The 57,671-nt window shown below is 58.0% G+C and carries 40 protein-coding genes (1 of these 40 only partly in view); 10 read left to right on the top strand and 30 right to left on the bottom strand.

Features of this window, described 5'->3' with window-relative positions; genetic code table 11:
- The 8 genes from ruvC to HMPREF2879_RS06480 all read right to left on the bottom strand — a co-directional run.
- On the bottom strand, positions 1 to 533 hold a 533-nt coding region (gene ruvC, locus HMPREF2879_RS06445), incomplete at its 3' end, for a crossover junction endodeoxyribonuclease RuvC (protein ID WP_246822930.1).
- Between the two features lie 298 nt (positions 534 to 831).
- Complete coding sequence (locus HMPREF2879_RS06450) at positions 832 to 1,590, bottom strand: YebC/PmpR family DNA-binding transcriptional regulator (protein ID WP_049342025.1); 759 nt, start codon at positions 1,588 to 1,590, stop codon at positions 832 to 834.
- A 132-nt stretch (positions 1,591 to 1,722) separates the two neighbouring features.
- Positions 1,723 to 2,490: a type 1 glutamine amidotransferase gene (locus HMPREF2879_RS06455; protein ID WP_049353262.1), complete on the bottom strand. Its 768-nt coding sequence runs from the start codon at positions 2,488 to 2,490 to the stop codon at positions 1,723 to 1,725.
- Positions 2,490 to 3,773 carry a Mur ligase family protein gene (locus tag HMPREF2879_RS06460; protein ID WP_049353261.1) on the bottom strand — a complete coding sequence of 428 codons (1,284 nt, stop codon included), beginning with the start codon at positions 3,771 to 3,773 and terminating at the stop codon, positions 2,490 to 2,492. Before HMPREF2879_RS06460 ends, HMPREF2879_RS06455 begins: the two co-directional genes overlap by 1 nt.
- Positions 3,774 to 3,960: 187 nt before the next feature.
- A complete protein-coding gene (locus tag HMPREF2879_RS06465) occupies positions 3,961 to 5,127 on the bottom strand; it encodes a hypothetical protein (RefSeq protein ID WP_070635064.1) in 1,167 nt (388 codons plus the stop codon).
- A gap of 549 nt (positions 5,128 to 5,676) precedes the next feature.
- Entirely contained in the window at positions 5,677 to 6,252 is a 576-nt protein-coding gene (locus tag HMPREF2879_RS06470; RefSeq protein WP_049350129.1) for an HIT family protein, read from the bottom strand.
- An 87-nt stretch (positions 6,253 to 6,339) separates the two neighbouring features.
- Positions 6,340 to 6,990, bottom strand: a complete 651-nt coding sequence (locus HMPREF2879_RS06475; protein ID WP_070635065.1) for a hypothetical protein — start codon at positions 6,988 to 6,990, stop codon at positions 6,340 to 6,342.
- A 493-nt stretch (positions 6,991 to 7,483) separates the two neighbouring features.
- The gene (locus HMPREF2879_RS06480) at positions 7,484 to 9,166 is read right to left on the bottom strand and encodes a potassium channel family protein (RefSeq protein ID WP_070635066.1); all 1,683 of its coding nucleotides are present in this window, start codon (positions 9,164 to 9,166) and stop codon (positions 7,484 to 7,486) included.
- A 113-nt stretch (positions 9,167 to 9,279) separates the two neighbouring features.
- Between HMPREF2879_RS06480 and HMPREF2879_RS09350 the strand changes: the two genes are divergently transcribed.
- The 3 genes from HMPREF2879_RS09350 to HMPREF2879_RS06490 all read left to right on the top strand — a co-directional run bounded on the left by HMPREF2879_RS09350 (position 9,280) and on the right by HMPREF2879_RS06490 (position 13,896).
- Entirely contained in the window at positions 9,280 to 9,510 is a 231-nt protein-coding gene (locus HMPREF2879_RS09350; protein WP_141753031.1) for a hypothetical protein, read from the top strand.
- 140 nt (positions 9,511 to 9,650) lie between these two features.
- The gene (locus HMPREF2879_RS06485) at positions 9,651 to 10,646 is read left to right on the top strand and encodes a restriction endonuclease (RefSeq protein WP_070635067.1); all 996 of its coding nucleotides are present in this window, start codon (positions 9,651 to 9,653) and stop codon (positions 10,644 to 10,646) included.
- Between the two features lie 340 nt (positions 10,647 to 10,986).
- A complete protein-coding gene (locus HMPREF2879_RS06490; RefSeq protein ID WP_070635068.1) occupies positions 10,987 to 13,896 on the top strand; it encodes an FAD-binding and (Fe-S)-binding domain-containing protein in 2,910 nt (969 codons plus the stop codon).
- A 167-nt stretch (positions 13,897 to 14,063) separates the two neighbouring features.
- On the opposite strand, the gene HMPREF2879_RS06495 is transcribed toward HMPREF2879_RS06490, so the two are convergent.
- From HMPREF2879_RS06495 to HMPREF2879_RS06530, 8 genes are all read right to left on the bottom strand, one after another.
- The gene (locus HMPREF2879_RS06495) at positions 14,064 to 14,915 is read right to left on the bottom strand and encodes an MAE_28990/MAE_18760 family HEPN-like nuclease (RefSeq protein ID WP_070635069.1); all 852 of its coding nucleotides are present in this window, start codon (positions 14,913 to 14,915) and stop codon (positions 14,064 to 14,066) included.
- Between the two features lie 11 nt (positions 14,916 to 14,926).
- A complete protein-coding gene (locus HMPREF2879_RS06500; RefSeq protein WP_070635070.1) occupies positions 14,927 to 16,057 on the bottom strand; it encodes a DUF262 domain-containing protein in 1,131 nt (376 codons plus the stop codon).
- A gap of 487 nt (positions 16,058 to 16,544) precedes the next feature.
- A complete protein-coding gene (locus HMPREF2879_RS06505; protein ID WP_070635071.1) occupies positions 16,545 to 16,814 on the bottom strand; it encodes an aminotransferase in 270 nt (89 codons plus the stop codon).
- 553 nt (positions 16,815 to 17,367) lie between these two features.
- Positions 17,368 to 19,401: a threonine--tRNA ligase gene (gene thrS, locus HMPREF2879_RS06510; RefSeq protein ID WP_070635072.1), complete on the bottom strand. Its 2,034-nt coding sequence runs from the start codon at positions 19,399 to 19,401 to the stop codon at positions 17,368 to 17,370.
- 132 nt (positions 19,402 to 19,533) lie between these two features.
- Positions 19,534 to 19,959 (bottom strand): ArsR/SmtB family transcription factor, encoded by a 426-nt coding sequence (locus HMPREF2879_RS06515; RefSeq protein ID WP_070635073.1) that lies wholly within the window; start codon positions 19,957 to 19,959, stop codon positions 19,534 to 19,536.
- A gap of 129 nt (positions 19,960 to 20,088) precedes the next feature.
- A complete protein-coding gene (locus HMPREF2879_RS06520) occupies positions 20,089 to 22,803 on the bottom strand; it encodes a Rib/alpha-like domain-containing protein (protein WP_070635074.1) in 2,715 nt (904 codons plus the stop codon).
- An 869-nt stretch (positions 22,804 to 23,672) separates the two neighbouring features.
- Complete coding sequence (locus HMPREF2879_RS06525) at positions 23,673 to 24,563, bottom strand: fumarylacetoacetate hydrolase family protein (protein ID WP_049342037.1); 891 nt, start codon at positions 24,561 to 24,563, stop codon at positions 23,673 to 23,675.
- Positions 24,564 to 24,631: 68 nt separating this feature from the next.
- Positions 24,632 to 25,330: a lipoate--protein ligase family protein gene (locus tag HMPREF2879_RS06530; protein ID WP_070635075.1), complete on the bottom strand. Its 699-nt coding sequence runs from the start codon at positions 25,328 to 25,330 to the stop codon at positions 24,632 to 24,634.
- 389 nt (positions 25,331 to 25,719) lie between these two features.
- Between HMPREF2879_RS06530 and HMPREF2879_RS06535 the strand changes: the two genes are divergently transcribed.
- Complete coding sequence (locus HMPREF2879_RS06535; protein ID WP_070635076.1) at positions 25,720 to 27,219, top strand: anion permease; 1,500 nt, start codon at positions 25,720 to 25,722, stop codon at positions 27,217 to 27,219.
- Between the two features lie 192 nt (positions 27,220 to 27,411).
- Positions 27,412 to 28,893 carry a glycoside hydrolase family 1 protein gene (locus HMPREF2879_RS06540; protein ID WP_070635116.1) on the top strand — a complete coding sequence of 494 codons (1,482 nt, stop codon included), beginning with the start codon at positions 27,412 to 27,414 and terminating at the stop codon, positions 28,891 to 28,893.
- A gap of 186 nt (positions 28,894 to 29,079) precedes the next feature.
- Here HMPREF2879_RS06540 and HMPREF2879_RS06545 read toward each other — a convergent pair whose 3' ends face one another.
- The 10 genes from HMPREF2879_RS06545 to HMPREF2879_RS06590 all read right to left on the bottom strand — a co-directional run bounded on the left by HMPREF2879_RS06545 (position 29,080) and on the right by HMPREF2879_RS06590 (position 44,590).
- A complete protein-coding gene (locus HMPREF2879_RS06545) occupies positions 29,080 to 30,225 on the bottom strand; it encodes a GNAT family N-acetyltransferase (RefSeq protein WP_070635077.1) in 1,146 nt (381 codons plus the stop codon).
- 45 nt (positions 30,226 to 30,270) lie between these two features.
- On the bottom strand, positions 30,271 to 33,159 hold the full coding sequence (gene uvrA / locus HMPREF2879_RS06550) for an excinuclease ABC subunit UvrA (RefSeq protein ID WP_070635078.1): 2,889 nt from the start codon (positions 33,157 to 33,159) through the stop codon (positions 30,271 to 30,273).
- A 140-nt stretch (positions 33,160 to 33,299) separates the two neighbouring features.
- Entirely contained in the window at positions 33,300 to 34,073 is a 774-nt protein-coding gene (locus HMPREF2879_RS06555) for an MBL fold metallo-hydrolase (RefSeq protein ID WP_049352872.1), read from the bottom strand.
- Between the two features lie 1,238 nt (positions 34,074 to 35,311).
- Positions 35,312 to 37,024: a formate--tetrahydrofolate ligase gene (locus HMPREF2879_RS06560; protein WP_005508799.1), complete on the bottom strand. Its 1,713-nt coding sequence runs from the start codon at positions 37,022 to 37,024 to the stop codon at positions 35,312 to 35,314.
- Between the two features lie 232 nt (positions 37,025 to 37,256).
- Positions 37,257 to 38,306 carry a zinc-dependent alcohol dehydrogenase family protein gene (locus tag HMPREF2879_RS06565; RefSeq protein ID WP_049352871.1) on the bottom strand — a complete coding sequence of 350 codons (1,050 nt, stop codon included), beginning with the start codon at positions 38,304 to 38,306 and terminating at the stop codon, positions 37,257 to 37,259.
- 293 nt (positions 38,307 to 38,599) lie between these two features.
- Positions 38,600 to 39,577, bottom strand: coding sequence for a class 1b ribonucleoside-diphosphate reductase subunit beta (gene nrdF / locus HMPREF2879_RS06570; protein WP_049352870.1), 978 nt, complete (start codon positions 39,575 to 39,577; stop codon positions 38,600 to 38,602).
- Positions 39,578 to 39,723: 146 nt separating this feature from the next.
- Positions 39,724 to 41,904, bottom strand: coding sequence for a class 1b ribonucleoside-diphosphate reductase subunit alpha (gene nrdE / locus HMPREF2879_RS06575; RefSeq protein ID WP_049352869.1), 2,181 nt, complete (start codon positions 41,902 to 41,904; stop codon positions 39,724 to 39,726).
- Positions 41,877 to 42,407, bottom strand: coding sequence for a class Ib ribonucleoside-diphosphate reductase assembly flavoprotein NrdI (gene nrdI / locus HMPREF2879_RS06580; protein WP_049342045.1), 531 nt, complete (start codon positions 42,405 to 42,407; stop codon positions 41,877 to 41,879). Before nrdI ends, nrdE begins: the two co-directional genes overlap by 28 nt.
- A gap of 74 nt (positions 42,408 to 42,481) precedes the next feature.
- Entirely contained in the window at positions 42,482 to 42,706 is a 225-nt protein-coding gene (gene nrdH / locus HMPREF2879_RS06585; RefSeq protein ID WP_005505794.1) for a glutaredoxin-like protein NrdH, read from the bottom strand.
- Between the two features lie 774 nt (positions 42,707 to 43,480).
- Positions 43,481 to 44,590: an App1 family protein gene (locus tag HMPREF2879_RS06590; RefSeq protein WP_049352868.1), complete on the bottom strand. Its 1,110-nt coding sequence runs from the start codon at positions 44,588 to 44,590 to the stop codon at positions 43,481 to 43,483.
- A gap of 177 nt (positions 44,591 to 44,767) precedes the next feature.
- Here HMPREF2879_RS06590 and HMPREF2879_RS06595 point away from each other — a divergent pair, with 177 nt between their 5' ends.
- The 3 genes from HMPREF2879_RS06595 (at position 44,768) to HMPREF2879_RS06605 (ending at position 47,725) form a co-directional block, all read left to right on the top strand.
- The gene (locus HMPREF2879_RS06595) at positions 44,768 to 45,895 is read left to right on the top strand and encodes a polysaccharide deacetylase family protein (protein ID WP_049350112.1); all 1,128 of its coding nucleotides are present in this window, start codon (positions 44,768 to 44,770) and stop codon (positions 45,893 to 45,895) included.
- 215 nt (positions 45,896 to 46,110) lie between these two features.
- Complete coding sequence (locus HMPREF2879_RS06600) at positions 46,111 to 46,851, top strand: DsbA family oxidoreductase (protein WP_070635079.1); 741 nt, start codon at positions 46,111 to 46,113, stop codon at positions 46,849 to 46,851.
- 274 nt (positions 46,852 to 47,125) lie between these two features.
- The gene (locus tag HMPREF2879_RS06605) at positions 47,126 to 47,725 is read left to right on the top strand and encodes an excalibur calcium-binding domain-containing protein (RefSeq protein ID WP_083309636.1); all 600 of its coding nucleotides are present in this window, start codon (positions 47,126 to 47,128) and stop codon (positions 47,723 to 47,725) included.
- Positions 47,726 to 47,801: 76 nt separating this feature from the next.
- Here the strand turns inward: HMPREF2879_RS06605 and HMPREF2879_RS06610 are convergent, their stop codons facing one another.
- The 4 genes from HMPREF2879_RS06610 to HMPREF2879_RS06625 form a co-directional block, all read right to left on the bottom strand.
- Positions 47,802 to 49,220, bottom strand: coding sequence for a DUF6339 family protein (locus tag HMPREF2879_RS06610; RefSeq protein WP_070599911.1), 1,419 nt, complete (start codon positions 49,218 to 49,220; stop codon positions 47,802 to 47,804).
- Between the two features lie 2 nt (positions 49,221 to 49,222).
- Positions 49,223 to 50,146 (bottom strand): hypothetical protein, encoded by a 924-nt coding sequence (locus HMPREF2879_RS06615; protein WP_070635080.1) that lies wholly within the window; start codon positions 50,144 to 50,146, stop codon positions 49,223 to 49,225.
- A gap of 5 nt (positions 50,147 to 50,151) precedes the next feature.
- Positions 50,152 to 52,092 (bottom strand): hypothetical protein, encoded by a 1,941-nt coding sequence (locus tag HMPREF2879_RS06620; RefSeq protein ID WP_070635081.1) that lies wholly within the window; start codon positions 52,090 to 52,092, stop codon positions 50,152 to 50,154.
- Positions 52,093 to 52,243: 151 nt separating this feature from the next.
- The gene (locus HMPREF2879_RS06625) at positions 52,244 to 55,030 is read right to left on the bottom strand and encodes a Z1 domain-containing protein (RefSeq protein ID WP_070635082.1); all 2,787 of its coding nucleotides are present in this window, start codon (positions 55,028 to 55,030) and stop codon (positions 52,244 to 52,246) included.
- Positions 55,031 to 55,324: 294 nt separating this feature from the next.
- Here HMPREF2879_RS06625 and HMPREF2879_RS06630 point away from each other — a divergent pair, with 294 nt between their 5' ends.
- Together HMPREF2879_RS06630 and HMPREF2879_RS06635 are read left to right on the top strand one after the other, a co-directional pair.
- Complete coding sequence (locus HMPREF2879_RS06630; RefSeq protein ID WP_083309638.1) at positions 55,325 to 56,482, top strand: DNA cytosine methyltransferase; 1,158 nt, start codon at positions 55,325 to 55,327, stop codon at positions 56,480 to 56,482.
- Between the two features lie 219 nt (positions 56,483 to 56,701).
- On the top strand, positions 56,702 to 57,671 hold the 5' portion of the coding sequence (locus HMPREF2879_RS06635) for a restriction endonuclease PLD domain-containing protein (RefSeq protein WP_070635084.1). The gene runs 11 nt beyond the window's last position; only the first 970 of its 981 coding nucleotides appear in the window; its start codon is at positions 56,702 to 56,704; its stop codon lies beyond the right edge, outside the window.

Below are 57,671 nucleotides of genomic sequence, written 5' to 3' on the forward strand. Positions count from 1 at the left end.
CCCGAACCGATGCCGCCGCCGCGCCAGCCGTGACAGATGGCGATGGCCAGCGCATCGGCCGCGTCCGCGGGCTTCGGCATGGCGTTCAAGCCCAGAATGCGGGTCACCATGCGGCCCACCGAGGCCTTATCCGCGCGACCGCTGCCGGTCACCGCCGCCTTCACCTCGGAGGGCGTATGGAAGAACACCGGCACGCCGCGCATCGCCGCGGCAGAAATCACCGCGCCCGAGGCGTGCGCCGTACCAATCACCGTGTTCACCTGCTCCTGCGCAAAGACGCGCTCAATCGCCAGGGCATCCGGCTTATAGGTGTCGAGCCAGTGGGAGGCGGCGTTGAAAATCCAGAGAATACGCTGGTCTAGGGACTCCGCCGGGATCGTGCCGGCAACACCCACGTTCACGAAGTGCGCCTTACGGTCGGCGGTCATATCGAGCATGGAGAAGCCGCAGCGGGTCAGACCGGGGTCAACACCCATGATGCGGGTTGCACCCGGCACACGCTCCACGGCAGCGGCAGTACGGTTTTCACGCATGCTATCGCGTGCGGCAGGTTGAGCGGCAGCCATCATCTCCCCTTTCGACAAACTCCCTATAGAATCTCTAGATTCTAGCCCTTCAGAATCCTAGCACCCGGTACCGGGGCGTGCCACGAACACGGTCACCGCGTAAACAATCACCACGAGAACAGTCACCGTGCGCCCCGCGAAAAGTACCCAGCACATCCCCAAAAAAGCCCCAGACGCTAAGAAGCCACTCCCCCAACCAGCCACCCTACGGCGGCTCGGTTAAAGGAGCGGCTTCTTCAAGCATCAGATATCAGAATCCGAGTGATTACTCAGCTTCCAGCTCTGCCATAACCTCGTCAGAGACGTTAGCGTTCGAGTAGACGTTCTGAACGTCGTCGAGCTCTTCAATAGCGTCTGCCAGCTTCAGGAACTTCTTGGCGCCCTCGGCGTCCAGGTCGACCTGCATGGTCGGGCGGAAGACCGGGTCGTCGTTGTTGTACTCCAGGCCAGCCTCGTCCAGTGCCTTACGGATCTCGGGCAGGTCGGTCGCTGCGGAAACAACGGTGAAAATATCGCCCTCGTCCAGAACCTCTTCGGCACCTGCATCCAGAACAGCCATCAGAACGTCGTCCTCGGTCAGACCGTCGGTCTTGGTGACCTCAGCAACGCCCTTACGCTCGAACAGGAACGCAACCGAACCCTGGTCAGCCATGGTGCCGCCGTTACGGGTCACAGCCAGGCGAACCTCAGACGCTGCACGGTTACGGTTATCGGTCAGACACTCGATGTACAGGGCGGTACCCTGCGGGCCGCGTGCCTCGTACATAATCTCGGTGTAGTCGATGGTCTCACCGGTCAGGCCGGCGCCACGCTTGATAGCGCGGTCGATGTTGTCGTTGGGGACGGAGTTCTTCTTCGCCTTCGACACAGCAAGGTCAAGAGCGGGGTTACCGGCGATATCGGCGCCACCCATACGTGCCGCAACCTCAATAGCCTTAATGAACTTCGCGAAAGCCTTCGCGCGCTTAGCGTCGATAGCAGCCTTCTTGTGCTTAGTAGTCGCCCATTTAGAGTGACCCGACATTCGTATCTCCCTTAGTCAAAACCTCCGTGCGGGCACGGCGAAACGTCCCACGCACCGTACTGTACTCACATAACTATACCGTAGCGGAGGCGCACACCACCTCAGAAAGTGCACGCCACCACCAGGAATAGGCTAGCGGGGGCGAGACGCAGCCGAAGCGCGCGCCTTCTCCACCAGCGAGTCGTCAATCGTGTTCGGCGTGAACTCGCCAAACTTACGCTTTGCCGCCTGCTCAATCAGGTAGTCCGAAATCTTCGGGTTCTTCGGCAGCAGCGAACCGTGCAGGTAGGTGCCAATCACGTTGTGCACGCGCGCACCCTCATACGTATCGGTCACGTTGTTACCCTCACCCTTGGTGACGGTAGCCAGCGGGGTGCAGCCGGAACCCAGGTAAGTCAGGCCCGAGTGGTTTTCAAAACCAATCACGGTGCCGAACTCCTCAGACTCCTCAACAATGTTGCCGATCAGGCGGTCATCGCCGCCGACCGTGTGCGCATCAAAAATGCCGATACCCTTCAGCACCTCACCCTCACGGGTGCGGAATTCCTTGCCGAACAGCTGGTACAGGCCACAAATGACGAGCATCGGCACGCCAGCCTCAGCCAGCGAGCGCAGCGTGTCACCGTTCGCGTGCAGGTCATCCTGAATCACGGACTGACCCGAGTCCTGACCGCCGCCACCCAGAATAATGTCAACATCCTCCGGGAAAGGCTGACCGGGGTTGTGGTCCAGAATCTGCACGTCAAAGCCGTGTGCCTGCGCGCGACGAGCCAGCGCCAGGGTGTTGCCCCAGTCGCCGTAAATGTTCATGTCGAGCGGGTACAGCTGCAGAATACGCAGAGTCTTACCGTTATTGGGGCCGGAGGCGGGGGTGCCCTCAAAAGTGTGAGTTGCCGTCATTAGGAGACCCTCTCAACGTCAGTAATCTTTGCGAGCTCTTCACGCAGAGCCAGCATTGCGGTGTAGGTGCAGAAAATACGCATGGGCGCGTTACCGCTGGAGGCGATGAAGCCCTTGAGCGCATCGGCGAGATTCTCGTTGACATCGTCAACCTTCACGCCGTCATGATCCAGACGCAGCGCCATATCCCAGGCACGCACACCCGAAACCATCTGCACGCCGGTCTTCTTCAAGCTGTCAAAGTCAACATCCCACAGCCAGGACACGTCACGACCGTCAGCGTACTGGTCGTTAATCGTGATCATGGTGGCGTAGTCGTCAGCGTTCGCGCTCGCCAGGGATAGGCGGAAACCGCTCGGGTTCTTCACGAGCAACAGCTGCAGCGGGCGGCCGTTCACGTTCAGGGTCTCACCGCGACCGAAGGCGGGGGTAATCTTCGCCAGCTCCGCGATGAGCTTATCTTCGTTGAGCTTCTCGCCCATGACGGCGCGGGTCAGCGCCATAGCGCCAGCCGCGTTGAAGATGTTGTAAATACCGTAGAGGTTAATCTCGCCAACTCGCTCCACACCCGCCAGGTCGAAGGTTGCGGAGGTGCCGGAGAACGCGGTCAGGGTGACGTCTGCCTCGGGCAGGGTTGCCTTCGCGACGGTGCCGCCGCGCATCTCATCATCCGAGGGGAAGTACGAGCGCAGGGACTCATCCAGACCGTAGTACTTGACGGTCACGCCAGGCTGCACGTTCTCAGCGAGGGAGCGGATACGCGGGTCCTCACGGTTGAGCACCACGGTGCCGGTCGTTGCGGAGGCGACAGTCGCCAGCATACGGCGGGTCGTGTCAATCTCACCGAAGCGATCCAGCTGGTCACGCAGAACGTTCAGCAGCAGAGCGTAATCGGGCTTGACAGCCTTGACGAAGTGCACGGCGTGCGCCTCGTCCAGCTCAAGCACAGCAATATCAGCGTCAAGCTTGCCGCCGAGGGTCATCTCGCCCAGCAGTGCCGCGGCGACACCGCGCACAAAGTTCGAACCGGTGCGGTTAGTGAAAACCTTCAGACCCTGAGCTTCAAGCAGCTGCACAGCCATCTTCGTGGTGGTGGTCTTACCGTTCGTGCCGGAGACAACAACCACGCCGTAGGGCAGCTTCGCGAGCTCTTCAGCGACGAAGTCGGGGTGCAATTTTTCCATGACAAGGCCGGGGAAGGCGGAGCCGCCGCCGCGAAGCTTAGTCGCGGCGCGTACGCCCTGGCCGAGAAGACGAATGAGGGGTTTGGACATGCTTACCATTTTAGTACACGCACGCCAGCGGCTGAATGGCCCGCCGGGCTCGTTCGCTCATGCCGGACGGGGCGGGGTTACTGGGGTTTTGGTGCGGGGTTTGGTTCGGGCGGGGTGGGGTTTGGTGCGGGGCTCCGGCTAGGGCGAAGCGCCGGGGGTATTAGAACAGCGAGCCCGCTTAGAAGAGCAAGCCCGCTTAGAACAGAGAACCCTGCACCCTCACCCGCGTGAACTCCTGCGCCGGCTCCACCAGCACGTTCCGCCACGCGGCAGTATTCACCAGGAACGCCGCATCAGCATCGCCGGTGTGGGCGCTAAAAAACTGACCCGCCGCACCCGTGCAAAAGAAACCAGCAGCCCCGTCCTCGGTACCGGAATCGCACGGTGCCAGCGGTTCGGGCGATTGCGCGCGCAGAGCCGCATACGGGCGGTTCATGGCGAGCGACGGAATCCACGGCTCATCCAGGGCGGTGAGCGGCACCTCCGGGTCGGTGCGCGCCAGTTTGGCGAGCGCTTCGCGGGCGCGGGCGACCGCCTCCTGGTGGGCAGTGCGAAGCAGCGCGCCGGGCAGCGGGTTCGTCCAGGCACGGTACTTGCTCGCCATCTGCTTGACCTGCGGAATCTTCGCGAGAGCGGTCACGGCATCCTCGGCGCGGCGAATGGCAAGGCCGTCGGGTGCAAGCGCAATGTAGGTGGCGGTGGCGACCGCTTGCTCATCCAGGCGGCGCGGGGTCGAATGCAGTGAGCTGGTGCCGACCTTGTGCGTACCGTCCGGGAAGGTCGCGATGTAGAGGCGATGCTCCAGCATGGCGTAGGCGCGCATGGATTCGGTGAGCGTTCCGGGGTACAGGTGCGCGCTGTGCAGGGCGGTAAATTCGTCGCGGGCGGTGCAGCGCGGGCACTGCTGGCCACGCTGGATGCGGGTGCCTTCGGGGCAGGGTACACGGCGGATTCCGGCGGATTCGGGGGCGGCGTCATTGCTCGTGCCGGTGGTGTAGCCGGCGCAGTAGCGGTAGAGTTCCCCCGCGCTATCGCGCGGAATGCGCAACCCCAGGTAGGCGCCGGGGGTCAACGGAATCTGGATGCGAACCCCGCTCGGAACGCCAGGCTGCGCGAGGCTTCCTTCCTGGTTAGGGGTGCTCTTCCCCGCCGCTTGAGATGCCCGGCTATGAGTTCCTTCCGCGACCCCTCCGGGCACGACCGGTTCCACCTCAATGAGCGGGCGGCGGTTGGACCAGCGGATCTGCCTCCAGATGAGTAGCTGCGGCGCGCCTACAGAATCACCGGCGGCGGCATTATTACCGGCGGCGGGCGCAGCAGCAAACTCATCAAAAGCAGTCTCAAGCAGGTTGGGGTAGTCCATAGCATTCCACTCTAGCGGGTCTGGTACATCTAGTGCTGGCAAATCTAGCGGGTCTGGCGGGTTCGTGGCACGACCGGCGGGCTCACCCTAGACGTTCCGCACATTCCCGGCGCGCTCGCCCCCACACGCATCTGCCACGCGCATCCGCAGAACACAAAAAGAGGCCAGCGTCCTTCACGCTGATCCGCACCCCTCGCAGTGTTGCCGTGCGTTCACGCACGACGGGGTGGGTTCTCAGCTGAGGCGCTGACCTCTGTGGTTGAGGCAGGGTGCTTACCCTGCCAAGCCCGAAAGCGATCGGTGACCGCTATTTTTCGGTGAGCTATGCGGTGTTCATGGAAGCCGGAAGCTTCCCCGCAGCCTTGCTGCGTTTAAAACTTTGCCACATCTTGCGGCTGTAATGGCACCCTGACAAGCCCAAGGACCATAATCTACGCATTTATGAAGCAAATTTTTTCTGCACTGGTTGGCAAATTGAAGGAAATAGTGCAGATTTTCAAACTCACCAAGCCTGCCAACCGGGTCGCCGGACTGTCTAGACCGGGCCATCTAGCTGAGGCGGGCAAACCCCTCCGCAATAGCCACACGCATATCGTCCAGCGTGCGGGACATAGTCTTGGTGTGAGCGATAATCGGCAGGAAATTCGTATCCCCACTCCAGCGCGGCAGAATGTGCTGATGCAGGTGATCAGCAATGCCCGCACCGCCCACCTTGCCCTGATTAATGCCAATGTTGAAGCCGTCATTATGCGACACCTCGCGCAGAACCTTCATGGCGAGCTGCGTCAGCTGCGCAATCTCCATGGTTTCTGCCTCGGTCGCATCATCGTAGAACGGGATGTGGCGGTACGGGCAGACCAGCAGGTGACCGGGGTTGTACGGGTAGAGGTTGAGAATCACGAAGGCATGCTCGCCGCGATGCACAATCAGCGACTCTTCGTCACTGCGGCTGGGCGCGGTGCAGAAGGGGCAGGTCTTCTCGGTGTAGTCCTTCTGGCCACCGCTCACGTAGGCGGTGCGGTGAGGGGTCCACAGGCGCTGGAACTGGTCCGGTGCGCTGGGTAGCTCGAAGGAATCCTGCACCGAGGCTGCGGTGCCATGCTCGGGGGTCGTGTTCTCGCTCATAGTCCCATTCTATAGCCCGCACGCGGCAACGGGAACGCCCCGTCCGTCGTGCGTGCCAGATATGAGATAACTCCCCCGGCAGCGCGCTTAGCTGTGTTGCTTTTCCAGGTGAATGATGCGGGTGGCACCCTCAAAGGTCATGGGGAAGCTCAGCACGCCGTCCTCCATGACGAATTCCTTGGTTTCCTTATCGGAGGCGTACGGTGCGTGACTCAGCTTCGCGCGGTCCACGCGCGAAATGTAGCTGAAGTTGCCGGTCTTCGCCTCGAAAGTGCCCGTCCAGAAGGGGGTTGCCAGCTCTTCGTGGTTCAGGTGGTAGGTGACCTCGATAATGCCGTCGTGAATGACGGCGTCCATGTAGTTCTCAAGGTTGGTGGAGTCCTGCTGAACCCAGGTGCCGTCCATGATTTTCTGCGAGCGCGCAACGGCTGCAGAGGAAAGCATGGGCGCCGCGGTGTATGCGGCAGGCTCCTGGTTGCTCGTGTTGTCCGGCGCGGGGGTCTCAGTGGGCTGAGTCGCGGTCGGGTGAATCGACGGGTCCTGCGAGGTATTGACCGCCGCCTTAATTCCGGTGCTGTCGTCGCCGGGGGCGGGAACGGCGCTGGGCTCGACGGTTTCAAAAGCTGCGGGGTCAACAACCGCACTTGCGGAGGCGTTATTCGGTGCGGGTGCGCACGCGGTGAGGGAGAGCGCGCTGACGAGTAGAGCGAGCGCGCCCAGAGTGGACTTAGGTGCCACGAACGTGTCCTAACAGAGTATGTGTTTGAGTGAGTTTGTGAGTTGAGTGGTGCCTCCCCGTGAGTGAGGTGGGGATACGACAACACCCCGTAGCGCATTGAGGCTACAGGGCGTTCGATAACCGGCACGGTAGATAGTTTATAGGCTCTGGCTAGGAGTTTCACCAGTAGCGATCATTTTTAAATGATAGTTTGGTCACATTAGACCTTAAGTTGAGGAGTTTTTCGCGCACACGAGCCCCAATTTGCACTCTCCACGGGCTAATTTTGCCTCGACAAGGCGAAATATCCCGCACGGTGGCGTGGGCGGCAATTTTCTTGCCTTCGTCTTGCCTTCGCGTGGGCTCGGCACCCAAACCCACCGCTTCAATAAGTATGCGGTGTGGGTTTGAGCGCCAAGCCTCAACTGAACTGTTATATCTGCGCTGCTATCTGCGCTACCGCAACCGAGCCGCTACAGCCCGGTTACTGTCCGCAGGGTATTTGCGAGCGGACTACTGCTTGCGGGAACGTAGCGAGGACTTCTCACGAATAATCGTGAACGTCTGGCGGGTCTCCTCCAGCAGGGCGACCGGCTCCTGCTCGCGCACCGCAACCTCATGAGATGCCGAGGAGTCGGCAGGTTCACCAGCCCGCGCGGCGCCGGGCGCGGTGTTCGGGGTAGCCTCCGCAGAAGCTGCCGCAGCAGCACCCGGAGCGCCAGGAGTACCAGGGGCAGTAAAGCCCGCGGCGGCGCTGAAACCGGCGCGGCGTGCCGCCTCCGCCTCCGAAGGAACCGGGTGCACGCCGTCCTCATCCACAACCTCACGCAACGTGTAGTCGTGGGCTTCACGGCGCGCATACTCACGAGCCAGCAGGGCACGCAACTCAGAAATCTCCTGGCGAAGATCGTCCACGTCAGCCTTGGTTGCGGGGTACTCCTGCTCCTCCCTGCCACCAAACTTTTCGATAATCCAGCTCGCGAGCGCACCGGTAGCAACCGCGACCAAGCCCCCGCCGTACAGCATGACGATCACGGCGATGACCCTGCCGATACCGGTGACCGGGTAAACGTCTCCGTAGCCGACCGTGGTGAGGGTCGTGAACATCCACCAGTAGGCGGTGGGCAGGTCACGAATCATCGCGCCCGGCTCGGAGGACTCCACCGAATAGATCGACAGGGCAAACATGATGATGAAGATCGCGGTGTAGCCGAAGAGCTTCATCCCCAGTTCGGAGAGCCTCTTATATTGGCGGTTGGTGGTCAGGTGCATCATGGCGAGGAAGCTGACAATACGCCACGGGGGCAGCAGCACAATCGCCAGGTTCATCAGGTTATGCGTGATGAAGTAGAGTCGCCGCGGCGCCAAGTACAGGCGAATGCAGTAGTCGGCGGCGAATAGGCCCCACAGGATCATCTGAATGATGTTGAGGTACGCGTCGTACGGCTCCTGAATGCGTGTGCTCATGATGGGCGCGGCGAACGCGAGCAGGTACAGTACGGACGCCACGAACATGGGCGTGGAGGAGCGTTCCTCCCACGCCGCCAGGTTCTTCTCGCCGCGGTACTTGCTGAGCGTGCGGAACAGGCGGGTGCGCGGGGCGCGACGCGGCGGGTCCGTGACGGTGCGGGTGACCGTGCGGATAGTCGTGGTGTGCGTTTCAGGTTCGCCTACATCAATAATCTCGGCGTCACCATCGGGGTTACCCTGGGTGCCCGCTTTCTGGTCGCCCTTGCCGTGCGGGTGATGCGTGGTGCGGGTGATGCGACGCTCCTCGCGGTGCGTACCGTCCGGCGCGTCGGTGGTGGCGTATTCTTCGACGACCTCTTCGTAGTCGTCGGGGTCCAGGTCGGTGGAGTAGACGGAGTGGGTGCTGTCCAGGCGGGCGCTATCAATCTGCACGGCATCAACCTGTACTGCCTCCATGCCGGGGGCGGTAGCCTCTGCGGGGCTACTTGCTGCAGCACTAGTTTTGGCGGCACTGGATTCTGCCGGTGCCGACTGGGTATAACCAGCCTTCGTGGTATTCTCAGCGGCGGCTTCAGATGCGGTAGTTTCAGATGCAACAGTTTCAGGGCGCGCAGACGCACCCACCGGGCTGTTCCCCGGAATATTGCCCGAGGTATTCCCCGAGGTATTGGGTGCTGTGCCGTTCTTTACCGTGTTGTCTGTCTGGTTCTGTTCTGCCTTATCCATAGTGTGAATGATACTCCACGCCGTTGCGTTTGCGTTTCTATTTCGTTGCACTGTGACCTTGTGCTGTGACCTTTGGGCGGCGGTCTTTACACCGCGGTTTTGTGCACGATACTGTGTCGAAATCAGGCGGCGGTTCGGTTGCGGTGGAGAACCGTTCGGGTGCGAAGATGACGGTGTATTGTGCGGGTGTGGATCGTAAGGAGCGTAGTGTGCCTGCGGGTGGGCGTGTGTTTGTGGAGGATTTGGGGGTGCGTGCTTCGGCGGGTTCTCCCCTGTTTTGTGGTGTGGTGACTTCTGTTAGTACTGCCAGCTGGAATGTTACGGCCCTCGGCGGCCGCGCCTAAGAGCAGCCGCGGCGCTAATAAATCCTACACAAGGGAAAACAGGCACCTCTGCCAACGATTATCTTTCGTATTAGAGGTATATTAGGAACGGACTACCCGCCGTTATTAACCAGCCGTTATCAATCAATGGAGATACACCGATGACCGCTCAGTCGCCTGACACGACTCAGGTCGAACTTCCCAAGTTCTACGAGTTCATTCCCAGCATTCTTGCGTACCTATCTGACGGTACCCCTCGCACCAATAAAGAGATTTATAGTGCTGTAGCGGAGCTCTACCCGCTTTCTGATGAGCAACTGCTACCCTACCTGCCGAACGGCAAGCGTCCCGTTTATGTGGATCGTATTAGTTGGGGTTTGACCTATCTCAAGATGTTCGGTGCGGTTGATTCCCCTCGCCGCGGTCAGCAGGTTATTTCTGACGAAGGCTTGAAGATCTTTAAGGCTCATCCTGAGGGCATCCCTGATGATGTCGTCGCACATATCGTTCGTTCCGCCCGCAGCACGCGTGAGCGTTCCCAGTCTGATAGTTCCGAGCAGGACCCGCAGGAAGCCCCGAAGACCGTTACCAAGACTGTTGCCGTCACGACTGCACCCTCTGAGGTCTCTGATAGCACCCCGCAGGAACTCATTGATGAAAGCATCACTCAGATTGAGTCCGCGCTGACGCACGATATTTTGGAGCGTGTGCGCGCGATGTCTCCGACTGCTTTTGAGCATCTGGTGGTGGATGTTCTGTTGGCGATGGGCTACGGCGGCCCGGCAGGACGCGGCACCGTTACTCCGGCTTCCAATGACGGCGGCGTGGACGGAATCATTGACCAGGATGCGTTGGGTCTTTCAAAGATTTATGTCCAGGCTAAGCGTTACGCCAAGGACAATGTGGTGGGACGCCCTGCCCTTCAGAGCTTTGTGGGCGCACTGCATGGCAAGGCAACGCAGGGAGTGTTCATCACGTCGAGCTCCTATACGTCTGACGCACGCGGCTATGCGGAGGAACTTGGTGGCGGAGTTTCCCTCGTTCTGATTGATGGTGAGCACCTGGCGCGCCTCATGATTAAGTACGGTGTTGGCGTACAGGTGGCACGCACGTACACCATCATGAAGCTTGATGAGGACTTCTTCGACGAAGCCTAAACGTTACACAAGCGTGGGGTGGAAAGCATGTAGCTTTCTGCCCCACGCTTTCTTTTGGGTTAGCCGCCTTTTGGGTTAGCCGCTGGAATGTTACAACCCTCGGCAGCCGCGCCTAAGAGCAACCGCGGCGTTCAGCGTGTGGTGGGTGCGCCTCCGCAGGCCCGGGCGTATTCCCCCGGAAAGCCAGCAAATACGCGGCAAACCACCGCATCAGCACGGTGTATAACCCACCCCCTTTATGGTGACAAGTAGTCGCCAAGCTTAGCCATAGCTAAGCGGAAAAGACGGTGTTCAAGAGCACATACTGAAAGGTAAGACAGTCTCACTAAGGAGATTCATCATGACCACCGTTGTGTCAAACACTTCCAAAGCACTCAAGTCCCCCTACGAGGACACCCTCAAGCGTCTACTCTCCGATGCGCGCGCAGAAGCCGTCGAATCCAGCGTCTCCGAACTCGAGCGCCTGGCAATCTCCCACGACGCATCCCACTACCTGCTCGTGCCCGCCGGCCTGGTCCGCCCCGACTCCGCCGAAGACGTCGCCAACATCTTCCGCGCAGCCGGCGACCTCGGTCTGCCGCTGACCTTCCGCTCCGGCGGCACCTCCCTCTCCGGCCAGTCCAGCGGCGACGGCCTCATGGTCGACACCCGCCGCCACTTCAAGAAAATTGAGGTCCTTGAAGACGGCAAGAAGGTGCGCGTGCAGCCCGGCGCGACCATCATGATGGTCAACAACTACCTGGCACCCTACGGCTACAAGCTCGGCCCCGACCCGGCATCTTGGTCCGCCTGCACCATCGGTGGCGTGGTCGCGAACAACTCCTCCGGCATGTCTTCGGGCACCAAGTACAACACGTACAACACCCTCGACTCCATGGTGTTAGTGCTGCCCAGCGGCACCATCATCGACACCGCCGAGCCGGACGCCGACCAGAAGCTGCGCTCCCTCGAACCTGAACTCCACGAGGGCCTGCTGCGCCTGCGCAAGCGCGTGCTTGAGAACCCCGAATCCATGGCGAAGATTCGCCAGCAGTACTCCATGAAGAACACCATGGGTTACGGCCTGAACTCCCTGGTCGACTTTGAAACCCCCGTGGACATTCTGCAGCACCTGCTGATTGGTTCGGAAGGCACCCTCGGTTTTGTTGCTTCGGCTACCTACCGCACCCTGCCGATTCTGAAGAACATTTCCACCGGCCTGCTCGTGTTCGACAACCTGATTGATGCTGCACGCTCTGTGCCCGAACTGGTTGCTAACAAGCTCGCTACCGTCGAGCTGATGGACGCCACCAGTATTCGTGTGGCTCAGCGTACCGGCCAGGCTGCGGAGGCGCTCGCCGCCATTGACGTGAAGGATCACGCCGCCCTGCTGGTTGAGTTCCAGGGCAACTCCGAGCAGGAGCTGAGCGACCTTGCCGCCGCAGCAGCACCCATGTTTAAGAGCCTGCCCGTGGCATCGCCGGTGTCGATGACCAGCAAGCTGTCTGAGCGTAACGCTCTGTGGGCTGCCCGCCGTGGTCTGTACACCACCGTTGCGGGTAACCGCCGCTCCGGCACTAACGCACTGCTGGAAGACGTGGTTGTTCCTGTTGAGGTTCTGGGCAACACCTGTAGCGACCTGACCAAGCTGTTCGACTCGCACGGCTACCAGGACTCCGTGATCTTCGGTCACGCGAAGGACGGTAACATCCACTTCATGCTGAACGAGCAGTTCCGCGACCCGAAGCAGCTGGACCGCTACCGCGACTTCACCGAAGAAATGGTTCAGCTGATTCTTGCCGCTGACGGCTCGCTGAAGGCTGAGCACGGTACCGGCCGTATCATGGCGCCGTTCGTGAGCCGCCAGTTCGGTGAGGAACTCTTCGACGTGATGCGCCAGATTAAGCGCCTCATTGACCCGAAGGGCTTCATGAACCCCGGTGTTCTGCTCGCCGAGCCGGACACCGACTACGTGACCGACCTGAAGGTTGCCGAAACCGTAGAGGAAGAAGTCGACCGCTGCGTGGAGTGCGGCTACTGCGAGCCGGTCTGCCCCTCCCGCAACCTGACCCTGACCCCGCGCCAGCGCATCGTGATGCGCCGTGAGATTGCTGCCGCTGAGGCGAACGGCGACCACGAGCTCGCCGAGCGTCTGCGCAAGGAGTACGAGTACAACGGCATCGACACCTGCGCCGTGGACGGCATGTGCCAGACCCGCTGCCCCGTGAACATTAACACTGGTGACCTGATTCGCCGCCTGCGTTCTGAGAACCAGGACAAGCTGGCCGCCGCCGGCTGGAAGGTCGCCGCACAGCAGTGGGGCATCATGGATAAGGTTGCCGGTAAGTCCCTGACTGTGGCTAAGAAGCTGCCGTTCCCCGTGGTGCACGGTACCACCAACATTGCCCGCAAGGTCATGGGTGACGATATGGTTCCTTCCTACAAGAAGGACCTGCCGGTCGGTGGCCCGGCACGTAAGCCGCACAAGGACGCAACCGCTGAGATTGTGTTCTTCCCCGCCTGCGTGAACTCCATGTTCGGCGGCGTGGATGGCGACGGCAAGCACGACCCGGTCAACGCAACCCAGGCGTTCATCCGCCTGTGCGAGCGTGCGGGCGTGAAGTACCGCATCCCGGACAATATTGGTGAGATGTGCTGCTCCACCCCGTGGAAGTCGAAGGGCTTCACTGACGGCTACTCGATTATGAGTGACCGTGTGCTGAAGTCCCTGTGGGAGGCTACTGACGGTGGCCGCCTGCCGGTCGTGTGTGACGCTTCGTCCTGTACTGAGGGCCTTGAGGTGATGCGCGAGAAGGTTATTAAGGCACTTGAGCACAAGATCGTGAACGGCCTGAAGCCGGGCGAGCCGGACTACTCGCGTCTGCGCATGTACGACGCGGTTCAGTTCGCCGCGGACAACATGCTGGACAAGCTGACTGTGTCTGCTCCCCTGCCGTCGATTGCTCTGCACCCGACCTGCTCCATGACTCACCTGGGCACTCAGCCTGCGTTTGAGAAGATTGCGAACGCGATGAGTGACGATGTGTACGTGCCGAAGCACTGGGGTTGCTGTGGTTACGCGGGTGACCGCGGTATGCTGCACCCGGAGCTGACGGCGAGCGCTACGGAGGCTGAGGCTTCTGAGCTGAGCGAGCAGAAGCAGTTCGCCGCATACATTTCGGCGAACCGCACCTGCGAGCAGGGTATGACCGAGGCAACCGGCCACAGCTACCAGAACGTGCTGCAGCTGCTCGAACGCACCACCCGCTAAAGGGCTGAACGCATAGCGGCAGGCGTTACAGTAAGTCCATTAGAGGGGAGGAGTCACTAATCGACGCTTCCCAATAATACCTGCACAAAATTAGGATTCGGGGGGAAAGCATCTGAGATGTTTCCCCCCCCCGAATCCTAATTTATGCGCCTATAATTACTTGGTATTCATGATGATTTACTATTCATTAAATACCACCCTTCTTCCCAGGCGTCACGGAAAAGATCAGCTATTTTATCCATCTTGCCTGTAATCATTTTATGTGTTTCTAAGTATTCTGTAACAATACATGCAGAGCTGGATATCTCGGCTACCTCAGACGATTCCCCTGCCTCCGATTTATTCGCTTTATTCACCTTATTCGCTTTATTCACCTTATTCGCTTTATTCGCTTTATTCACTTCACCATTAGAAGATACAACTGTATTGCCGAAATGTATCTTTTTATTGCCATGCGCGATTGCATTTCTCCTTCCCAGCAATCTGTTATTAATAGCACAAAAATCTTTATCCAGAAATTTATCATCAATAAGTTCATAAAGTCCTATATTTTCTAGTATTTTAATTAAAACCTTGGGATTCAAATTTGATTCAGTGTTTACCGCCGAGGGACTAATGTAAAAAATTCTATCGAAATCTGAAAAATCTTTCAGGAATTGACCATAATTCGCTCCCCCACTGCCATTGTTGACCCACTTATTTGCCGATGAAACCAAAGAATCCAATGAATCTTTTAGAAACCTTGCGCGCAACGATTCCCTAACGGCATATGGACTAAGATACATATTATTAATAGAATCTACATACATTTTAGCGAGTTCTTTTATGCAACCTTCCCAATGGGAATAAAGCATCACATAGGCAGTCTTTATTCTATATTCAATTTGATAATGTTGCATGGAAATATCTTCCCTCATCATATAATCTATATCAGCTGTTATTTGAGATAGTTCCATTTTTCGCCATGACATTTCTTTATCTACTTTATCTGAAAAATTTTCAGGAGTTTTTTTTCCCATGGAATCACTCCTTAATCTACTGCAATTTTTAGCATTTCGCGACCCAAAAGAACAGTGCGCCTAATTCGAGTTTCCGTTGAAATTCCAGTAGTTTTTGATGCACCAGGACTATTCCAAAATTCCTTTGACAACTCTTCAAAATTATCACAATAGTTAATACCGTTAAATATACAGAATCCAATTCCTGCCGCAAACACTTCAAAGGCACTGAGCGTAAACCTTCCCTTATACCGGGAATTCTTATATTCCCAAGGATGAAAAATATCAGGAAATGCAGAGAGTTTTTCAAAAGCTTCCTTGAAAACCATCTCATAACGCTCTTTTTTAGACTCAAAATCCATAGCAAATTCACGCGAAAAACTATCTAGCGCCTTAGTGAAATCAGATGTATTTAAAATTTCCGAATCTGACATTTGGGATAGCATAAGGAAGCGTAGTACGAGTTCTTCATCATATTTTTGGCCAATCAGCGTATCTGTTAGATTCAAAAGATTTACAAAATTATCATCTTTTGCTCTCCGCGAAAGCCACTTAATAAAATCAGAAGATATTCCAGCAAGCGCAGCACCTCGAATCTCCTGATTGGACAAATTACTGCCATTTGAATTGATGCGCATGAACAGGTCATATTTGGTCTCGACATCCGATTCCTGTCCAACAATCTTAAGATCAAGCTTTGCGCGTTTAATGCGCCTCTGCTGAGCAGGTGTCAAATAACTGGTTGGAGTTCCTTTAGTCTTAATATCATTTGACCAGGCAACACCTTCCAAAGAGGGAAGATATTCGGTTTTTCCCAAGACAGACGCTTTGTGAAAACTTTCAGAGTTATCTACTGATTCTGCATCTCTTAATACACCCATAAATTCTAGCAGTGTACTTATTCGCTGAAGTCCGTCAACAACCTCCCAGCGTCCCTCTGAGTCTGTTGCAACAAAAATTGACGGGATAGGAATACCGATGAAAATACTCTCAATAAATTGACTCTTCTGGTATAGCCTCCAGCGAAAAATGCGCTGATAATTAGGAGATATAACAAGCTCTCCATCCTCATATAGATTCACCAACTCACCGATACTCATCGGGTAACTGTCAGTATGAATCTTGCGCCGCGCTTTAGTAATTTCTTCTTCTAGGTTAGACATTCAAGACCTCCATGGACTAATTAGGATTTTTCAGCCTACTACAACAAATACTTTTAAGATACTCATTGTGCAGACATCCTTATCTGAATCGAACAATTACCGGCACCTCCGAACGGCAACGAACGTAAGTACCATCATTCACATTAGCACGAAGACACCCGCCCAGACTAGGAAAAACTCCCCACAACACAACTTTCTGCACACCACCGCACTCCCCCCACCCACGCATCCTCAAAGCACACATAGAAACCACCCCCTCCATAGCCTGTCACCGCAGGGGGGCTATATAGGATCGGTGCCAGTTCGCCAGCTTAGCTGGCCACGGTCAACTGCAGTCAGCCCGCACCGCCACACCTGCCAGAACGTGCTGCAGCTGCTGGAGCGCACCACCGCTAAAGGCTGAGCACATAGCAATGCGTATAAAGAGGGACCCGGCGGGCTATCTTATGTGATAGTCCGCCGGGTCCCTCTTTAAAGATTATTCAGCCTAGTTACTCTCACCATTGAAAAGGCGGGCGCAAAGCTCCCCGTCAGCCTCGGTCACGATAATGACCGGCTTACCGCTCGCAACCTTGTGCGCGCGGCGGAGCACATCAGCCTCATCTTCGCCGGGAGCAACGGGGATAACGTGGCACTCCCCTCCCGCCTTCTGTGCAGCGAGCGCTACGAGTGCCTGGTGTTCCGGGTTGCGGCGAGCAGACAGGTTGAAACGCCCCGCGATGCGAGCCCGCTCCTTCATCGCCTCAACACTTGCCATACCTCCACCCTTTCAAATGCACTTCAACAGCAAAGCCCGTTACTTCCTCGTGAACAAACTTTACTTCCCGAAAAACCCGGCGGGCTATCTTTTGTGATAGTCCACCGGGTCAGATTTTGTCTGTTACAGCACCTATTTTCGATTATTAAATAGTCCAATAATCAATACTGCTATTGAGATGCCATAAAGGATTCCAAGCACTAGGTCGCTGACACTTGACACTACGTTCAAGATAATTGCCAGGATCAAGAACAGCATCCCAACAGGAACATACCTATTCGACTTCATACGCTCGTGCTCCCTCGATAATCAACGGCGATACATCATTTTCAGAGTCATCCAGCTACCCATTTTCTGAATGACTATGGACGTTCGCCTCATTACCACGCTAGCACTCTGGAGCTAAAAACTAGCCCGCGACACAGCATTCTGCGCCCAACCGACCCTCCCCCGCCTTCGCCTCCTCAAGGCATACAAAAACCACCCCCTCCGCAACTTGTCGCCGCAAAGGGGGTGGTTTTCTATATAGCTAGGTTAGAAGCCTAAACCCTTACTACTCAGCAGCCTCAGTGCTGGGCTTGGGGTCTTCGTTCACGCGGTTGCGGATATGCTCCACAATACGTGCCACAGCCTCATCCACAGGCACGCCATTCTCCTGCTTGTTGCCGCGGAAACGGAACGAAACAGCGCCGTGCTCCGCATCCTCACCGCCAGCAATCAGAATGAACGGAACCTTCTCAGTAGACGCAGTACGAATCTTCTTCGTGAAACGGTCCGAACCGTAATCCACCTCAACACGCACACCGTGCGCACGCAGCTTGTCCGCGATCTCGGTCATGTAGTCGTTGAACGCCTCAGCCACCGGCACACCAATGACCTGAACCGGCGAGAGCCACGCCGGGAACGCACCCGCATAGTGCTCAGTCAGCACACCCAAGAAGCGCTCAATCGAGCCGAACTTCGCCGAGTGAATCATGACCGGCTCCTGCACGGTGCCGTCCGCAGCCTGGTACTCCAGACCGAAACGGCTCGGCTGGTTAAAGTCGTACTGTACGGTCGACATCTGCCAGGTACGGCCAATAGCATCCTTCGCCTGAACCGAAATCTTCGGGCCGTAGAACGCAGCACCACCCGGATCCGGGACGAGCTCCAGGCCGGTCTCCTTCGCAACCTGCTCCAGAACCGCGGTAGCCGCCTCCCACTGCTCATCAGTACCGATGAACTTATCCTTCTTATCACCCTCAGTGTCGCGAGTCGACAGCTCAAGGTAGAAGTCAGTCATGCCGAAGTCCTCAAGCAGGCTCAGCATGAACTTCAGCAGGTGACGCACCTCGTCCGGTGCCTGTTCCTTCGTCACATACGAGTGGGAGTCATCCTGAGTAATCATGCGCACGCGGGTCAGGCCCTGCAGCACGCCGGACTTCTCGTCACGGTACACGGTGCCGAACTCGAAGAAACGCAGCGGCAGCTCACGGTACGAACGGCCACGAGAACGGTAAATCTCGTTGTGCATCGGGCAGTTCATAGCCTTCAGACGGTAGTTACCGTTATCCAGCTCCATGGAGGGGAACATGCCGTCCGCATAGTACGGAAGGTGACCGGAAGTGTAGAACAGGTCTTCCTTCGAAATGTGCGGGGTGCTGACGTACTGGAAACCCTCCTGAATGTGGCGGGTACGCACGTAGTCTTCCATCTCGCGCTTAATCACGCCACCCTTGGGGTGGATGACCGGCAGGCCGGGGCCAATATTCTTCGGGAAGGAGAACAGGTCCAGCTCACGGCCCAGGCGGCGGTGGTCACGGCGCTCCGCCTCAGCGATGCGCTCCTTGTACGCCACCAGCTCGTCCTTAGTCGGCCAAGCGGTACCGTAAATACGCTGTAGCATGGGGTTCTTCTCAGAACCGCGCCAGTACGCGCCACCGGCACGCATCAGGGCGTAACCGTTAGCAATCAGCTTGGTGTTCGGCAGGTGCGGGCCGCGGCAGAGGTCCTTCCAGACGGTCTCGCCGGTCTTCGGGTGCACGTTGTCGTAAATGGTGATTTCACCCTCGCCGACCTCCACGGATGCGCCCTCGGCAGCATCCGCACCAGAACCGGGGCCCTGGGTCAGGGAGAGCAGCTCCAGCTTGTACGGCTCGTTCGCCATCTCAGCGACAGCCTCGTCGTGGGTGACCACGCGGCGGCGGAACAGCTGACCGGACTTGATGATCTTAATCATCGACTTCTCGATCTTCTTCAGATCTTCCGGGGTGAACGGCTCAGCCACATCAAAGTCAAAGTAGAAGCCGTCAGTAATGTACGGGCCGATGCCCAGCTTGGCGTCCTTGCGGTACTCCTGCACCGCCTGCGCCATCACGTGCGCAGCGGAGTGGCGCAGAACGTTCAGGCCGTCCGGCTCGTGAATGAAAACCGGCTCAACAGAATCGCCAGCAGACAGCTCGTGGGAGAGATCAACGAGCACGCCGTTCACGCGTGCCACAACAATCTTCGGGTCGTCAGCGAACAGCTCAGCGGCAGTCTTCGCGGTAACCTCGCGCTCCTCACCAGAAACGCTAATAACAATTGCTGAAGAATCAGCGGCAGACATAAGTCTCCTTAACTCAGGCGCGCGCGTGCCACTGGGGGCGCCGCGGGTGCGCATACTATTCCGCACTGTACTGGTGCACGGACACACACCATCTTACAACGGCTCCCAGGCAACGCTCAGCTTGAGGGCGGACTAGTCCGCATGATGCTCACGCGTATGCTCATACACGTCAACCACAATGTGGCTAATGTGGTCGTCCTTCAGACGGTAAATGGTGGTGCGGCCCTGCTGCTCACGGTCAATCACGTGCGCCTCACGCAGGATGCGCAGGTGATGCGAGGCCAGCGGCTGAGAAATGCCCAGGCAGGTGTGCAGTTCGCTCACGCTGTGCGGGCGGTGCATCAGGTGGTGCGCAATCGCCAGGCGCAGCGGGTTAGCGAGCGCAGAGAAAATCGCCACGGACGGGCCGAACTGTTCCTCCCAGTCCTTGGGGCTGTTGCCTTCGAAGAGAGGCGCGTTAGCGGGCACCTCGTGGGTATGGTCCGATGCATGCTCGTGGGCATGGTCAGTGTGGGTGGTGTTAGTTTCGGTCTGGTCTGTGTGCTGGCTCTGAGTCATAGTATTTTCACCTTATGTACAGGAAAGGGGGCACGTCAAGGAAGTTACGCCTGTGCGGCGTGCTTTCTTGAGCGTGCCCCTCTCCCCTAACTGCGCATCAGCTCGCGGGCATGCAACCCTAGCGGGCCCTTAGCGGTTAGCGACTGCCACCTGCAGGTAACCTTCAGCGGACTTTACGCCCTTGTCGGTCACTGCGCGGTAGCGGACCAGCGGTGCGAAGCCCTGCTTATTCTTAGCGGATACCGCGATGCCCTGGGTGCCGTCGGGCAGGGTCACCACACGGTAGGTGCCGTATTCGTCGCTGTATGCGCTGACGGCCTGGCCGCGCTGGTTGAGCAGCTCCAGCTTCTTCACGGTCTCACCGCGGCTGTATGCGCCGAAGGATGCTTCGTCGTTGTTCAGGACTGCCACGTTCTGGGTGGTGCCCGAGTACAGGGAGACGGAGTCCTCACGTGCGATGGGGCTGTTCTTGTCGACCACGTGTACCTTCAGCGGGATCGAGTACAGCTGCGCGGCGGAGCCCCTCTTCGCCTTCACATCGGACATGCGTGCGGGTGCCTTGCCGGTGCGGTTCACGGTGATGTTCGTGCCGTTGTCGCGGCGCAGGTCCCAGGTGGTGCCGGTGACGTCGTGAGTGTTCAGGTCGATCGAGTAGGTGCCGGTCTTGCCGTTGGAGGCAAAACGAATGCCGGTCTCCGCGCTGGAGAACTGACCGCCAGCAGTGTTGACCTTCTCCTTGTTGACCCAGCGGCTGGGGCGGAAGTTCGGAGTCTGCTCGATTTCCTGGAAGTTGTAGTCGCGGGCGTAACGGTAGTTCGGGGAAACCTTGTGCGACTGGTGAACACTCTGCGCGACTGCGGTCTCGCCGGAGTAGACGGTGGCGTGGTGCTCGGCGGGCTGGTAGAACACGCCGGTGCCGGTGCCGGTCTTACCGTAGGAATCCGAGGGGTACTTGAACTTCACGGCGTCCGAAGCCTGGTTCACTGCCGCGTTCTGAGTCTCGGCGTCGCTGATGCGCACGGCCTTGGGGGTGCGCACGGCGGAGCGGCGCACGGTCACGGGGCGTGCAATCTTGTGTGCGTCAGCGTTCGAGTCGGTTGCCTGGTTGTTGCTCTGCGGCAGAACCTGGGTACCTTCACGGCGTGCAGTGTTCTCAGCGGATTCAGTGTAGTTCACGGGCATCCACTGCACCTGCTGCCAGGGGAACTGGTTGCCGGTGAAGCCGCTGGGAACGAAGTTTGCGAACATTGCCGCCAGCTGCGGGTCTTCCTTGTACACGTTCTTACCCTGGCGGGCGTAGGGTGCGTAGGAGCTTGCCGCCTCCAGGTTGAATGCGTTGGTGAAGAGGTTGTGGTCCGTGAGGATGAAGCCGTATTCCTTCATGGCGGTCAGGATCATGCGGGTGAGCTGGTCGTCGGCGTGGCCGGTGTTTGCTAGGTGCTCTTCCACGTCAAAGCTTGCGGGCAGGAAGCCGCGCTGGCCAGCGCGGGGCGCGTTCGGGTACTTGCTCATGTCCAGCTTGCCGTCGGTGCCCTTCGCGGGGAAGGAGGCGGTCAGCGCCGCATAGTCAGCTGCGGTGATGGACACCATGTGGTTGATCTTGCCGGCCTTGAGCTCGTCCACACCAATCTGGGTGAGCTCGTTCGCCATACCCACCACGGAGGAGGTGCCGTTCTTGAGGGTCAGCCAGTAGTTGTCTTCGCCCACGCCGCCGAAGTTCGGCTTAGCGAGCATGTAGCCGCCGGAGGACACGTGGTAGGTCGCCGGGTAGTCAACCGCAACGGGGATGTCCACGGTACCGCGGGTGCCTGCGGGAATCTTGTAGGTAATCTCGCCGGTGGTCTCGTTGATGGACGCGCCGGGCACGTTCTTTGCCAGGCGGAACTTCGCGCCGCGAGCAATCGGGTAGGAGGTGCGGGCGTTGCCGGACTTCGCGTCGATGCTCACGGGTGCGTTGATGGTGACGGTCTGGCCTGCGTTGCCGCGGCCGACATTATCGTACTGAATCTTTGCGCTCTTGGGGGTGGACGCGTTGCCGCCGCCCACCTGCACGCGGGCGGTGCTGGTGTAGGTCTGTGCGTCTGCATCCTTAACGAACTTGAAGTAGGAGCGCCAGATGCCGGTCGCCTCATCGTACAGGGCGACGGACTGGTCGCCGGAGAGGCCGTGGTCCTCGGCAAGCCAGTTCGGGATCGGGACGCCGCCGGTGAGGATGCGCTTGTTCTCCGCGCTGGCGTTGACGCGGCCATCGCGGGAGACGACCTCGACGTACTCCTGGTGCGGGTTCGCGGAGTTCACGGCGAGGGTCGGGATGTTCTCGTGGCCACCGACGGTCTGGGTGCGGTCCTTCTTCACAGTGCCCGCGTTGATGGCGGTGGTGATGGGGTGGTTACCCGCATCGGCACTGTATTCGAGGAAGGTGCGGCTAATTTCGCTGCTGTTGGGCGCGACGGCTTCGGTGCCGGTGAGCTTCTGGGCTGCGAAGGAGTCGCTGGCGAGCTTGCCGCTCAGGGGCGAGGTGTTCTCGGTGGTGGTCAGCTGCTCCTTGGTGAGGGAGGAGTTAACCGGTGCGAGGGTCGCGATGCTCTGTGCCTGCTGGTCGGGGTTCCAGTAGCAGGTCGGACCGGGCGCGACGTTGGTGATGTTCGCGAGGGTCGGCACGGTGCGGTAGCCTGCGTCGACGCAGGTGGTACCGGATACGTTGCGGGTGGAGGCGGTTGCACCGAAGGTCGCGGGGAGGTTCGCGCCGGTGATGACGGTTGCCAGTGCTGCGGAGGCAGCGATGGTGGCACGGCGGCGGTTTGCCGGGCGCTGTGCCGGGTTTTTGGATGCAGTTGCGGTCATGTTTTTCTTTCGTTCGTGTCGGCTTATTTGAGTGAGTGCGTTTGTATGAACAAACACGGACGTGAGTGAAATATGCATCTGAGGGTGTGCCCGGGTGGGTCCTGATCTTCTGGCAGGAATTCTCAGGAAACTCTCAGATAATCCCCATACCCTACATAGTCTTTGGGGTGAACGCAAAACGAGTTTGTGATTTTGGGCACCGATTTTTTGATAAAGGTTCAGGTTTAGAGTCACATCTCCTTGCACCTTCATGCATTTATTGGTGTTTGAAGACGCAGAATTTGCACCGCAGTGTTTAGGGTTTACTCCTAGTCAAGCGAGGGTGACGTGAAGAAAACGAAAAATGCGTACAGGGAACTAAACCTTAAACCTTGAATTTCCCTGAAAGACGCGCCAAAACTTCCTGTTGAATTTCTCACACGTGACCACAATTTGGAATTCCGCACCAAAGGTAGATATGGTCTCAGTCACTGAAACAGGGCTTTTGTGAGCCCCATCAACCATTTTCGAGTCGCAATCACCACCGGGGAGCACCCCCTTGTTTCACCCCTATAGACCCACAAAACCCACCCAAAACCCTAAAATTTAGGTCAAAGTTTAAAGTTTGCGTGTGTTTAACAGTGTGTAACCATGCATGCACCACACTCCCCCGCGCAGGACGCCCTTCACTGTACATTCCAAGAATTCCAAGCCGCCCACCGGGAGCTTTAGAAAGCATAGAAACACCCCGCATGCGCCTCAAAAACACATGCGGGGTGCATATATATTCATTTGTGGGTGCCTTGCGGTGCACCCAATAGCAGGTGCCGCACCCGCCTCCGTGGGTTCAGGTGGGTTCAATAGCGATTACTCACAGAGCTACCGAATAGCTACAGCGCACCCGCCTCCGAGCAGACATTCACCAGTTCGCCAATACCCTCGATGCGGGTGCGCACCGTCTGCCCCGGCTTCAACCACTGACGCGGATGCAGCGACAATCCGACCCCCGCCGGGGTACCCGTCGCCACCAGGTCACCCGGCTCCAGGGTCATGAACCGCGAAATATAGGACAGCAGCTGCGCCGGGGTAAACACCATATCCGCCGTCGTGCCGCGCTGACGCACCACGCCGTCCACCTCACAGACCAGCTCCAGACCGGCAACCGGGTCAACCTCATCGGGGCTCACAATCACCGGACCAAACGGAGTCATCGCATCCCAGTTCTTACCCTGGAACCATTCCGAGGAACGACCCTGCCAGTCACGCACCGACACATCATTCATGACCGTATACCCCATCAGAGCCTCAAATGCCTGCTCCTCCGTGGCATTACGCAGGCGAGCGCCCACGACCAGGCACAGCTCAACCTCCCAGTCGATTTTCGTGCTGCCGGTGCCGTCGGCGGCGGGCATGCGGATCTGCTCGCCGGGGCCAATCAGCGCGTTCGGGAACTTCGCGAACAGCGCCGGATGCTCGGGCACCTCAAGGTTCATTTCTGCGGCGTGGTCGCGGTAGTTCAGGCCGGCGCACACAATCTTGCCGGGCTTATCCAGCGGGCGAATAAAGGGTAGGGAGTTCCACAGCTCCTCGCCGTGACCCATGACGGTTGCGCCGTTCTCCTTCAGGATCGCCACGGCGTTCTTCGGGTCGCCAAAGTTCAGGCGGAACCGGCTGTAGAAATTCAGTAGCGGGCTGAGCTTCGCCGGAAGCTCGTACACGGTCTCTTCGAATAAGCAGACCGCGCGGCTGCCCTTCGAGTCTTTAATCTGTGCCCAACGCATGGATGCTCCTTCGCTTCAGGTGGGGATATCTCGAATAAGTTACGGATAAAAGTTAGGAATAAAACAACCTAGTGAAAACCGTTTTGGGCGTACACCTCAACGATGGCGTCTTCCAGGTCTTCCATGAGCAGGGCGGGGTTCGCGTCCTGCGCCGCGCCAACCGTGGCGGGGTCCAGGTCCATGCCGAGGGCACGGTACACATCCGCGGTGACCGCCCGCAGCGGCGCAGAATCAGAGACCACGATGCCGGTACTGAACCACCAGCCGCCGGTCACCACACGCTGGGCGGTGCCGACCAGTTTAATGCGGCCACCACCTGCGGAGGCGGGAAGCTGCGCGTGCACCGAATACTCGCCGGGGCAGTACTCCCCCGGGATCTCGCCCATGCGCGCATCCACGCCGACCTCGCGTAGCGCCTGCGCGTACATGGAACCGAACAGTTCGTAGCGTAGGGTGTTGCCGCTGCGGGCGTCGGAGGCGGGCTGAAAATGGTCCACGACCAGGCACCCCTGATGGTAGGCGGCGGCGTGCCCGCCGACCTTGCGCACCAGCACCTCAAAGCCGTGCTCGGCGCACGCCGCGGAGGCGGCCGCGAAGCCGGGGTTTAGTTCGTCACGGCGGCCAAACGCGACCGTCGGGTTCGGCTGATACATGCGCAAGGTGGCTTCGCGCTTGCCGGTTGCCACCTCGCGGAGCATCTGCACCGTCTGCTCGTGGTGAATGAGGATATCGCCGGATTCGGGGCCGGTCTCTCGAATAATCTGCACGTTCCTATTTTACGGTTACGCCCGCCACTTACGGTGCGTGGTCGGCGGGGCGTCTCAGGAGCGACCTGTAGGCGCCCCAGAGGCAGCCCGGAAGTAGTTCAGGAGGCGGCACTCGCCCGCTACGCCTCACACCGATTCCCCCTTGAATCTGTGCAAAATCATCGCCGATACCCCGCGGAATCCCAGCCGCCAATACATCCCGCCATATTCACATTTTTTATGCCGATTTTCTTCACTCCGTGAATCCAAACCATTACGATTAAAAGACTACGTGGCATCCCACACGTTGCCATAAGTACACAACACAGCATGACAACGCAGAAGAAACGCGCACCGTGGCGGAACCACCCACCACGGACCAAACTGTACGTTTCATAAGGAGTACGGACATGACACAGTCCACCAACACAGCAGCAGCCGCTGCCGCATCCAATCCGGAGGTGAACGGCCAGGAGGTGAGCGCAGCCCGCAAACAGCGAAACAAGCTGATTCTGCACGTTGCCATCATCCTCGTAGCGACCCTCGCCATCTGGTTTGTTCCCGCCCCCGAAGGCGTCGACCCGCGCGGCATGCACATGCTCGCCATCTTCGTCGGCACCATCCTCGGCCTGATCCTGCAGCCGCTGCCCACCCCGTCCGTGGCGCTCGTCGGCCTGGGCGCCGCAATGATTACCGGCACCATGGCGGCAAAGAACGAGGCACTGACCGGCTTCGGCAACTCCTCCATCTGGATTATCGTGGCCGCCTTCTTCATCGCCGACGGCTTCCTCATCACCGGCCTGGGCAAGCGCATCGCACTGCTGTTCGTGCGTGCACTCGGCAAGTCCTCCCTCGGCCTGTCCTACGGTATGGCAATCACCGACCTGGTTCTCGCCCCCGCCACCCCCTCCAACACTGCGCGTGCCGGTGGCGTGATTTACCCGATTATCCGTTCCCTCTCCGAGGTCAACGGCTCAACCAACGAAACTCCCGAATCGCGTCGTAAGCTCGGCTCCTACCTGCTCATGACTGAGGCGCAGGTCAACACCATCACCTCCGCCATGTTCCTGACCGCAATGGCGGGCAACCCGCTGGCGCAGAAGTTCGCGCACGACCACAACATCAACCTCGACTGGGGTACCTGGGCCCTGGCCGCCATCGTTCCCGGTCTTGCCGCGCTGATTGTCATGCCGTGGATCATGTCGAAGATTTACCCGCCGACCATCAAGAAGACCCCGGACGCACCCGAGCACGCCCGCCAGGAACTGCACGAAATGGGCCCCATGAGCTCCAAGGAATGGATTATGCTCGGCACTTTCGTGCTGCTGCTGGTCCTGTGGATTACCGGCACCGCCCTGGGTATTGACGCCACCAGCGCCGCATTCTTCGGCATCGCAATTCTGCTGGTGACTAAGGTCCTGACATGGAAGGACATGGCGAAGAACTCCAGCGCATGGTCCACCCTCATCTTCTTCGCCGTGCTCGTCGGCATGGCAGACCACCTGAAGAAGCTCAAGGTCGTCGACTGGATCGGTCAGCAGGCGGCGCACAGCGTCAGCGGCATGGCATGGCCCATGGCGTTCGCGATTCTGGTTCTGGCGTACTTCTTCATCCACTACATGTTCGCTTCGAACACCGCCCAGATTGTTGCACTGTACGCAGTATTCCTCGGTGCGGCGGTAGCTGCCGGTGTTCCGCCGATGTTCGCGGCGCTGTTCCTCGGCTTCATGGGCAACCTGATTGGCGGCATCACCCACTACGCCTCCGGCCCTGCGGGCGTGTACTACGGTTCCGGCTACTTCAGTGTGGGCGAATGGTTCAAGATCGGCTTCATGGCGGCTATCGTGAACCTCGTCGTCTGGGGCGTAGTCGGTACCGCGTGGCTGTTCGCGCTCGGCTTCGCCAACTAATAGCGCAGGCCCCGCGGCGGCCTAGCTCAGCGTAAAAGCGCTGTAGAAAGCCCGGTGTTCTCACGTGAATTTTCGTGTGAGAACACCGGGCTTTTGCGCGCCCGCTAACGTCCCAAAACAGCGCATAACCTAGCAATCCCCCACCCCCTCCGCTAGGGTAGAAGAAAGACCTAAAGCACCTTGGAGGATGCCGTGCATCAGGACCAGCACATCACCGCCCAGACTACCTCTTTGCCCAACTCCAACCCGGCGCTGACCGAGCCGCAGCCGCTCGGCGCGTTCCCTGACGGGTTCCTCTTCGGAGGCGCCACCGCCGCCAACCAGTTCGAGGGTGCTTGGAACGAAGACGGCAAGGGCCCCAGCCTGCAGGATGTGCTGCCCGCCGGCGGCCTGCACCCGCGCACCGCGGAACCCACCGAGGACAACCTCAAGCTGGAAGGCATCGACTTCTACCACCGCTACCGCGAAGACATCGCCCTGCTCGCGGAGATGGGTTTCAAGGTCTTCCGCTTCTCCATCGCCTGGTCGCGTATCTTCCCCCGCGGCGACGAAGAAACCCCGAACGAGGCGGGCCTCGCTTTCTACGACCGCGTGCTTGACGAGCTCGAAAAGCACGGCATGGAGCCGCTCATCACCCTCAGCCACTACGAAACCCCGCTGCACCTGGTCGAACAGTACAACGGCTGGACCAGCCGCGAACTCATCGGCTTCTACGAACGCTACGCCCGCACCGTGTTCGCCCGCTACGGCGAGCGCGTGAAGTACTGGCTGACCTTCAACGAAATCAACTCGATGCTGCATCTGCCGTTCATGTCCGGCGGCATTAACACCCCGGCGGATCAGCTCAGCGATGCAGACCTGTACCAGGCGATGCACCACGAGCTGGTCGCCTCCGCACGCGCCACCGCTGCGGCACGCGAACTGGCACCCGGCGCGCAGGTCGGCTGCATGATTCTTGCCATGCCCACCTACCCGCTCACCCCCGACCCCGCCGACGTACTCGCCGCCATGCAGACGGAACAGGCGAACTTCGCATTCGGTGACGTGCACGTGCGCGGCGCATACCCCGGCTACTTCCTGCGTGCCCTGCGTGAGAAGGGCGTGGAGCTGAACATCACCGAGCAGGACCGCGAGGACCTGAAGAACACTGTGGATTTCGTGTCGTTCAGCTACTACATGTCCACCTGCGCGACCGGCGACCCGGCACGAGGCGAGCGCGGCGAGGGCAACATCCTCGGTGGCGTGGCGAACCCGACCCTGCCCTCCAGCGAATGGGGCTGGCAGATCGACCCGACCGGCCTGCGCGTGGTCCTCAACCAGTATTGGGACCGCTGGCAGAAGCCGCTATTCATCGTGGAGAACGGCCTGGGCGCCCGCGACGAACTGGTTGAGGTGAACGGTGAGCTCACCGTGGAGGATGACTACCGCATCGACTACCTGCGCCAGCACCTGCGCGCGGTGCGTGAAGCCATCGAGGACGGCGTGAACGTGCTCGGCTACACCACATGGGGCTGCATCGACATGATTAGCGCCTCGACCGCGCAGATGTCCAAGCGCTACGGGTTCATCTACGTGGACCGCAACGACGATGGCTCCGGCACCCTGGAGCGCTACCGTAAGAAGTCCTTCCACTGGTACCGCGAGGTGATTGCCAGCAACGGCGCGGAGCTGTAACCGGTCAGGTTCTACCCCCGCCCCGCGAAACTAGCACGCGAAATTCACGGCGCGTGAAACTCAGGCCCCCTCGTAAGCCTGAGCCCCGCGAAACCAGCGACAAAAGGCCCCCGAGACTCTGAATCTCGGGGGCTTTTGCGCATGTCCGTTATGCCTAGCGCGGGCAAATCTAGTCTGTAAGCAAACCTAGTCCATGGGCAGGTCATTCAGGCTGGTCGAGACGTACTCCCACCAGGTCGGCACCAGCCCGGCGTTCATCGCGACCCTCTGCGAGAGGATGTGCGAGGGGCTCGTACCGTAGAACGGCAGGTACCCTTCCGCCAGGGTCAGACGTGCGGCATCACGCACCAGCACGCTGGCGATGCCGGCGCCGCGCCAGGCGGGCAGCACATCGATACCGATTTGGCGCATTATCGGCGAATCGTCGCTCACACCCACGAGGGCGATAGGGTCTGCGAGCGCAGGGTCGCTCTCCCCCGCCGCGGGTACATCAGCTGCATCCTCTTCCACCGGGTATGCGGCGAGCACCAGCACATCCGGGCGGGTCACGCTAAAGCCCAGCGCGTTCGAGTAGCGCTTATCCCCGCGGAAACGCTCAATCTGCTCAGCGTCCAGCAGCTCCACGCGCAGGCGGGTTACGCGCGTCTCGGTGTCCTCCGGGTCAACCTCAAGGGCACCGGCGGAGGCATTTGCTTCCCTACGAATAGTGCGCTCGCCGGTGATTTCGGCAAGTAGCGCTGCCTTCAGCTCGGCGGGGTCAACGCGACGCATCATACCCACACCGGGCACGGCACACTTGACCTCCTGCGCCTGCACGCCCTCCGGTACGACCGAGTTCAGCAGGGCGCGGCCGGGCGTGTAGTAGATACTCGTGCCGCTGACCTGCTGGGTGTAGGGGGTGAGCAGTTCGTTGAGCTGGCGAAGCTGCGCGTAGTCGCCCAACCAGTTCGACTGGTCGCCGAGCATGTAGTCAATCGCCTTCTCCAGCACACGCGGATGTTTGGCGCAGAGAATGCCAACGCTCGCGTAGTTGGCGACGCGCAACTCCCAGATGTCGTCGTTGCGGCGGCGTGCGGCACCCATCTTCTCGGAGGGAGGCTGCACGGTGGCGAGCAGCGGCAGGCTCTCGGCATCCGGGTAGTCGCGTAGCTCTTCGAGGGCGCGGCTAATCGAGCCGGGTGCCTGGCAGAAGTCCGCCTCCAGCTGGGTGTGCAGGATGTGCCGCGCCCGGTCCAGGGTGGTCACGGCACCCCGATTCACGACTCCCCGGTTCACAGCGCCACGGGTTGCTTGAGCTCCCCGGGCAGATTCGGTTCCTTGAGTATCAGTCACGTAGGTTTCCTCTAGGGCAAATTTTTGACTAGTTCAGGATTTCGGCTAGCTCAGGATCTCAGCAAGGAACGCGCCGGTGTGCGAGCCCTTCACCTGAGCCACCTGCTCCGGGGTGCCCTCGGCGATGACGGTGCCGCCGCCGCTACCGCCTTCGGGGCCCATGTCGATAATCCAGTCGGCGCACTTGACCACGTCCAGGTTGTGCTCGATGGTGATGACGCTATTGCCCTTGTCAACCAGCGATTGCAGCACGGCGAGTAGCTTGCGGATGTCTTCAAAGTGCAGGCCGGTGGTCGGCTCGTCCAGCACGTAGATGGAGCGGCCGTTGGAGCGCTTCTGCAGTTCGGTTGCGAGCTTCACGCGCTGCGCTTCACCACCGGAGAGGGTGGTTGCGGGCTGGCCCAAGCGAATGTAGCCCAGGCCCACGTCCACGAGGGTGTTCAGGTGGCGCGCAATCGGAGTGAAGGCGGCGAAGAACTCGGCGGCCTCCTCCACGGGCATTTCGAGTACGTCGGCAATGGTCTTGCCTTTGTAGTGCACTTCGAGGGTTTCACGGTTGTAGCGCTTGCCGTGGCAGGTTTCGCAGGGTACGTACACGTCCGGCAGGAAGTTCATTTCAATTTTCAGGGTGCCGTCGCCGGAGCAGTCCTCGCAGCGGCCGCCCTTGACGTTGAAGGAGAATCGACCCGGGGTGTAGCCGCGCATTTTCGCTTCGCTGGTCTCTGCGAACAGCTTGCGGATGTGGTCGAACACGCCGGTGTAGGTGGCGGGGTTCGAACGCGGGGTGCGACCGATGGGCGACTGGTCCACGTGAATGACCTTGTCCAGGTGTTCCAGCCCGTCGATGCTCTTGTGGCGGCCGGGTACCTGCTTAGCGCCGTTGAGCTTGTTCGCCAGGGAGGTGTACAGAATGTCGTTGACGAGGGTGGACTTACCCGAGCCGGAAACACCGGTCACCGCGGTGAACACGCCCAGCGGGAAGGACACAGTCACGTTCTTGAGGTTGTTTTCGCGGGCGCCGCGCACGGTCAGCTGACGTTCCTTGTCCACGGGGCGGCGGGATGCGGGCACCTCAATGCTGCGGCGGCCAGCCATGTAGTCGCCGGTAATGGACTTGGTGTTCTTCAGCAACTCTTCAAAGCTGCCGGAGTGCACGATTTCGCCGCCGTGTTCGCCGGCGCCGGGTCCTACGTCCACGATCCAGTCGGCTTCGCGCATGGTGTCTTCGTCATGCTCAACCACGATAAGCGTATTGCCCATATCGCGCAGCTTGGTCAGGGTTTCGATGAGGCGGCGGTTATCACGCTGATGCAGACCGATGGAGGGCTCGTCGAGCACGTAGAGCACGCCGACCAGGCCGGAACCAATCTGGGTTGCGAGGCGGATGCGCTGCGCCTCACCGCCGGAGAGCGTACCGGCGGAGCGTGAGAGGGTCAGGTAGTCCAGGCCCACATCCAGCAGGAACTGCAGGCGCGCGTCAATTTCTTTGAGGACCTGCTCGCCAATCTTGGCTTCGCGGGCGCTGAGCTGCAGGCCGCGCACGAAGGCGAGCGCGTCAGCCAGGGACAGGTCGGTGATGTCTGCGATGGACTGGCCGCCAACCTTCACGCCAAGGATGGTCGGGTTCAGGCGCGCGCCACCGCAGGAGGGGCAGGCAACCTGGCGCATGTACTGTTCGTAGCGGTCGCGGGCGAAGTCCGATTCGGTTTCTTCGTGCTTGCGCTTGATGTACGCCTTCACGCCTTCGAACCCGGAGGTGTAGCGGCGTTCGCGGCCGAATCGGTTGCGGTAGGACACCTCAACCTTGTAGTCCTTGCCGTCCAGAATGGCGGCGCGGGTCTTGGCGGGCAGGTCCTTGAAGGGGGGGTTCAGGTCGAAGCCGAGCTCCTCCCCCAGGCCTGCGAGCAGGCGCAACCAGTATTCGGTGGTTGCTTTGCCCTGCGACCAGGGAGCGATAGCGCCCTCGCCGAGGGTCAGGTCGGGATTGGGTACGAGCAGTTCGGTGTCTACTTCCAGGCGAGAGCCGATGCCGTCGCAGGCGCTACACGCGCCGAACGGCGAGTTGAAGGAGAAGGCGCGCGGCTCGATGGTGTCGATCTGCAGCGGGTGATTATTGGGGCAGGCGAGGTTTTCGCTGAAAGAGCGGGTGCGTTCGGGGTCGTCCTGCTCGCGGTCCACGAAGTCGATGAGCACGCGGCCGTCGGCGAGCTTGAGCGCGGTTTCGATGGAGTCGGTGAGGCGCTGGTGAATACCGTCCTTAATGACGATGCGGTCGACGACCACCTCGATGGTGTGCTTGTACTGCTTGGCGAGCTTGGGCGGGTCGGAGAGCTGCACGGTTTCGCCGTCCACGCGGGCACGCGAGTAGCCCTGGGTGAGCAGGTCCTTGAAGAGGTCCACGAACTCGCCCTTACGTGCGCTGACGACGGGCGCGAGGATCTGCAGGCGAGTGCGTTCGGGGTACTCCTGCAGAATGTCCACAATCTGCTGCGGGGTCTGCTGGGTTATTTCTTCGCCGCATTCGGGGCAGTGCGGGTGGCCGATGCGCGCCCAGAGCAGACGCATGTAGTCGTAGATTTCGGTGATAGTACCGACGGTCGAGCGCGGGTTTTTGGAGGTGGACTTCTGGTCGATGGACACCGCCGGCGAGAGGCCTTCGATGAAGTCTACGTCGGGCTTGTCGACCTGGCCCAGGAACATACGCGCATAGGAGGACAGCGACTCGACGTAGCGGCGCTGACCTTCCGCAAAGATGGTATCGAAGGCGAGGGAGGACTTACCGGAACCGGAGAGGCCGGTGAAGACGACCATCGCATCACGCGGAATGGTGAGGTCTACGTTCTTGAGGTTGTTTTCGCGGGCACCCTGAACCCGGATGCTGGTCAGATCGTTCGCTTTGAGTGCGGTGCTACCGTGTGCCGGGCGGGGTGTCATCGAAAATCCTTTCGTCTTATCTTCGAACTTAAATTCTACACCCTCACGCCTTTCACCAGCGGGATTATGCGGCGGGTGAAGGCATGAGGGTGCAGTACTTATATGAGGTGGACTAGGAGGCGCAATTCATCAAGTGCGGCCTACCAGCCGCGGGTTCCCCACTCTTCCAGGTGGGGGCGCTCGTCGCCGAGGGTGGTAGAGCGGCCGTGGCCGGGCAGTACGATGGCGTCGTCTTCGAAGCCTCCGAAGAGTTTTTCGAGCACGTTGGAGAAGAGCTCACCGAACTGCTGCGGGGAGTCGGTCTTGCCCACGCCGCCGGGGAAGAGGGCGTCGCCGGTGAACAGCAGGGTTGCGGGAGTGCCGTCTTCCCAGGTGGTTTCGAGGGTGTAGACGATGGATCCGGGGGTGTGACCGGGCACGTGCAGGGCGCGGATGACGGTATCAGAGAGGTAGAAGTCGAAGCTTTCACCGCCGGTCAGCTCTTCTTCGACGGTGTAGTCTTCCTGCTCCTTAATAGCGGCGGCATCAGCTGCACCCGCGGAGGTCACGGCACCGGTGAGGTGGTCGAGCTCCTTAATAGCGCGGATGTGGTCCCAGTGGCCGTGGGTGACCAGGATGCCGGTCAGACCGATTGCGCGGGGCCTGATGGAGTTGAAGTCCTCTTCCTTCTCCATGACGCGCACGCGGCGTTCTTCGCCGTCTGCCAGTTCAAGCTGCGGGCAGTCATTCAGGAGCGCGTCGAGAGTGAAAGCGTAGAGTTCTTCTGCGTCGTCTGCAGGGTCGATGAGCACCTGCTCGCCGGTGGCGCGCATGGTGATGAGGTAGACGCTGTTGTCCATCTCGGAGACGCTGAACGCACGGACGGTCAGTTCGGGGTTCTCAAAGATGAGGGTGGGTTCGGGGTAAGTAGTCATAGTTCCAGTGTAGGGGTTGTGACCGCACAGCATGCGCCTATGCGGTTCGCTCCCCTATCAGCGCATTCGGCGTTGAACGCGCGGGATACATGTACGGGTTGCATGTGTGCGGGATGCATGTGCGGGATGCACAGGGAACAGATTCTGGAGCACGCTCAGTACAGATTGGGTTCAGCGCGGATTAGGTTCCGACTGGATTCCGCCCGGCTGAGGGTCCAGTGAAATTCAAACAGCGAAATTCAAAAGTTAAACAGAGAAGCGACTGCGCATCGATACACAGTCGCTTCTCATGACACCCAGGGGTATCTATCACTCACTCAAACACAAGCAACCCGAGGACTTTGGAAATCTCACGATTACTTGATGACTCAATAGTAGCGAACTTTTTGGGGGCTGTTTTACCGCTCAATTTGGTACGGAGAGCGGGATTTAGTGACCCGCACCTCAATGTAATCATTCTGTAATAAAAACAGGTGTTTTTTAGGGTATCCATACGTACCAATTTCATTTTTTTCGAGTTTTAGTGTGACTTATTTCACCCAAAATAATTTTAGATTTTCCCTCTTTTGGCACTTCGGTGCACCTTTAACTTAAGCTTCACACTCGGCAATCCCAAAGGTTCAATACCCAGTTTTAGCCCGGTATTCCGCGGAAGTAGAGGGTTAAGGTGAAAGTATCTTCAAGTACTTGCAACTTCATGAGTAGGAAAAAATGTACCGCTCACCGTTCAAAATCTGCACAATTATTCGCACGGGGGCAAAATCAATTGGTCTGTTTTACCCCTGTAGGTACCCCCTAAAGTAGAGGTTTTATTACAAAACAATAACATCAGCCCCACATTCAGGTTCACTGAGTGCACCCATTAAAACCCCTTTCAAAAAGCAAAATACCTAGTCAATGCCGTATTTTCACAAAATGCAAGACAGTGTGTCACTAAAAAATCAACCTCTATAGATTGTTTAATAAAACCTGACCTTTAAGCACAAATAGAGCCCAATTATTAACCAGCACGTACCAATTTCACCCTCAAAACAGGCGCTCTAGAAGCCTCAATGAAAGGTTGAAAGACCCCTCCACCAGGGGTTTCAGAATCCTTCACTCCCCCGTTTTCAGGTACTCTACTTCCCCTTATAATCACTACAGAGAGCACCATAGGGCACAGCAAAGGCGGCGCCCCTCCCCCGCTGTGGGGAAGGAGCGCCGCCTCCACTAGCTATAAATCAGCTGGAACAGCCGCTTTAGGACAGGCCGACCATCACGCCGTTCTCGTCGAAGCCGATGCGCTCAGCTGCGGGGCTCTTGCTCAGACCCGGCATGGTGCGCATGGTGCCGCAGATAGCGTAGACGTAGCCAGCACCTGCAGCCAGGCGAACCTCGCGCACGGGCAGGGTCCAGCCGGTCGGTGCGCCCTTCAGAGTTGCATCCGAAGAGATGGACAGGTGGGTCTTCGCGATAACCACGGGCAGGTGCGAGTAGCCCAGCTCAGCAAAACGCTTCAGCTGCTTAGCGGCGGCGGGAGCGATGGAGATGCCGTCCGCGCCGTAGACCTTGGTCGCAACCTTCTCAATCTTGGTCTCGATGGAGTCCTCAAGATCGTAGGTGTACTTCAGATCCGAAACGTCGTCACATGCCTCAGCAACCACGTCCGCCAGGTCGGTGGTGCCCTTACCACCCTCAGCCACACCGCGGTGGATAGCGACGCGAGCGCCAGCTTCCTCAGCGATACGACGGATGGTCTCGTGCTCGGACTCGAAGTCGGTCGGGAAGGCGTTGATTGCCACGACCGGCTGAACACCGAAGTTGCGCACAATCTCGATGTGCTTCTTCAGGTTCTCTGCACCCTTCTCCACGTCGGAGGGGCTTTCCTGCAGCATGCCTTCGGGCAGGGGCTTGCCCGGAACGATCTTGTACAGGCCGGAGTGGGACTTCAGGGAGCGCACGGTCACGACGAGCACTGCTGCGTCCGGCTTCAGGCCGGAAACGCGGCACTTGACGTTGAAGAAACGCTCCGCACCCATGTCGGCACCGAAGCCAGCCTCGGTAATCACGTAGTCGGAGTACTCCAGACCAACGTAGTCTGCGACCACGGAGGAGTTACCGGTTGCGATGTTACCGAAGGGGCCCGCGTGAATCAGCGCGGGGGTGTGCTCCAGGGTCTGCAGCAGGTTCGGGTTGATTGCGTCTGCCAGGATGACGGACATTGCGCCGTCAGCCTTCAGGTCGGCTGCGGTGACGGGCTCGCCGTCGTAGTTCAGGCCGATCACGATCTTTGCCAGGCGCTCGCGCAGGTCCTTGAAGGAGGTTGCCAGCGAGAGAATCACCATGATTTCGGAGGCGCTGGTGATGTCGAAACCGGTCTCGCGGACCACGCCGTCCATGCGTTCGCCCAGGCCCACGACGATGTTGCGCAGGGAGCGGTCGTTCATGTCGATAACGCGGCGCCACTCGATTGCGCGCGGGTCGATGCGCAGCTCGTTGCCGTGGTGCAGGTGGTTGTCGATCATGGCGGCAAGCAGGTTGTGCGCTGCGGTGACGGCGTGGAAGTCGCCGGTCAGGTGCAGGTTCAGCTTCTCCATGGGAACGATCTGGGAGTAGCCGCCGCCTGCTGCGCCGCCCTTGATGCCGAAGGTCGGGCCCATTGCGGGCTGACGCAGAGCCAGGATTGCCTTGCGGCCGGTCTGGGCGAAGCCCTGTGCGAGGGAGACGGAGGTTGCGGTCTTACCTTCACCGAGCGGGGTGGGGGTGACTGCGGTAACCACGATGTACTTGGAGCCGCGCTTGCGGGCGGTCTCTGCGTTGGTGGTTTCGTCGAGGAGGACCTTAGCGACATACTTGCCGTAGGGTTCAAGGCGATCTTCGCTGATGCCGTTGTCTGCTGCGATCTTGTTAATAGGCCAAAGATCGGCGGCAAGTGCGATTTCGAGGTCGGAAGGGAAAGGCTTCTTCGTCATTGTCATCCTTCGAGTTGTACGAATCATGCTCTTTTATTCTATGCCTTGGCTCACTCATTTGTCCCTCACCTCGCCGAAAGGTGGCAAATAAACCCAATTTTTAATGCACTAATCCCCGCAACCGGCACCCTACACTCACGTGGAGCGGCAGGATCGGTGCGGGGATTAGTAGCGCATACACGCCGGGCTACCGGTACAGGAACCGGCATAAGAACGGCGATACGACCGGCTATTACGGCATGGTCAGCAGAACCTTGGTGGCGGTACGCTGGTCCATTGCCTCGTAACCCTTAGCCGCCTCGTCGATGGGCAGAACCAGGTCGAATACCTTACCGGGCTCAATTTCGCCCTTGTAAATCAGGTCGATGAGGGTCGGCAGGTACTTACGCACGGGGGCGGGGCCACCCTCCAGGTGAACCTGCTTGCCGAAGAGCTTATCGGTGCCGATGGAGCTGTCGTGCGGCACGCCCACGAAGCCGATGTAGCCGCCGTGGCGTACGCAGCCGAGAGCCTGGTCGAAGGACTGCTGGGTGCCGACAGCCTCCGCAACGCCGTGTGCGCCCACGCCGTCGGTGAGCTCCATGACCTTGGCGATGCCCTCTTCGCCGCGCTCTTCCACGATGTGGGTTGCGCCGAATGCCTTAGCGAGAGCCTGACGTTCGGGGTTGCGGGACATGATGATGATCTTCTCTGCGCCGAGCTGCTTAGCGCCGATGACTGCGCTCAGACCGACTGCACCGTCGCCAACAACGACGATGGTCTTGCCGGGGCCTGCCTGCGCTGCGTCTGCTGCGTACCAGCCGGTGCCGAGCACGTCGGATGCCGCCATCAGGTGCGGGATCTGCTCTTCGGTGGGGGCTGCGGGGGTCTTGACGAGGGTGCCGTCTGCGAAGGGTACGCGGGCGTATTCTGCCTGGGTGCCGTTGGAGCGCATGCCGATGTAAGTGTCGCCTGCCGCGATTGCCTTGAGGCAGCGGGAGGGGTAGCCTGCGGTGCAGGTTTCGCATTCGCCGCAGGAGATGCAGAAGGAGCCTACGACGAAGTCGCCGGGGGCTACGGTGGTGACCTCGGAGCCTACTTCGACGACTTCGCCGATGTATTCGTGGCCCATTGCCCGGTGGTCGACGGGCTTTGCGTCTGCGCCGCGGTAGGGCCACAGGTCGGAGCCGCAGATGCAGGATGCTGCGAGCTTGATGATGGCGTCGGTGGGTTCGAGCAGGGTCGGCTTCTCAACTTCGTTGACGACGACCTTGCCGGGGGCTTCCATAACAACTGAACGCATGATGTTCCTTTCAAATCTGCGTTGATAGTTAGTCGTATCAGAGTACGCCCCGCACCCCGATATATCAATAATTTTTTATGCTACGGGGTGAAGGTAAAAATTCCGACAACCGGAACCAGAAAGACCGCTCCTACTCCCCTGCTTCTCCGCCGCTTCCGCGCCAGGTTATACCGGGGAAGCCTGGGCATCCTGGCACGTTAAATAGCCCGGTTAAACGGCGGAACCCCCGCGCATCCACAGTGGACACGCGGGGGTCGGTTATCTCAGCCTTATATCTCGAGACGAGAAGGGGCTTAGAAGTCCCAGTCCTCGTCCTCGGTGTTCACGGCCTTACCAATCACGTAGGAAGAGCCGGAACCGGAGAAGAAGTCGTGATTCTCATCAGCGTTCGGGGACAGCGCCGACAGGATCGCCGGGGACACGTTAGTCACGGACGCCGGGAACATCGGCTCGTAGCCCAGGTTCATCAGAGCCTTGTTAGCGTTGTAGTGCAGGAACTTCTTAACGTCCTCACTCCAACCCACACCGTCATACAGGGAGTGGGTGTACGCCACCTCGTTCTCGTACAGTTCGTACAGCAGGTTGAAGGTGTACTCCTTCAGCTCTGCCTGACGCTCCGCGGACTCCTTTGCCAGGCCGCGCTGGAACTTGTAGCCAATGTAGTAGCCGTGCACTGCCTCGTCACGAATAATCAGACGAATCAGGTCAGCGGTGTTAGTCAGCTTCGCGTGCGAAGACCAGTACATGGGCAGGTAGAAGCCCGAGTAGAACAGGAAGGACTCCAGCAGAGTGGAGGCAACCTTCTTCTTCAGCGGGTCGTCACCGGTGTAGTAGGACAGAACAATCTTCGCCTTCTTCTGCAGGTGCTCATTCTCAGAAGCCCAGCGGAACGCCTCGTCAATCTCCTTGGTGGAGGCGAGAGTCGAGAAGATCGAGGAGTACGACTTTGCGTGCACGGACTCCATGAACGCAATGTTGGTGTACACGGCCTCTTCGTGCGCGGTCACAGCGTCCGGCAGCAGGGACACAGCACCGACAGTACCCTGGATGGTGTCCAGCAGGGTCAGACCGGTGAAGACGCGCATGGTCAGCTGCTTCTCTTCCTCGGTCAGGGTCTTCCAGGAGGGCACGTCGTTGCTCAGCGGCACCTTCTCCGGTAGCCAGAAGTTACCGGTTAGACGATCCCAAACCTCAAGGTCCTTCTCGTCCTCAATACGGTTCCAGTTGATAGCCTCGACCACGTGGTCGACGAGCTTCACCTTTTCACTCATTAGTAATTCTCCGATTCTTAAGGGGCGGTTATGGTCCCACGCGCGCCCAGCCAGTCGCGCAGGCGGGAGCGTGTTCACCGTAACCGCCCCTTCCAGTCTTTAGTTATAGTGTGCCAGCTCAGGCTGAATGCGTCACAGCATTCGGGCTAGAGCATGCAGGATACGCAGCCTTCAACCTCGGTACCCTCAAGAGCCATCTGACGCAGACGGATGTAGTAGATGGTCTTGATGCCCTTACGCCATGCGTAAATCTGGGCGCGGTTGATATCGCGGGTGGTTGCGGTATCGCGGAAGAAGAGGGTCAGCGACAGGCCCTGGTCCACGTGCTGGGTTGCCACAGCGTAGGTGTCGATGATCTTCTCGTAACCAATTTCGTAGGAGTCCTGGTAGTACTCCAGGTTCTCGTTGGTCATGTACGGCGCCGGGTAGTAGACGCGGCCGAGCTTGCCTTCCTTGCGGATCTCAATCTTCGCAGCAATCGGGTGAATCGAAGAGGTCGAACCGTTGATGTAGGAGATGGAGCCGGTCGGCGGAACAGCCTGCAGGTTCTGGTTGTACATACCGTACTGTGCCACGTCAGCAGCCAGCTGAATCCACTCTTCACGGGTGGGGATGTGGTGCTTAGCGAACAGTTCGCGGGTACGCTCGGTCTGCGGTGCCCATTCCTTCTCAATGTACTTTGCGAAGAACTCACCGGACGCGTACTTCGAGTTCTCGAAGCCCTCGAAACGCTGGCCGCGTTCCTTAGCAATCTGCATGGAGGCGCGGATTGCGTGGTAGGCGACGGTGTAGAAGTACATGTTGGTGAAGTCCAGTGCTTCTTCGGAACCGTAGTAGACGTGCTCGCGTGCCAGGTAGCCGTGCAGGTTCATCTGGCCCAGACCCACGGCGTGGCTCATGCCGTTGCCGCGCTCGATGGAGGGTACGGAGCGGATGTCAGACTGGTCGGAGACGGAGGTCAGCGAACGAATCGCAGTTTCCACGGTCTTGCCGAAATCGTCGCCGTCCATGGTCAGTGCAATGTTCAGCGAGCCGAGGTTGCAGGAGATGTCCTTACCGACGGTCTCGTAGCCGAGGTCAGCGTGGTAGGTGGACGGTTCAGAAACCTGCAGGATCTCGGAGCACAGGTTGGACATGATGACCTTACCGGCGATGGGGTTCGCGCGGTTGACGGTGTCTTCGAACATCACGTACGGGTAGCCGGACTCGAACTGAATCTCTGCGATGGTCTGGAAGAACTCACGCGCGTTGATCTTGGTCTTGGTGATGCGTGCATCGTCGACCATTTCGTAGTACTTCTCGGAGACGTTGATGTCGGAGAAGGGCACGCCATAGATGCGTTCCACATCGTACGGGGAGAAGAGGTACATGTCCTCGTTCTTCTTCGCCAGCTCGAAGGTGATGTCGGGGATGACAACGCCCAGGGAGAGGGTCTTGATGCGGATCTTCTCGTCAGCGTTCTCACGCTTGGTGTCCAGGAAGGCGTAGATGTCGGGGTGGTGTGCGTGCAGGTACACGGCACCGGCACCCTGACGTGCGCCGAGCTGGTTTGCGTAGGAGAAGGCGTCTTCCAGCAGCTTCATGACGGGGATAACGCCCGAGGACTGGTTCTCAATCTTCTTAATGGGCGCACCGGACTCGCGCAGGTTGGTCAGGGCGAATGCCACGCCGCCGCCGCGCTTAGAGAGCTGCAGTGCAGAGTTGATGGAGCGGCCGATGGACTCCATGTTGTCTTCCATGCGCAGCAGGAAGCAGGAGACGAGCTCGCCGCGCTGACGCTTACCTGCGTTGAGGAAGGTGGGGGTTGCCGGCTGGAAACGGCCGGAGATAATCTCGTCGACGATGTCTTCGGCGAGCTTCTCGTTGCCTTCTGCCAGCAGCAGTGCGACCATGCAGACGCGGTCTTCGAAACGCTCCAGGTAGCGCTGACCGTCGAAGGTCTTGAGCGCGTAGGAGGTGTAGAACTTGAAGGCACCCAGGAAGGTCGGGAAGCGGAACTTCACGGCGTAGGCGCGCTTGAACAGGTTCTTAATGAACTGGAAGTTGTACTTGTCGAAGAGTTCCGGCTCGTAGTACTGGTTCTCGATCAGGTACTCGATCTTCTCTTCCAGGTCGTGGAAGAAGACGGTGTTGTTGTTGACGTGCTGCAGGAAGTACTGACGTGCCGCCTGACGGTCTGCATCGAACTGAATCTGGCCGTTCTCATCGTAGAGGTTCAGCAGTGCGTTCAGCTCGTGGTAGCTCATACCCTTGAACTTCTCGGGCACGCTCTTGCCGTTGTGGCTCGCACCGAGAGTTTCTAGTGCTGAGGGCAGTTTTGCGTCCAAAATGCTTCCAATCCTTCGTTGACTTTTTCTACATCTGAATCGGTGCCCATGAGCTCAAATTTGAAGAGCACGGGCACATCGCACTTCTTGGCGACAATGTCTGCCGCGATACCGAAGAGCGGACCAAAGTTGGTGTTGCCGGAGCCAATCACACCGAGTATGTGGTGGCGATTCTGCTCCACGTTCAGGAATTTAACCACCTGCGGGGGAACGTTACCGGCGCCTTCGGGCTTGCCGTAGGTGGGGACGATGAGCACGAACGGCTCATCAAGAATGAGGGTGTCTTCGCCGGTGCGCAGCGGCAGGCGGAGGCGGCGGGCACGGATCTTCTCCACGAACTTGTGGGTGTTACCGGAGATGGAGGAGAAGTACACGATGAGTGGCGCTGTATCGTCCAGTTCGTCCTCGGTCGCTCGACCCTCGGAAGCATTGCGTGCATCCATAAGAATCTTGCGGATTTCTGCGTGCTCGTCGACGGGGTTGGGCGTGAGGGCGGTACTCAATCTGTACTCCTTATTCTCGTGGGCCGGTGTGGTTCCGTGCCGATTTTCCGTTTGTACGGGTTTCGGCAGGGTTGTTACGCTGCCAGAGCGTTGATCTTGTCGGGCTGGAAGCCGGACCAGTGCTCGTCGCCTGCGATGACGACGGGTGCCTGCATGTAGCCGAGGGACTTGACCATTTCGAGGGCCTGAGCGTCTTCGGTGATATCAACCTTGGTGTAGCTGATACCCTTCGCGTCGAGGGCGCGGTAGGTCATGTTGCACTGGACGCACTGGGGCTTGGTGTACACGGTCACTACCATGGGAGTGCCTCTTACTTTCTCCCGCTCGGGCGGGCTTATCTCGTGAATGAATCTGGCGTGTTTCGTCGGTGGTTCACCACGTGTTATTTACGGCGGGCGCTGTGCCGTCCACTGCCCCCTCCTAGTGGGGCGTGGCGGTTTCCTGCTCTGGGGCAGGGCGCCTAAAAGTGCCGTAGTGGTGGAACCGAGTATTAATACTACATCTAGTGTCGAGATTTTTCTGCACCACAAGATGATGTGGTGCGAGGGTCGTGTTTCGTTCGATAAACCCACAGTTGAACCCACTTAAGAGGGGGTGTCTACAGCTTATCCACACCCTGCCGCGGGGCTAGTTCGCCGTATTTTCGCGGGGTGTGCCGGGTTATCCACAGGTGGGGTTTAAGTTGGTCAGGATTTTTAAGGGTTCATTCGCCCGCTGAGTTGAGGTTCAGTTAACCTCATGTATGCGTTTGGGGGCATAAAACCCGGCAGATTCGGGCTTGATTTTAAAGAGATTTCCGCTCTCACCCGTTCTTGCGCGGAACGGCGCGGTTTTAAAGCAGAACGGACTTTCTTAAAGGCGGGGGTTAACCCCCTTCGAGCGGGTTTAAGCTATGTGATTAAGGCTGTAGAAAAGATTTTTAACTCTTTTTCAGCAGCCGGTGTGTCGTGGGTTTAAGTTGGTTAATTCCGCTGAAACACCAAAACCCACCGCATATACCGGCATTTCGCGGTATTTGCGGTGGGTTTACAGGCTATAGGCACAGATTTTAGCAACCGGCGAGCAGTAACCGGCTAGAAATCGATCAGGCCCAGCTCACGCAGCTTCTTGCTCAGCGTTACGCCGTCTGTGGCTTCAATCCACAGCGGCGAGCGCATCATCTGTTCGGCACGGTAGTCACTCCACACGCGACCGGAGGCGAGCATGGTCTCCCCCACCGTCAGATTGCGGATGACAATTGCCGCGACGTTGTCCGGGTAGCGTACCGCGAAGCCGTTGTAGATGTACGGGTCGCGCTGCCCGTCGTCACCGACGAGGATCCACTTCATCTGCGGGAATTCCTCGGCGAGTCGGCGCAGGGACTCGACCTTGTGGTTGGTTCCGGAGCGGAACCAGCGGTCCGGGGTGGGGCCCCAGTCGGTGAGCAGGAACGTGCCGCGCGGGTAGCCGTTGCGGCTGAGGAAACGGCGCAGGGTCGGGGTGATGTTCCAGGCGCCGGTGGACAGGTACATGAACGGCGCATTCGGGTGGCTGCGGCGGATACGGTCGGTCATGACCGCCATGCCGGGGGTGGGGATACGTGCGTGCTCGTCGAGGATGAAGGAGTTCCAGGCGGCAACCATGGGGCGCGGCAGCATGGTGACCATGACGGTGTCGTCGACGTCCATGATGACGCCGAGCTTCTGGCTTTCGGGAACGATATAGACGCTGGTTGCTACGGCGCGGGAACCGGGCACGTACATGATGACTTCGTGCATGCCGGGGTCCAGGTCGATGCTGAGTTTGACGTCGAGCACGCCACCGCGGTCGGTGTACGCCTCGTGCTTGGTGCCGTCGATGACGATGGTGACGGGCGCATCGGACATTGCGGTTGCGGTGAAGGAGCGCCAGCCGCGCATGGGGTTGGCGGTGTCTTGGGTGCCGTCGACGACCTGCAGGAGGCGTTCGAGGTTGACCGTCTTGTAAAGGGCGCGGGCGATAACGCGGACCCAGCCGGGGGTTCCGTCGGAGGCGGCGCGGCCGTAGCCTTCGGTGGGCACGAGGATAGGCTCGCGACCGGCAGCGATGGCACGCTTTTCGCGCCACCTGTGCAGCCGGTCTGCAACACGGTAGCCGATGTTGACAGCCTCGTCGGCAGCATCGTTCACAAGGTTGCGCAGTTCGTGAGTGCCCAAATTCTCCATCCCACTAGTGTAGCGGAGCGTTACCGGCTTGCGGCTTTAGGATTTTGTGTTCTTATACCTAGTTTTTATACCTATTAATACTGTGGTGCTGAGCGCGGGGTGTGATGTGCACATTATTTAGGGTGTATTCGCTGTTCAGATTCGTTCCTTGCAGGTGGGGGCGTTATCCTGGAGAGTATGACCCACTCACAGCCTAACCGCCGACTTTTTGTGCTCGGCACTGCTATGCTTCCGCTGATTGCTGCCTGCTCGAAGAAGTCGAATGACTACGACGGCACCAGCGGTAATTTCACTCCGTATCAGGCTGGCGGCGAGACCTCTGCTACTGCTACTCGCCCCGCACCCACGAATTCGCCGACGGTTGCCGCTGCTGGCAACCCGGTTGATAAGCCGCGCGAATGGCCCGGCATCGGCAACTCCCTCATTGGTGACGGCAAGTATGTTGCGTGGACTGTTGATGACGGCGCAAGCCCGGAGGCGATTCGCGGCTACGCTGAGTTCTCGAAGCGTACGAATACTCGCCTGACGTTCTTCATTAACGCTTCGTACACCGGTTTTAAGGAGCATGTGTCGTTGCTGCGTCCGCTGGTTCAGAGCGGCCAGATTCAGGTTGCGAACCACACGTACAACCACGCTGACCTGACCACCCTGGATGCTGAGGGTGTGAAGGAAGAGCTGCAGCGTAACGAAGACGAGATTATGAGCATGTTCGGTGTCTCGTCGAAGCCGTACTTCCGCCCGCCGTACGGCCGCTACAACGATGCGGTGCTGAAGGCTGCCGGTGAGATTGGTTTTACCCGCCCGGTCATGTGGAACGGCACTACCGGCGACGAGGCGAAGACCAGCTCCCGTGTGATTTACATGCGTTGTATCCGCTACATGTTGCCGCAGCAGATTGTGCTGGGTCACCTGAACTACGAGACGATCATCCCGATTCTGGATAAGGTGAAGGGCCTGCTCGATGACCGCGGCCTGACTGCGGTGACGGTTCGTGACTACTACGGTGACGCATCCGAGGAAGAGATTAAGGCGGCGGCTCCTTCGCCGACCCCCACCCCGGAGGAGAACACCCCCTCCCCCGAGGCGACTACGGAGGCACCGGCCCCTACCCAGGAGCCGACTACTGAGGCTCCGACTCAGGCGCCGACTACCCGCTATGAGGATGAGGCAGCGGCAAGCCAGCAGGCTACAACCGCTCCGGCGGCAACCACTACGGCTCCGCCGGCTCGTGCTACCGCCGCACCTGCGGCTACGACTGCTCCCGCGGCTACTGCCACGACCGCACCGGCGGCTGCCCGCCGATAGGGTCGCGTATTTCGCGTGTGCTAAGCCCCCTTGACCCGGTTCCTGTACGGATATTCCTGTGCAGAAGATTCTGTACGAACCGGCGCGAGGGGGCTTTGCCGTACCCGGCGGGAATAAACTCTGGGGAATAGCCGGGAATAAACACGGCAACCGGGGCGTTAGGTGAGCATACAGGCGGCAACGTGCCGCATCCGAGTATGAGAGGAATAGATAACATGCGTATTGATATTTGGTCCGATATTGTGTGCCCCTTCTGCTACGTGGGCAAGCGTAACCTGGAGCAGGCGCTCGCCGAGTTTGAGCACCGTGACGAGGTTGAGGTGGTGTGGCATAGTTTTGAGCTGGACCCGTCGGCTACGGAGCATCCTGCCGGTTCGCTGCCTGAGATGATTGCTGGCAAGTATCAGATGCCGTTGGAGCAGGCGATTGCGAGCCAGGAGTCGATAGCGGAGCGTGCCCGCGAGGTGGGTTTGGATTTCAATTGGCGGCAGGCACGCTACGGTAACACGTTTGATGCGCACCGTGTGATTCATTATGCGGCGGAGCAGGGTTTGGCATCGGCGGCGCAGGAGGCGTTTAAGAAGGCGTACTTCACGCAGGGCCGTTCGGTGCAGGATCACGAGTCGATTCTGGATATCGCCTCTGAGATTGGTTTGGATACCGCCGAGGTTGAGGCGGTGTTGAAGAGCGACCGTTACGCGGTGGATGTGCGCGCTGATGAGCAGTTGGCGCACCAGCTGGGCATTAATGGTGTGCCGTTCTTCTTGATTGAGTCGAAGTGGGCGGTGAATGGTGCGCAGCCTGCGGAGGCGCTGGTGCAGGCGCTGCGTCAGGTGTGGGAGCAGACTCATCAGGTTGAGTTCCTGAACCCGCTGGCGGGCGCGGCTGGTGACGCAGCAGGTAACAATGATGCGGAGGCGGGTCCGTCCTGCGATGTGAACGGCAACTGCTCCTAGCCTCAGCCCGGCTAGAGCTAGCGGTTCTGGCTAGAGCTGTCCCGGCGGGGGTGCTACTCCCCCAGCGCCCCCGGCTAATGCAGCCCCAGGTATAGCGGATCCCCCTCGTACTATTTCTAGTACGAGGGGGCTTTGCTATGCCCGCACGTTATATCTTCCCTTGTCAGAATGTTTGGGAGCTCAATATTACCTGCGGATAGGACTGTTTTCATTTACACTTGAGTGTGTGTTCTACGGTGAACACACTTGTCCACTCACTTTATAAAGGAATATTGTGTTGAAAATTCACACCGCGACCGCTGGTGTTCTTGCGGGTGCTCTGCTGCTGACTGGTTGCTCTTCGTCTGTTCGCGCTCCGAAGCCTGGGCCTTCTGCGTCATCGTCGACGTCTGTTTCTGCTAGCCCTTCGGTTTCAGCTACTCCTAGTTCTTCTCCGAGTGCGTCTGCGACTCCTTCGGAGTCTCCTACCCCGACGGTAACCCCGTCTCCGGTTCCGACTACTGAGGCTCCCGTGCAGGCACCGGCTACTAAGGCACCTTCCGCGGAGGCACCGGCGGCTCCGGTTTCTGAGGCTCCCGCGCAACAGGCTGAGCCTGTTCAACAGGCGCCGGTTCAGGAAGCTCCTGCTCCGGTGGCTACGGATGCGCCCGTCCAGCAGGCACCCGCGCAGGCTCCAGCGGCTGAGGCTCCCGCACAGCAGGCTCCCGCTCAGCCGGTGCAGCAGGCTCCGGCGCAGTCGAGTGTTTATTACAAGAATTGTGATGCGGTACGTGCAGCTGGTGCGGCGCCGTTGCATCGTGGCGAGCCGGGTTACCGCCCCGGTCTTGATTCTGATGGTGACGGCGTGGCGTGCGAGCCGAAGAAGAAGCACTAAGCTTCTACCCCCAGATATAGCGAAGCCCCCTTGTGCCGGTTCTTAGTTGAACCGGGGCAAGGGGGCTTCTTACTTTTTAGCGCTTCCAGGGCATGTTGTCCCAGAACTGTCCCATCTTAGATTTGGGAGGCGTGAGCTTACTCCTGTGAGTCTTAGCTTCAGAAGCCGTCTCATGAGCTTCTTCGTCTGTGGTTACCTCGTGGCTTGCTTGTTCCAGCTTGGCCTTGAGCTTGCTCTGCGGAGTTCGAAGACGTGACGGACGTTCCTCGGGTTCCTCGTCAACGTAGTACCCGTACTGCGTTGAGCTAAAGAGGTTTGATTCGCGGAATTCGTTAACCGGCACAAAGAACGGTTGAGGTTCCCCAGGTTCCTGAGCCTCAGACTCCTCAGCATCAGATTCCTCAGCTTCAGGTTCCGGGGATTCCATATCCTCAGCAACCTCGAGATCTGCAGACTCTTCCTCCTCTTCAGATTCCTCGTCCGAGAAATCCTCGTAGTAGCTTTCGTCGTACTCGTCAGTCTCAGTATCCAGATCTTCAGAGTCTTCCAACTCTTCAACCTCTACGTCTTCCGACTCTTCGATTTCTACATCTTCTGACTCGTAGTCTTCTACAGTTTCAGGGTCAGAATCCCAGGTATCTTCATACTGTTCTTCCTCAATACCTTCCTGAAGCTTGAAGGCCTCGATAACCTCGTTCTTGATGTCCTCAAGGAGTGCGCACATATCCTCGTACGACTTGTGTTGCACCATCTCAACGCCCATACGCACCGTGAGCTCTTCCGCGATTTTACGTTTGATATCACGGGCAGAGACTCCCCTCTCCAAACCGTAATCGCTGGGGGCGCCCACAGAGTTTAGGGCTCGAGCGAGAGCCAACGCCAAATCGCGGTTCGTCGAGATGGAGGTTCGGTCAAGAATCTGGTTGAGGTCATCTTCCGTGAGGTAGCCTCCCTCATCCATAACCTCGCCCAGGAGGTCGTAGGTCAGCCAGGTTCGACGTAGCACGTGACGGCGCAGGTTACCGATATGTCGAACTTCCTTCGAGGGGGCAAAACGTGCAAAAGCAGCCGCAGGAAGAACCCTCAGACCGATAAACTGCCACACCTCAATAGATTCAGCTTCACCACGAATCATGTGCAGGTTCTTGTGCAGAGCTTTACCGATACGGTGGGAGTACTCGTACTTCCACTTATCCCGATCATCAGCAAAAGCCTTAAGATTCTCGAGCTCTTTATCTACAATTCTGCGGAGACTCTTTAGAGTCGGCATCGGAATCTCGTTGCCGCCAATATTGAGGATTTCTAGATTCGTGTCGATTTCTCCGCAATCTACATTGCGTAGCGGAACCCCAGAGTTTTTCCATTCCTGCAACTCTATACCCGCTAGAAATTCTTCCAGGCGGTAGTAAAGATACTGTTCTTCCTGCTCTGCAGGCGCCTGAGTATTCTCAGGGCTAGTGTCCTGCTGGGCAGGCTCTACGCTCTGATGAACCATACCTACTTCCATCCCTTCTGCATGTACCCGGTAATACCGTCAATCTTGCTCTGCACGGAATTCCAATCCCTTTTCAGCGCGTCAATAAGTTCCGGAATCGTCATTGAGAAATTTTCTTTAATAATCCTCTGCGTAACGATTTGAAACTCTTCGCAATTTCCTTCAGTGAGTTCTTTCTGCGACGTATACAAAGAATTCTCGTTCAAATGAGCAACATAAATTTCTCGCACAAGAGTTGCCAAGAAATCTCGAGAAATAGCGGGTTCTAGAATTTCATAATCCTTTTCATCCCCTCGCACCAAAGCCTTACAAACCGGGTGTTTCGTATTCACAAATACTCGCACGCATCGTGAATACAACGCTTCCGGATTACTGGCATTGCACCTTACAACCCAGGGAGCATTTTTATCCCACTCTCGCACTCGAGAAAAATCAAGCTGCGAGAACGGCATACCAGCACCCTTAGCACTCAAAGACAGGCTGTCCTCTTGCACAGCAATATAGGCGGTTTCATCGGTGTTATATCCATCGATATTTAGGGCACCCGCCACTAGAGCTGCTCGGAGCTTTAGTTCTCCCGCAACCTTACGTCCAGGAATCTTGGCGCTAACAACCGCGACAAATGATTCCGAATCAAGCTGAACATCTCGGCTCTCTTCAATGACGCTCCAGTGGGTCGGTCGACACTGGACCTCACAAATCAGTCGAGGCAGAGACTCCTCATTGCCCAGCACTCGACGGATTCCTTCAAGCCGTACTTTGACGGTGATGGAGAGCTCCAGATCAGTATCGTAATCCCAGCTGGAGGGCAACTTCTCCGGGTCAACAATTTCGCCGTTCTGAGTACGAATATCCCATTCGCCCCATTCCACTTCGTGCGGGAAAAGGGTGAGATGAGGATATGCCTTTACACGCTTACCTGCCATAGCTATTAGCCCTCCACCTCAAAAATATAGGTCTTACCCTTACGCAACGTGATGATCACAGACCCCTGGTTATCCTCGGAATCTTCAGGGCCGTCCCACTGCACATAAACATGGCCCGCCTTTTGGGTGTCGTTAGTATCAGGGCCCCAGCCTTCGCTCCACGAAGGCTCAAGGTCGTGAGAGTCCGTGTACTCTAGAGTCCTCTCATCACCGGTTGCGATAGAGACCTTGATGCCAACGCGTTGACCAGCCTTCCAAGCGCTGCTACAGGAGAAGCTAATGAAATACTGCACGTAATCGGGGTTCTGCGGGTGAACGCCAGTCATTGCTGCCGACTCAATTGACACCGAGGCGCGACGAACGACGCCACCAGGGCGCTTTTTATTCTTGCCTTCGTCCTCATCCGTCAGCTCAGTAATGACACCGCCTCCGGAGGACATAATCGGGTTGAACCGAGCAAGCTTCTGAGAAATCTTCGACAAGGAACCTAAGGACCCGCTATCGCGCTTAGTGTCCTTCGATTCGAAAAGACTCTTCAAGCTATTCGTGATGTTCCGAGCAGCATAACCAACAATGTTCTTGTGCTTAGCATTTTCAAGAGAGCTCGGATTCCATTCGTCATGGGCGGGAGGCTCAGCCTCTCGGAAGGCGGCATCCGTTTCAAGGTCGGGCTTGAACACACCGTACCAGGTGGCCTTCGAGTCATCCAGATCATTCACCTTTCGGTACTGGACAACCAATTCAGCCTCATTACGCATCAAACACACAGTTTTTTGCGGATAGATAGATTTTTCGGCGTTAATATCGTACGCACCTCGAGCAATCCTTAGATATCCAATATTGTAGGAATCCCTTGCTCGCTTAAAAACAAAGCTCTTGTAGTAGAAAACACCGTCAAATGGGTCAGCATCAAAATTCATCCTTTGAAGCTCAGCCATTTTTCGGACATCGATAAGAGCCGAGCACAGTTGCTCAATTCCCTTATATTCAGGATTATTCTTAAGTTCCTGAATCAAGACAGGCTTATTGTTAATCCTGATATCCATAGACCTATTTCCATCTTCAACATCCAATTTGGGCCAAAGATGGTACATCACGATATTTTGAATCTTTTCGTGGGAACGGTCAATAATTCGACCCGGGTCATCCGGAATCTTACCCTCATCGTCTGATACTTCCATAAGCTCTGCAGGCTTTGCATCAACGATAAGAATTGAAGTGCCAGTTTCTCCGTCATTAAAGTGACGAGAGAAAATAGCCTCACCCAACCGACGAGCAGGTTCTCCCGTCAACGGGAGAATGTTACCCGTGTCCTTAACTGTTGGTCCCTCATATCCCCACCAATGGCGACCCGTATAGTTTCGACCATCGTACGTATATTCTTTGCCGAGGGCGACAGCAATAAGTCGGTAATCAATCTCGCCAGTTTTGGTCTTAAAGGCAGACCAGTAAATAACAGATTGAGACTCGCTCATATTGAAAGCAGCCGTTTTACCAAAGCCGTATGAGCCACCATTACCTTGTCCCTTGTTATCGCTACCAAGGTTCATCGTAAGGTTAACAAAGTTCTGGCTCTCCCCTTCCTCAACAGCTTCGTCGGGACGGTCCGGGCCATCAAGACCGACGGTCCCGCGGTCCCAGAATTCCAAGAAGTAGACATCGCCACGGTTAAAAGTCTGGTCTAGACCGGTGTACTTGCTGTGAATCTCAAAACCAGCTGCAAATACCTCGTTCTTCAGGGTATTCAGCACACCCTGATTGGCGTGCCGAACCAGGCAGCCAAACTCCGGTGTGTACCCTTCGAGGCGTGCATCCCACGAGTTCTGAGCCATCTCACGGGTCACCAGAGCAAGCGGGCTCAGATTGGGACGGCCCAGGGTACGCGAGGCGCCTCGAGCAGATATCGAACCAGTGTTTTTAGGAAGGGGGAACCAATTAAGGCTCACGATGTTATCTCCTTGCCCTGTAGAAAATGTGGGCGCTATTGAGTCGTACGGTGTGTGTTATGGGAGCATGAAGCTTCGGGGCGGCATTATCCGGTGAAATGCCACCCCGAAACCTATACCCCCCTTTGGGTATTCAAGAAGCTACCTGAGGTTACTCCTTGTAGTCGCCTTCATCATCGCTGTCAACTGCAGCCAGAATCGAGCTGTTCTCATCCAGCTCTTCCTCATCAAGAGCCAGATCCTCAACCTGCTCAGGAACAACCGAGATGAAGTTGCTGTAGTCGGAACCTGCAACCTGAGGAAGAACCACAGCGTGCAAGACGACCGGTGCAGCAGCGTCAAGGTCACGACGGCGAGCGCCCGGCTTAGCCTTCGAGTGGGGGTTGACCACGTAAATGACCAGAAGCGGCACGTTACCTTCAATGTAACGAAGGTTCAGCTGTGCAGCTCGACCCGTATGCTTCTTTTCAGATTCCCCAGTGTTCTTCTTTTCCTTCAAGCCCTCAAGCAGATCTTTGTACTCCTGATTTCCCGTGTTAGCGAGGATCTTGAAGTCCAGAATCGGAGTCTCACCCACAGCAAGAGCACCCAGGTCCGCGATACCGTCATCAGCAGGAATGTCATACGCGCTACGAGTTGCCATGCGAATGTCCAGACCAGCAAAATTCTGCTGCGGCATATCCTTCTGGGTACCGGAGTAGACGACAACGTTCCAGTCCTGGTCGGCGTACTTCTCAATCCACTCAACCAGCTTGTCCGAGCCAGCTTCGTAATGTGAGGAGTGGGCCTTGAAGTCCTTGAAATAGGACAGCACGACATCCACGGGCACGCCAGTGAAGAGGTAGCTACCGTTGTTCTTATCCTGCACTACCTCATGAGTACTCGAGATAGAGCCAACAAGGGACTCGAATACCTGAATATTGTGGTTCAGGATTTCGGCGTTCTTCTCCTCGAAACGAGTCAGCTGGTGAAGCTTACCGCTGTAATCAACGGTAAGTGCCTTGGCATGACGCATCTTATTAGCAGCGGTAACCTGCAGCGCCTTGGGGTGAGTACGAATCTTCACACCAACGGTCTTGGGGGTGCTACCAACGATACGAATTTCTTCGCGAATCTCATCTTCCACACCGGCAAGGTGACGGTAGTAGTCCTGAAGGTCCCTGGTCGTCCACAGACGAATCAGGTCATCATAGCCGGGACGGAAACCGAACCAGCGGCCCATCTGCAGAAGAGCATCGTAGGTCTTGCTTGCCCTGAGATAGTACGAGCTAATCAAGCCCTCAAGGGTCAGACCACGGGCGAGAGTATTACCGCCGATAACGACATAGGTAGCCGGTGAATCTGCGTTGTATTCCAGGCGCTCCTCCGAGGAACCGTTGTCCACGATGCACTTGGTCTCGCGGACAACCTGACCCACAGCAAGCTTCAGCTCATCCCATTCAGGGTAAATCTCTTCGGGGCGGATAGCCTGCATACGAGCAACCTCGCGCTCGTACAGACCCTGCATAGCATCGTTGATCTCAGGCTTACCATAGTTTTCCTTCAGCGCTGAGATGTAGTCCTCAATCACCTTCACCGCTTCAAAGTGAGTGTCAACCCTGTGCGAAAGGTGAATCAGCATCGAGCTGTGCTGCTTCTTCTGAGCGCGACGACGACGAAGAGCCGTGGCAATCATAAACCACAGCACTGCATCTTCAAGGCTGGGAACCATCTCAGGCATGTAGTCCCCGCCGTCCTTACGAGTAGGAGGACGCAGAATTTTGGCTTCCTCAGTATCGATATCGCGGACAGCATCAACATCTACACCGTCATTCAGCGTGCCATCTTCGTCCTCGGTAGCCCACAGCGGGGTACCAAAAATACGGGACGCACCAATGTAGCCATTCGGGCGTTCCAAAGCGTAGATGAAGTCGGAGGGGTACAGACCCGGGTAACGTTCGATGGTCTCCCCCTCGGATTCCTCGGGATTAACCGACTCTAGATACTCGGTGTAGCGCTCATCATCATTCGGGTCCATCAGAACGTTAGCGAAGGGAGTCGCGGTGTACGCAACGTAGGAGCCCTGCTGCACCTGGTCCCAAATCTGGCGGAGGAGTCGGTTAATACCGGAGTACGCTTCATCTTCCTTCGCGGTGTTGGGGGTCGCCTGATCCGACTCATCATCAATGATGAGCACGGGAGCATCATCCAGCAGACCCTCACGGTTTGCGGCTTCCAGCTGCTTGAGCAGGTTGCCCAGACGGCTGTAGTTCTTCTTCACCACCGCAAAAACAACACTATCTTTAGTGCGCAGAGCGTTGAGGAGAAGGCCGGCGTCCGAAGAGATATCGCCCTTGACACTGGTCAGAGGGAAAACAGACTTCCCAGCATTCTGGAGAGCGGCAACAACATCGCCGTCCAAACGTTCCTGAGTCTGACGACGCAGGTTGTTGTACATACCTGCCAAGACAATAACGAAACGGTAGCCCTCGTCAACTGCCTTGGTGATAACCGCCGAGAAGTTCGCGGTCTTACCGGACTGCACATAACCAACAACCAGACCCTTGTGGGTCAGATTCTTCGTCGCGGGGTCGGCAAGAAGACCGACCACTTTACCGGATTCCTGGTGAATAGTGGACGTACCGTCCTCACCAATCTTCTCGGTAAGCTTCCTACGCAGGTGGCTCCATCCGGCAGTATCGGGCTTCGCAGCATCGTACCAGTGATGGTAGTCTTCCTTGGCCGTAGCAGCCTCATCGAACTCGCCCTTGGCGTTCGCGGCTTCACGTTCCTGAATGGTACGAAGTGCCTTCTCGTAGACGGGAACGATTGCGTCTTCCGGAATACCAGCGGCAACCATACCGTCGATGACCTGGCGGCAAGCGTCTTCGTACGAGATGAGTTCCCGTGCAGCAGTATCGTAAATCTGCTGTTCCGGCTTGGAAATTTCCTCGGCCATTTTTCTCCTCATTGAAAAATAGATATGTGAGTGATTGCAGGAGCCATTGTTTAGCTTCCTCTGTGAGTTTAGCACTCGTTCTCACACGTCAGCACAGGTTTTCGTCATCACGATGCACTATAAAACTACTAGATCCACATTGTTGTGCCCCATGCGACAGAATCTGCTTTGGGCAAGGGTGCGCGCAGAGCCCCCGGGCTGCTATTCTTAGAGAGTTTAAACCTGAATACATAGACGGTAAATCTATGTATTCAACTGGCACCTGACACAGCACTATGACTTGCGGAGAACCTTATGGCTGAGAAGCACACATCACCCTCACCCACAACCTACAAGATGGGTGAGCTCTTCTGTGGACCCGGCGGCATTGCCCTGGGCGCACACAACGCCGCAGATAAAGTTCCGGGTATCAAAATTGAGCACGCCTGGGCTAATGACTACGATCCCACGACTGCAGATACCTACCGCGAAAACACCCCTGGCGCGTCTGAAGAGACCGTGTACGTAGGTGACGTTCGTGAGCTCGATACCGACGCTCTGCCTCCGATTGATGGTTTTGCGTTCGGTTTTCCCTGCAACGATTTCAGCCTCGTAGGAAAGCAGAAGGGCCTAGAGGGTACCTACGGCCCCCTTTTTACATACGGAATCAACGTGCTCAAGAGCCATAAACCTGAATGGTTCGTGGCAGAAAACGTCGGTGGTCTCTCTGGCGCTAATGAGGGTCTTGCTTTCCCCTACATTCTGCGTGAAATGCAGCGTGCCGGGTACACCGTTGTCGCTCATAAATACCGCTTTGAGGAGTACGGTCTCCCCCAGGCTCGACACCGAATCATTATCGTGGGTCTGCGCGATGATATTGCTGCGAAGGGTGTAGCATTCAAGGTCCCGGCACCCACCACTCCTGAACCTCCAATGATGCGTACCGCTAAGCAGGCAATCACTGAACCGCCTATCCCCGAATGGGCAACCAACAACGAACCGACCCGTCAGTCTGAGGTGGTGAAGCAGCGCCTCGCCTACATCAAGCCCGGCGAGAACGCTTTCAACGCTACCGATATGCCCGAGGAACTACGCCTCAACGTACGTGGTGCTAAGCTCAGCCAGATTTATAAGCGACTGGACCCCAATAAGCCCGCATATACCGTCACCGGATCCGGTGGCGGCGGAACGCACATCTACCACTGGGAAGAGCCCCGCGCCCTCACCAACCGCGAGCGCGCACGTCTGCAGACGTTCCCTGACTGGTACAAATTCATCGGCAACAAGGAGAACGTACGTCGCCAGATTGGCATGGCGGTTCCCCCGGACGGTGCTCAGGTCGTGTTCGAAGCTCTCTTCAAGACTCTTGAAGGTATTTCCTACGAAAGCATTGAACCGAATATTGATGTCGAGAAGCGCATCCGTGCTATGGAAGATAAGCTCGAAGCACAGAAAGAAGACACTCTTTTCTAGGTAAAAGAAGGACGTATTCCCATGGAAATTTATTCGTCACTCATGGGCGACAACCTCGCTGAGCTTGTTCTCCAATCGCCGTACCCTAAGGATGATTGCGCCGGGCATGAGCTGTGGGCGGTTACCGGGTATATCTCGCGAACTACCATTCTCAGTGCGCTATATCAGGCTGATTTCACCCCCGGGCGGCGTTCCAAGGAAGCCGGTCATTGGGGTGAGATGAGCAAGTTTACTCCCACCTCCACCACACCTAAGGTTCATCTTCTGGTTGGTATGGCACGAGATGGTGCGGTAAGCATTACGACCCATGAAATCCTCAAGGGATGGGTCAAGGCTAGTCACGGGTACCTGGATATTCGTTATCCAGATCCTCGCGTCTCTCCCCTGGTTCATACCAAGCTCTACGCTTGGGCGCAGAACGGCTCCTTCGATATTGCCTACGCGGGCTCAGCTAACCTTTCGACAGACGGCCTGAATATCGGTCGAGACGCTTCGGAATGCCAGCAGGAGAACATTCTTGTGCCGGTGTCGGTGGAGTATGCAGAGAACTATATCGATACGCTATTCGGTGCTTCGCTGAGCTGCACCGACCCTGTGGTCGATTCTCTCTTCACCTTCCCTGAAGCGCCCTCCGACGTCCTGGCGAATAAGTCTCTACCTCCGGCTCCTCCCCTCCCCGAACCTGAAACGGAACGTGAGGAACGCTTGAAGGACTTCTCCTCCATCAAGCTGTACCTTTACAGTCACGCGGGTAAGGGTTCCTCGTACAACTGCGGTTCCGGCATTAACTGGGGTTTGCGAGATATCCGAGCCAATAAGGATGAGGCCTACTTCGCGGTTCCCGCGAACATTGGGCGGTCAAATTTCTTCCCCGTGAAGAACACTCCCATTGTGGTGCACTGCGATGACGGTGAAGACCTCATTATGCGTGTTGCCAGCGGTTCCGACCGCTGCGGTAAGGACATGTCGACCATCCCGAACTCCGAGCTTGGCTCTTATATTCGTAAGCGCATGGGCCTCGACGAGGGCACCAAGGTTGGCATTCGCGAGCTACTCGATTACGGTCGCACCTATGTCACCATCACCCGCACCTCTGAGGGTAACTACTACCTAGATTTCTCACCCGAGACTGCGGAACCTGATGAGTTTGCTCTGCAGACCCCCGAGATTCTCAACGAGTTTTCCCACG

Origin of the sequence: Rothia sp. HMSC069C04 (genome assembly GCF_001812895.1) — a bacterium.
Classification (GTDB): Bacteria; Actinomycetota; Actinomycetes; order Actinomycetales; family Micrococcaceae; genus Rothia.

Excerpts from the sequence above, each read along its gene's own strand:
- HMPREF2879_RS06610 (WP_070599911.1), bottom strand. The coding sequence starts at position 49,220 with ATGGTTCATCAGAGCGTAGAGCCTGCCCAGCAGGACACTAGCCCTGAG.
- HMPREF2879_RS06590 (WP_049352868.1), bottom strand. The coding sequence starts at position 44,590 with ATGGAGAATTTGGGCACTCACGAACTGCGCAACCTTGTGAACGATGCT.
- uvrA (WP_070635078.1), bottom strand. The coding sequence starts at position 33,159 with ATGACACCCCGCCCGGCACACGGTAGCACCGCACTCAAAGCGAACGAT.
- HMPREF2879_RS06625 (WP_070635082.1), bottom strand. The coding sequence starts at position 55,030 with ATGGCCGAGGAAATTTCCAAGCCGGAACAGCAGATTTACGATACTGCT.
- HMPREF2879_RS06460 (WP_049353261.1), bottom strand. The coding sequence starts at position 3,773 with ATGGTAAGCATGTCCAAACCCCTCATTCGTCTTCTCGGCCAGGGCGTA.
- HMPREF2879_RS06455 (WP_049353262.1), bottom strand. The coding sequence starts at position 2,490 with ATGACGGCAACTCACACTTTTGAGGGCACCCCCGCCTCCGGCCCCAAT.
- HMPREF2879_RS06490 (WP_070635068.1), top strand. The coding sequence starts at position 10,987 with ATGACCACCGTTGTGTCAAACACTTCCAAAGCACTCAAGTCCCCCTAC.
- HMPREF2879_RS06565 (WP_049352871.1), bottom strand. The coding sequence starts at position 38,306 with ATGCGTTCAGTTGTTATGGAAGCCCCCGGCAAGGTCGTCGTCAACGAA.
- HMPREF2879_RS06520 (WP_070635074.1), bottom strand. The coding sequence starts at position 22,803 with ATGACCGCAACTGCATCCAAAAACCCGGCACAGCGCCCGGCAAACCGC.
- HMPREF2879_RS06535 (WP_070635076.1), top strand. The coding sequence starts at position 25,720 with ATGACACAGTCCACCAACACAGCAGCAGCCGCTGCCGCATCCAATCCG.
- HMPREF2879_RS06630 (WP_083309638.1), top strand. The coding sequence starts at position 55,325 with ATGGCTGAGAAGCACACATCACCCTCACCCACAACCTACAAGATGGGT.
- HMPREF2879_RS06600 (WP_070635079.1), top strand. The coding sequence starts at position 46,111 with ATGCGTATTGATATTTGGTCCGATATTGTGTGCCCCTTCTGCTACGTG.
- HMPREF2879_RS06480 (WP_070635066.1), bottom strand. The coding sequence starts at position 9,166 with ATGGATAAGGCAGAACAGAACCAGACAGACAACACGGTAAAGAACGGC.
- HMPREF2879_RS06470 (WP_049350129.1), bottom strand. The coding sequence starts at position 6,252 with ATGAGCGAGAACACGACCCCCGAGCATGGCACCGCAGCCTCGGTGCAG.
- HMPREF2879_RS06560 (WP_005508799.1), bottom strand. The coding sequence starts at position 37,024 with ATGACGAAGAAGCCTTTCCCTTCCGACCTCGAAATCGCACTTGCCGCC.
- HMPREF2879_RS06450 (WP_049342025.1), bottom strand. The coding sequence starts at position 1,590 with ATGTCGGGTCACTCTAAATGGGCGACTACTAAGCACAAGAAGGCTGCT.
- HMPREF2879_RS06500 (WP_070635070.1), bottom strand. The coding sequence starts at position 16,057 with ATGTCTAACCTAGAAGAAGAAATTACTAAAGCGCGGCGCAAGATTCAT.
- HMPREF2879_RS06505 (WP_070635071.1), bottom strand. The coding sequence starts at position 16,814 with ATGGCAAGTGTTGAGGCGATGAAGGAGCGGGCTCGCATCGCGGGGCGT.
- HMPREF2879_RS06595 (WP_049350112.1), top strand. The coding sequence starts at position 44,768 with ATGACCCACTCACAGCCTAACCGCCGACTTTTTGTGCTCGGCACTGCT.
- HMPREF2879_RS06465 (WP_070635064.1), bottom strand. The coding sequence starts at position 5,127 with ATGGACTACCCCAACCTGCTTGAGACTGCTTTTGATGAGTTTGCTGCT.
- HMPREF2879_RS06495 (WP_070635069.1), bottom strand. The coding sequence starts at position 14,915 with ATGGGAAAAAAAACTCCTGAAAATTTTTCAGATAAAGTAGATAAAGAA.
- HMPREF2879_RS06485 (WP_070635067.1), top strand. The coding sequence starts at position 9,651 with ATGACCGCTCAGTCGCCTGACACGACTCAGGTCGAACTTCCCAAGTTC.
- HMPREF2879_RS06615 (WP_070635080.1), bottom strand. The coding sequence starts at position 50,146 with ATGGCAGGTAAGCGTGTAAAGGCATATCCTCATCTCACCCTTTTCCCG.
- nrdH (WP_005505794.1), bottom strand. The coding sequence starts at position 42,706 with ATGGTAGTGACCGTGTACACCAAGCCCCAGTGCGTCCAGTGCAACATG.
- HMPREF2879_RS06515 (WP_070635073.1), bottom strand. The coding sequence starts at position 19,959 with ATGACTCAGAGCCAGCACACAGACCAGACCGAAACTAACACCACCCAC.
- thrS (WP_070635072.1), bottom strand. The coding sequence starts at position 19,401 with ATGTCTGCCGCTGATTCTTCAGCAATTGTTATTAGCGTTTCTGGTGAG.
- HMPREF2879_RS06525 (WP_049342037.1), bottom strand. The coding sequence starts at position 24,563 with ATGCGTTGGGCACAGATTAAAGACTCGAAGGGCAGCCGCGCGGTCTGC.
- HMPREF2879_RS06555 (WP_049352872.1), bottom strand. The coding sequence starts at position 34,073 with ATGACTACTTACCCCGAACCCACCCTCATCTTTGAGAACCCCGAACTG.
- nrdF (WP_049352870.1), bottom strand. The coding sequence starts at position 39,577 with ATGAGTGAAAAGGTGAAGCTCGTCGACCACGTGGTCGAGGCTATCAAC.